The sequence below is a fragment of the Legionella steigerwaltii genome, assembly GCF_001468065.1.
GTDB lineage: Bacteria > Pseudomonadota > Gammaproteobacteria > Legionellales > Legionellaceae > Legionella > Legionella steigerwaltii.
Window position 1 is genome coordinate 1 of the sequence record NZ_LNYZ01000001.1, and the last position, 57,671, is coordinate 57,671.

Here is a 57,671-nt window from a genome sequence, read left to right on the forward strand (position 1 = left end):
TACTCATCTCAACAAATTGATTTAGTCAAAAGCGCGTAGAATATCACATAAAATCAATAACTTTTAGACGCCAGGGTAATAAGGCCTTTCCTTTTAGGACAGTCCCGTCTCTCTCTTCGACATTACCTAAGGCGGGAACATAACCATGGTAAAGCCCAATATCACCATTTTTAAATTTAAATATGACTGGAAAACATGAATTTAATGAATGTGTATATAAAATCCTATTATCGTTTGCTTTTAATATTTCTATGGATCCAACTTTTACAAGTATTCCATATTTTTGGGCTTCTGCATTCATCGCTAAGGCGGATGTATGATAAGTACCTGGTGATAATTCATGTGTCGTTTTGAATTGAGGTCTACCATCCGTTCCAAAGTTTAAAGATAAAGTAGGCATGTGATCCCCTTAAAGTGTGGTCCTAATCAACAGCCAAGAACTGCACGGCTTCTTGGTTCCTACCCCCCTATCTTTATGGGAGGCTTTATGATTTCGTTATCTTTAACCGAATTAATTGGTGGTATAAATATATTTACAATTCGATTAAATATTACCAATATAGTATTTTATTTATTCTTGCATTTAAATAGGTGAAATTCGCCTATTGACATCTATTCATGACTCTGAGAGTGGATTAATTGAGGGATGTTGATAAAAAGCTCAACAGGAGAGAATGTCTTGCGGACACTTTAATTTCATCAACTTTAGAAAAGGAAGAGTATTTGGTCATGATTTTATTTGGCAATTGTGGACAGAATTTAAGTTTGCTTAAATGTAGGATAATGGAAAATGTCATGAAACGTAGCTGCTTCATGACATAAGGTTTCGGTAGATATGTGATTGGTTAGCATTAAAGTGAACACCTTACTATAATAAGTATAGTTTTAAGGGTAGGGCTGGGTAGCTGGACGTTCCTACGCTGTAAAACGATATTTTAATTAATGCTGTTCAAAATAATCAGATGTTACGCCGTAAATAGAACAAGCCAGAAACTTATTCGATTTTTTTTCCCAGTCTGGTTTTTTAAGAACTTCCATTGCATTTTTATAACCTGTTTTCATGCGATAATTAACTGCTGAACGAACAAAATTATAATCTTTGAACGAATGAGAAAAAGGAGTGCCGCGATAAATGATATGCACCACGCTAAAACGTTTGCTATGTCCCAATTCAAGTATTTTTTGAACAGTAGGATCTTTTTTTGCTTCCGGGCTTAATTTTTCACCTAAAAACTGTATGGCTCCCTGCAAGTTTTGGCGACTGGTGTAAACATTCGTGAGCCGGCGTGAATGGCTAGCATAACGAATGTCCTTTTGCCGTTCATCAAGTTCCTCCATGGTTCGCGGTAATCGTCCTTGCAGACTGAAGCAATCCACGACAAAACATAAAGTATCTTGTTCAGGCAAGGCATCCAGCACGGTCACCAGTGGTGTATTGGCATAGATGCCACCATCCCAATAATAATCATCCCCAATTTTAATTGCCGGAAAGCCTGGAGGAAGCGCACCACTTGCCATAACATGCTCTGGTGTAATGGTCATTTTTTGATTATTAAAAAACTCCATTTCGCCAGATCCCAAATTGACCGCACCCAGGCATAGGGTGACTTTTTTATCATTGATACGATCAAAATCAATCAGATTTTCCAATGTCGTTTTGAGAGGCGAAGTATCATAATAACTAAGTTTATCAGGCGTATCATAAGTTATGGGAGTTGGTGGAAAAAGACGGGGTTTAAAAAAACTGTCCAGACCGTAAAGGACAGAATGCATAGCGCCCATTTGATTATGGAAATGATGTAAAAAATTTGAAACTTCGCTGTCAAAAAATGTATCGTTCCATATTTTGGGAACGATAGAATCCCAAAACGAGGTTAATTTTTCAATTTGCTTGTTTCTTGGGTTACCGGCAATAATCGCACAGTTAATGGATCCGATAGAGACTCCTGCTAAAAAATTGGGATTGTATCCTTTTTCATGAATTGCACGAAATGCTCCGACCTGGTAAGCACCCAATGCACCACCCCCCTGAAATACACATGCAATCCGATCGTAAGTTTGTTTGCCATTGGATGGACCTGCAGGTTTGTTGATGCGGCATAAAGGATTTTTGAAACTTGATGATGATTTGTTAATTTTCTTGCCCATTTTATGACTCCTTCAGTCCTTCTTGTAATTATAATCTATAGCAGAAGAATTTTTTGCAAGGAAAGCGAGTATGTGAAATCTTTAGCATTTAGCTGATTTGAGCTTAAATCCCATTTGTAAGCAAAGGGGCTCTTGCTAATTTACTGATATTGTCTAATCTTGGAAAATAAAAAAAATAATAACTGTTATAATGAATTGATCAAAGGAATGGCATGTTTACAAAAATTGAGGGAATCAAACAGAACGAAGAAACAATAACAAGAGCAATAAATGAATTAGATAAGGTAAGTTATGATACAGTGTCAAAATTTATACCTAAAAAACTCGCAGAGGGCTCATTAAAACTAGATCATAGTGTTTATAAACCTGCTGATTCAAATACTGTGATGCCACACGGTGTAGGTCGGTATCTTATTTATGATCATCCTGATAAATCAAATCCTTTTTCAATATGGGTATTTGCATTTGCACCAAGACAAAAAACAACAATTCATGATCACAAGTATAAGGGTACAGTTACTGTCCTGGAAGGACCAGTATCTGAGAAATACTATCAACCTACAGGTAAGCATACTGCTCGATTGGTAAATCGTATTGATCGTTACCGGTTCCACAGCAATCGTGATGATTTAAATGGAGTTTTTGTACATCAGCTCAAGCGAAGAAAAGCCTTAGGAGCAGGAGTTAGTGTGACTTTGCATATATACAATATGGAAGCCTATTTGGTAAATTTTGAAGGTGAAAAAACGGATCGAAGAAATTTAAATATCATCTATTCCAAGGATAAAACGATAGATAAGGAGAATATCCCACCTTATTCAGATGCTTATCCCGAGCGAACTTTTGGTAAGTAGCCATTTTGCGATGGGAAAACCAACTTAATCTTTAATATCTAGAACCTTGCTAATGACAATAATGATAATTGCTTATTTGATGTCCGGTATTTTAGCCGGTGTGTTAGCAACCATGTTTGGTTTCGGCGGTGGTTTTGTTGTTGTTCCATTATTATTTTGGTTACTTCCGCTCCATGGTGTTTCTAAAGAATATGCGATGCATAGCGCTGTTGGAACATCTGTATGGCAATAAATTAGAAGTTTTGCACGATTCTGTTCGCATTGAAATCAGTTAACTCTGGAGCAATTATCAATTATATTCTCAGGTCTTGGCTCAACCTACGTCTGATGAGGCAAGTTAGTAGTTTAATGAATAATCGTGTGAATTTTTTGTTGCTTCATTTCAACGCTAAAACAACATTCTTTAATAATTTGCACTGTTTCTTCGATGTCATCTGTTATATGAATCATTTTCAAATCATCGCGAGAAAGCAAATTATTTTTTAAGGGAAAATTAATTAACCAATCCAACAAGGGTGTCCAAAATTCTTTGCCTAGCAAAATAATTGGTAATTGTTTCGGTAGTTCGTTCTTGTTTATTCTGTATAGTTCAACTTGTTTGTGTCTTAGCATAGTAATGACTTCAAAAAGCTCGTCGAGTGTACCGAAACTACCAGGAAAAAAAATAAATCCAGAGGAAAAATTCAGTAAAAGAATTTTGCGAACTAGATAATAATCCACATTTATAGTATCGGCTAAAAAAGGATTATTAGGTACGTTGAATGCTCCCACAGCAATGCCAAAAGATCGCTTCTCTGCACTGTTTGCTTCTGATGCGCCTTGATTCGCAGCTTCCATAATTCCAGTTCCAGCTCCGGTTATAATTGATATTTTTTGCTCAACCAATTTTCTCGCGAGTAATCGCGCATTTTGAACATAGCTTTCTTCTTGTTTTGCCTTAGATGACCCTAATATTGCAACAATAGGGGCTGGCATTTTTCCAATTTTATGGGAAGCTTTGATATTTTGATAAAATATTCGAAACATTCTACCTAAAAGTCTACACGTGCCACCTAAGCCGATCATAAATACATCCTCCTTTCATATTTATCGATACTTCCTTGCCTATGTATTAGTGGTTCCAAAGCTATTTTGAGTCGAATCAGTTTCTTTTTTTTCGGTTTTTATTCTTTTAACTCAAGCACTGCAATACCATACATCACTACTTGTTGTAGCAATTAATGGGAACGAGTTAATCTTTAATATTAATTCTTCCTTATTTACAGAATGATTATTAGGTTTCTCAATTTTAATACGCATAGTTAAACCAAAAACAACTCATATTTGTATACATATTATACCGAACTTCATCTGACTTCTTTTAAAAACTCACTCAAACTTTTTTTATGCTCTTTTTCAAGTAAAATTTTAAGCGTTTCATCTGAGTCATAACTTGGAGCGAAATTCTTGCCATATAGATTACGTAATGTTTTGATTTTTGTATCATTACGCTTTTTTCGGATTGTTCCGCCTTTATCTCGGCTTCGATTATCTAATCCTTTATCCATGATTTGTGTCCACGTTGCTGAATTAAAATAAAATTTGCTCTTTATATTATAGCACCTTGAATAGTAATTGATTAAATAATAACCAATTTTTGCTCTTGGCAGAGGAACTATTAATAATTAATTTGACTGAAACATAAATATCCAGCTGTTATCATCAATAACAGCCCCATGATGAAATTAAACAGTCGTAGACGAAGGCGATCATTTAATAAATACGATACTTTATCACCCAAAATTGCCCAAATACCCAGCGACATATAACATACGATAAAATAAATAAGGGTAAACTTTAAAAACGGATCATAGCTGTTTGCAGTGGAGAAAATTGAGGCACCAGATACGCAAGCAACCCATGCTTTAGGATTAATCCATTGCAGCAAAAAACCTTCGTAAAATTTAGGGTTATCCTTTTTAGTTGCTTCCAACTCGGGTTTAGAAGCAGCTATTTTATATCCCATGTAAACAATATATGACGAACCCGCAAATGCCAAATAGGTTAGAAAAAATGGGTAAGCACTAATAAATTGTGACAATCCAAAACCAATAAATAGCAATAATAAGGTAAACCCTAGAGTCGCTCCTGATACATAAGGAATCGTTCTCTTTACTCCATAATTAATGCCAGAGGAAAGAATGATCATATTCACAGGTCCAGGCGTAATGGACATGACCAAAGAAAATGAAAACATGGCTAATAAAAGTGTCATCGCTATTCTCCCGCTGAGAAAAATTATCTTATGAACCTAAACTGTCAGTAAATTTTATTACCTGTTTAATAGATTACCATGCGCCTAATGGTTTGATTAGATGGTATAATTAGAATTAACTGTTCGATATGGTGAAATAATGATTGATGAATTACGCGCACTGGCAATCTTTGCAAAAGTGGTAGAGGCCGGTTCATTTCGTTCCGCAGCAAATGCGCTTAAACTTTCACCCTCGGTTGTTAGCCACCATGTTGCACAGCTGGAAGAGCGATTGGGAGCCGCTTTACTGTATCGTTCTACGAGACGGCTTTCACTTACTTATGAAGGTGAAAAATTATTTACATGCGCGAAAGCCATGTTATTGGCAGCTGAACAGGGGCTGAATAGCATTGCCTATTACGCTACTGAGCCAAGTGGCAAATTAAATTTGACCCTCCCAGCAATGCTCACAAAAAGTCCGCTTGTTGATGATATTGCTGCATTTGCCAAGGCTTTTCCAAAAGTAGTGCTTTCAATAAGTTTTAGCGACATACAACAGGATTTAATTCGAGAAGGCATCGATCTGGCGATTAGAATTGGTAGCTTGAAAGACAGTGGCTTAAAATCCAAAAGGCTCTTTACGATGAAGCGTAAAATTGTCGTTGCTCCCGCTTTAATGAACAATTATAAGCCTCCAGGACATCCTAAGGATTTACTCACATGGGACTGGATTGGGCTCAAAATGCGTCCGAATACCAAAACGCTAATTAATCAAAAAGGCAAAACGTATTTCATCGATTTTGAGCCAAGAATCATCGTCGATAGCATGGATGCTGTTTGCCAATTCGCAATTGATGGATTAGGACTAGCAACTCCCCCTGCGTTTCTTGTGGCAGAAGATATCCAGCAGGGATATCTTGTTGAACTTTTACCTGAATGGCAGGCTGAACCTCTTCCTATCTATGCTGTATGGCCACCTAATGCTTCTAAAGAATCGCTCACGTATCGATTAATAACATTCCTAGAGATGAGAAAAAAAGCGTACTTTATGTGATAATTATCCCTTATTTTCGACCATTTCTCGTAAAAAAATCGTAAAAATCTACAACAAGTCCATAGATAAATTAAGTTCCTGGATATAATTTGTTCTATTATTTATAAGATTGATTTGGAATTCATCATGGCAAAAGATAACCAGGAGCCCATCTCCGAACTAACTGGCGGACCAAAAACTTCCTCAACCGGATTAGCGTTACAACAACTCATTAAAGAAGCAGAAAAAAAGGAGGCTGCTGCCGAATCAGCAAAAGTACGCTGTCGGATTTGTTTTAAAGAAACCGCTCCAACTCCCCGTTGTTTTGGACATGGAGGCGGTGGTGGAGGTGGCGGTGGCGGAGGTGGTTCTGATAACACATCAGAAGAACAAGCCAGCCATGAGGATGATAAATTTCTGAGCAAAGAACACCACTTAGTTGATGACCCTGAAGAATTACTGGGAGAGTTCAGTTCAATGGAAGATGGTGACGAATCACAGTCAGATGAAGAACGTTTTGATCCGGATGTAATTGCTGAGTTAGTCGCGCAAGGGAAATTGGTTATTAATAATGACCGTAAAGAGATGACTCTGACTATTGAATTGAAGTGCGATCCGGATTCCTTATCTGATGAAGAAAGAGAAGAGTTAAAAAAATTCATGAAGGCTATCCTAAAAGAATTCAATGCGCTTAAAGAAAAGCATCCTTTATCCGATGAATGCCTCAAGATGGTTGAAGATGAAAAAGGAAATATCGTTTCACTTCGCATTAACTTGCCCACATTAAAACTATATGATGAATTTATCCAGAGGTTAGCGAATAATTTAGTGCCCACACCACGTCCGAGGTTACAAACCAAGGATGAGAACAGCGAAACCAAAAGTTTGGCTCCAACCCCTTTGTCAATGGAACCTAAACCGACTAGTAAACAGCTTGAAGAAGATGAGGCGAATCAAAGCGAAGATATATCTACGAAGACTGAAACTGAAGAAGCACAAAAGCGCTTTAATCCTTTTTCACTCGATCTGAACCCATGGCAAAAGTAGATGTGAGTAACCAATATACTCTTCATTCGTACTCATTAAAAATTCTCGTTTAACAATCGTAGGTAGGGCTTTGGCCCGACCTACGGCTACTTTAAGGAAATGAAAGGGAATTCGTAGTCTGGGTGAAGGCGCAAGCCGTAACCCAGGGGCAAGAAGCTCATTGATGGCTAGAAACCCGGGTTCCGCTTCGCTGCACCCAGACTACAAAAAGCTTAAGGTAGTGCCATTAGGCCAACGTATGTTGTTTAAAGAAAAGGGTTAAAACTTTCATTACCTGTTTGAACATGCTGTAGGCTGGAAGGATCTGTTTTCCCCGAAACAACTTGCTGCTCGAAAAACCCACTTTTTCTTCGTTCTTTTATTGAGGTTAACGTTAAGCTCTCGTGCTTTTTTTGCTCCAGTACATGATGAACAACCTGTTCGAGGCGTGAAACCATTTTATGAATATCAGAAAATTGAGTATATCCATAATGTCCCGTAACGCGAATATTGTTAGGAGGGCGAACGTCGATTTCAAACGCTCCTAATTCGCTTGATTTTTTTAACAAAGCTTCTATTTGTTTCACATCAGTATCACTAATATCCTTAACACGAAAAACCAACATGGCTCCACGTTTTTTGGGATCATCAGGAGTAATCCATTCTATTTTATCACCTAAATGCTGTTGGATTAGTGCATGCATATAACGAGTAAGACATTCTGATTTGGCATTTAATTTATCCCAACCGATCTGACTCATTGTTTTGATATAGGTTTTTGCTGGTGTTAGGGCAATAGGGGAGGGATTACTGCATCGGAAAGCCCATGCTCCTTTGTGCATCATAATCTTCGAATCATAACCATCAATTACGTCAAAGACCTTATCGGAAGCAGCTGCTTTCCATCCTTGAATTGGTGGATATTTTTCTAAGTCGGTATTCTTGTTCACATAAATACCAAAGCCACTGCCTGCAGAACCACAAATGTGTTTATAACCACAACCCACAGCGTAGGTGACAGGTAATTCGCGTAGATTTAAAGTTCGGTTTCCTACCGTATGTGCTAAATCCAAGCCAACAATAATATGATGTTGGTCTATCGTCTCCTTTAATTCCGTTAAGATACGTGTGATATCAAGGCGTTGTCCCGTACTAAAAACGATGTCAGATAAGTGCAGGATTTGCATTTGTACTGCATGTTTTTTGACAAAATCAATAATAGCCTCTTCGCTATAGAGTCCTTTTTCATCAGGCAGAATTTTTAGGGTAAGGGATGAGGGATTGGGGGCAGGTTTAGAATCACTGAAAACGCCAAAACCCCTGGCTGTTTGTACTCCTCTTTTTAAGACGGACTCAATGACCGCTTGGTCGGAAAAAAATTCCTTTCCCAAATGGCAAAAACCAGTTTTTCCTGATTGCCAATCCACTAATGTTGGTCGGTAAAAAGTATCCACCAATCGACCCAGATTAGAAGACAAACCTTCTTGGGTATAGAGAAATTCACAAGGTTCAGAAAAGCCTAACATAGTCTGCATGGCTTTAATTGCTTCTTCCTCAATATCACAATCAAACCAATTACCGCCTTGTTCTTGAGTTCCGGGAAAATGCCCTTCATGTAACTGGGTTGCCTGTAACTCATTAATTCGCTCTATTTCTTTCACAGCGGGTTTGAACACAGGCCCTAAGGAATGACCTGCAAAAGGGGTCAAACCTTTAAATTCAAATAATTCATGCAAATTTTTTAAAGGATCAATAGAATCAAGATAAGTAGCATATTCTAGGGAAAAAGAATCGGATTTTCCTGAAATTAAGCGGATAAATTCGTCCGGATTAGATACCATAGCCTCAATCAGTTCTTTCATAATTCCCTCTAAAATCAATGTGATTAGGCAGCTATATTAAGCTTTTCTTTGATATGATTCTATGGTTTGTGCCAAAACCTTATCCGACAATTATTTTTTGAGCTCAAATGTTGTGAGTCGGGTATCACCTGTTGATAGTTTTATCTCAACTTTATAGATACCTGATGGCCAGTTGCCATTTGCATAATTAAACTTAAACGCTTTAGCAATATTGCCACCTTTGGTAGCAACATTTTTGGCATGTTCGCTAATATTTTTTGATGGATTTATTATGAACGCCTGTACCTCAAGTCCCGCTATTGCATGAGCAATCTGTACTGTAACATATATTGATTGAGTTGGTGGGAAAGTCACTTTACCTTGTGTCACGTAGCCGTCACTATTCCCTACATCACTAATCAAGATACCCGCGATATGAGGAGAAATCTTAGGTTGGGTAACCGCCGGACTTCCCTGAGCTGCAGCCTGATTCATTGTCAACAGGAGTACTATAGATAACAACATGATTACAAAAGCATTTACCGCAATTTTTATGGATTTCGCGCTATAGAATCCTGTTATTTCATTCTGAATTGAGTGTTTCATTATGACTCTTCCCTTAGTAGTACTTTAAATTAGCATAGTCCGCATTTGCTGATATATCCAATAGTGTGTCTTTTCATGGATAAGTACTCTTCGTACTTGCAATCCAATGTGTGTCAATAAAGGTTGGGGGATACTTCGGCACTGCTATGACTCACCGCCCCAAGAGTATTTTTTTAAATCAACACGGCCATTTGTAATGACAATATCTTCTTTTTCTAACAGTTCTTTCTGCAGTAAATAGTGGGGGCTTCCGGCAGGAAAAGAAAGTTCTCCTCCGGATTTTAGCACGCGTTGCCAGGGAAGATCATGACTTCTGGTACAGGAATGAAGAAGCCATCCAACACCGCGTGCTCCGTGTGGGTGACCTGCTAATCTGGCAATATCCCCGTAGGTTACAACCTTACCTCGAGGTATTGATTTAATTAACTTAAGCACTTCTTTTGAAAACTCGGTTTGTAGGTTCATTCGGTAAATGTCGATTCGTCGATTTTCCGTTAAATGGCATCATTTCCTTGATTATAGAATTAATGAATAAGTGCTTCAAATGAGAAGAGAAAAAAATGGGGAATATTAAGATGACTCGTATTTATTCGCGATCGCAGGCGGGCCCGTAGGCGTTCACGTGAATGAGCGCGCTAGCGCAAGCAACTAATTTAAATTTAAAATCAACGAATTTTTCTTAACTTAATGGCGGTGTAATTTTATGCAAAACTCCCGAACATTTATCTTAATTCATGGTGCTTGGCATGCCTCTTGGTGCTGGAAACGTATTGCAAAAGAGCTTCTCTTGGAAGGACATAAAGTTTTTACGCCTGATTTACCGGGGCATGGCAGCCTAAAAAATCAAATAAGCAGTTCGATAGGTCTTGCGGATTATGTGCATAGTATTGTTCAATTAATTCAACATCAGCAAGAAGAGGTTATACTTGTTGGCCATAGTATGGCAGGTCTAATTATTTCAGAGGTTGCCGAAGTTGTTCCTGATGCCATTCGCGAACTCATTTTTGTCGCGGGTTATGTTCCACAAGACCAGAAATCCTTGTTTTCATTAGCACAAGAATCTGAATCACATAACCTTACACCTTTTTTAATCATCGATGAAACATTACAAGAAATTCGCCTTCAGTTTTCGCCGGCTTTAGTCAATGTGTTTTTTAACCGCTGTAGTAAAGCGGATGTTGAGAAAGCGATACCTAAATTACAAGCTCAACCTTTACGCCCATTTACTGAAGCAGTTCATATTGGCAAACAATTTGCTCGTATTGCTAAACGCTCTTTGGTTTGCCAATATGATCAAGCGCTACTCCTAAGTGATCAGTTACGTATGAGTAGAGAAGTTACCGATAATATTATATATTTAGACGCTGACCATGCCGCCTATTATTCGGGTGGGAAGCAAATTGTAGATGAATTATTAAAATAAGAGAATTGTATTTATGCAGGAAAAAATTTTAAAAGACCATAATGTTGCTACGACTTCCTTATTAGCGAATTATTGGAAATATCAGGCTAAATCTAAAGAAAATTGGCCAACATTAACACAAAAACAAGGTGAAAGAGACAAAGATTTATTTAAAGATCCTCTGATGCAGAATTTTGTTAATGAACAAGTTAAAGAAGAAGCAGAACAAAGGCTCGATAAAAAAATGTGGTTGCCGTTAGCTACCAGGACACGTTTTTTTAGACGAACTGTAGCAGATGCTGTGAAAAATAAAGAAGTAAAACAGGTCATCATTTTAGGTAGCGGTTTTGACACCTTACCCGCACGAAAAATGAAATATACTCAGCAATTTGGTGTACGCTTTTTTGAAATTGACCAGCCGCAAATTTTAAAATGTAAAGAGCAGATTTATGCTGAGCAGTATGTTAACAAAAATGCTACTTATATTGGTCTGGATTATGTTAAAGGTGATTTAATTGCAGAGTTAACCAAAAATGATGTCGATTTCACGAAACCCACTTTAATTTTATGGGAAGGAAATACATTCTATCTCGAAAAAGAAGAGGTCATCAGAATTTTACGTGATTTATCCAGTAAGTTTAGCCACTTAGTGATTACCTTCGATTATATGCATGCCCTCATGCAAACAGGGAAAGAGCAACTGGACTCATCTGCCAAAGAAAAAAGTATAGAAAAAACTTTAGATGAGTTTGCCAGTAAAAAATCACCTTTCAAAACATTTTTTGAGCCAAGCGAAATTGTATCTCTATGTAAAGAGCTTGGAATTCAATGCGTTGATCATAAAACAGCAGCAGAGTTAGCTAAAGAATATAAAGTGGATCAAGAGCCATATTATACGGCTGAAACTTATTCTATGGTAACGTTTGAGCACAAGTAAACACTATTCCTGGCTGCATCTACACATCGCTGAAAACTCAGTCCCGCTCTGCTCTCCTACGTCTCGCGGCTTGTCCGCGGTACGTGGAGGTTTAGGGGCGTGTCAAAACCAATACAGACTTGTGACTAAGAGTCAATTGCTTGCAACTCGGATCAGATGATTAAACTGGTCAAGTTCAAGTTAAGTATTAGAAGAAGGTGGTAGCTTAGGTAGCTCATCAACGGGCGCTTCCTTATCAGGGGAGCCTGCTGGCGGTGCTTTATTAAAAAAACTATTAGCAGCTTGAGACTTAGAGTGGCGTTCTACTCTTGGTTCCGGAGATGGAGTGTTAGCACCTGCTCCGTTTATAGGAGAATCAGAGAAACTACGTGCGTCAGGTTCCGGGGAGCGTGGGCGGATTGTTACTTTAGATTTTGGCGCGCTTAAACGCAATCCTACATGCAAAGTATCCTGGATGGTATGTAACTCTTCGACCAATTTTTTTTCACGGCGCAGTGCGCTAAAGTCTTCTACCCATCTTGATATTTGTCCTCTCATTGCAATATTACTCGTTTTTATTCCTTTTAGCTCATGAATAAGTTTACCAAGCTCATCATATGTTATCGATTCAGGATGATTTCTTAGCTTCTTAAGAAGGCTACGGCTTTTAAAATCTTTGACCTTTGGGAGATCCTCATTTTGTGCATTAAATTCGATTAATATCCAAGTAGCTGCTTGTTTACAACTTTCTATATGTGCTGATATAGATGCTTGTGCGCATTGACACGTAATATAATGTTCCGCCTGTTCTTTAAGCTCATCGACTTTTACTGCATCGACCTCGGGTTTGGTTGATTCAAGTAGTTTAATTAACTCATCCAAGGTCGCCTTTAGCCTTTTACTGTCTGCTTTTGAATCTTTAATATTGGGATCGGTGAGGCATTTTAAAATAAAATGATCCTCGGTCATTAATTTGGCTAAAAGATGCTTAAGAGAAGGTCTTTGTTTAATTAATTCCATAAAATGAGGATCGCGATTAAAGACACATAAAGGGGTAACAAGAGGTTCTCCATTATTCTCAGGATGCGTTGCAAAGAACGCATTAATTTCCATAAGTCTTGTTAATACACAAAGAATTTCTTTATCTTCTTTAAATACTGGAATGGACGATTGATGTCCAGCTTGATGTGCTGTCTCTTCCATTAGGGTTGTGATTATCGCGTAGGAACGCAGCATATCTTCTATAGTACCTTTTCGGTTTTTTGCAATACCTCCAACAGTATCACCATGTTTCACCTTCTTTTTAAAACCATAGATTTCTTCACTTCCTTTGATCCCGCTAATGTGGGTAACCAAGAATTGACGCAATTTTTTGCCGCCTTTATGCATTGCTTGATCAAATTGTCTTTTCCCAGTCACAACCGTGGGTTCAAGCAACATTAATAATTTAGGCTCATGGTGTAATACATGTGGGAAATGCTTGATTTGTCCCTTTCTTATCATAGAATCATACCCATCATACTGGACTACGTTAGCTGCAGGATGATAACCATTCCTTAGAGCGGAGGGTTTGCGATATTCTCGACTAAGAACGGAGCATATAAAATGTATTTGAAAATATTCATGAATAGGTCGTAATATTTTATCATATCGTTTTTGATAATCAGGTCCTTCTTCCAATCCTACGATTTCAATAATTTTTCTGATTGATTGCGATAATTGAGCGTATTCAGATTGAGCAGCTTGTTCCCTCGCTTGCAAAGTTTTTAACTGCATTTTACTTCGAACTTCGATTACCATGGAATCTAAGTTATTGGGATTCATGCTTAATAATGTAGCTTGATTCACTTCATCCAGTTCTCTTTTCCATTCTGCGGGTGGCAATGTGATCGTTTCAACGTTCCCTATCGCTTTATCTATGGCTCCGCAGGATCTATTTTTTAAAACCGATAAATACTCTGTCATATGTTGTTGGAATTTTGAGCTAATGCGGCTACTCGTACTCTGGACTACTTTATTCATGTGGATCAACATCTCGTCAGTAATGGTGTCAAGTGTTTCTTGAGCTAATTCTTTAGCCAATTCTCTCCGTATTTCATTTAGCGCAATTTCTCCAGCCGCACCGGTTAGCACGTCAACGCTTTCGGGATGCATATTTCGTAAAACTTGCGAAATAACATCGCCAACAGCGCCCACTCCAACAACACCTAGAGCGACTTTGAATAAGGCGGTAACTAATTCTGTTCTCGCTTCTTTAGTTTTGCTGTCTTTTTCAAATTCTTCGTTGATTGTGTTTACCGTATTAGCCAAAGAATGTTGAATTGAGTCCAATACACATGTTATATGAACTAGAGATCTCGATAATTTAGATGCTGTAGCTGGCTGACCAGCGCTCACTTCTGCATCTTTTTTAATATTTCTTTCTTCCTCCATTCGAGTTATTTCGGTTAATAAATAATTTTTATATTTATTTAACATGTCGATTTGAACATTCAAAAACTCTCTTGCAGCGATTTCTTTTTGATCAACTCCGTCTTTGATTTGTGGATCCGCTGCAAGTACTTTTAAGTATTCTTCTAATTGGCCAATATTACGAAACTGACCATCTTCTACGCCAAATAGTCTGCCCATTTGTTTGTAATTTTTAATACCAAATTCTGAAATATTTTTGCGTAAATCGTCTACTTTGCTTAAATTGGATGGGATGATTTCTCGGTGTTCAGCAGCCATAAAACCCTACCTTCAGCCACCTAATATGGAAGTAGCTTTAAGTGTTGATGATCAAATTATAGACAAATAATAACATTTTAGATTGATTGGATGCAAAACATGTCTAAATGAGTTAAATTTGTTCTTTTGTGAGAGGGTAGGTAGTCTGTCCCGCCCTGTTCTTCGTTATGATCGGTAACTTATCGAAATGCTAATTGCTTTTTTTCTTCATCTCAAAGACAATTCCCCCCTTAAATTTTCATATCAAACACAGGAGTGCATTGTGGGTAAAGAAGCAATTCTTAAACAGTTACAAGAAATTCAGGAGTTAAAGAATAAAGTAGCTAAAAGAGTATGGTCTAAAGCTCTTCTTATTAGAGAAATTGATGAAGATAAATTTGATAAAAAGGGGGATGCGCTGACTGAGCGTGTCATTAAAGAACGTATAAAATTTTTGGCGGAGCGGATTATTAAAGCGTATCCCGATGCCGATCCGGTCCTCATTAGCCTAATGGATGGTGCACTTCCTTTTGCGAGCCTCTTGCAAAATGCCTTAAACGAGCGTGGTTATAAATATTCATATACAACCATGCAAGCAAGTAGTTATGAACATAAAATGACTTCTGGAGAATTGAAAATCGGCTCTATGCCAAAGATTCCATTGGGTGGAAGAACTGTCTTCGTACTGGATGATGTATGTGACACTGGAAAGACTTATTTAAAAATTCGAGATCTCCTGGAAAGCCTTGGTGCCAAAAAAGTTTCTTTAATTGTTCTTGTTGATAAAGTACAGAAAAGAATTAATGGCTACATGCCTGAATATGTTGGATTTGAGGTGCCTGCTTATGCATTTATTGTGGGCATGGGCTTGGATTATTACGGTGAACTACGCAATGAACCTGAAATTCGTGGGGTAGATCTGTCTTCTTTACCTACTCCAGAAGAACAGGAGTTATTGGACTCAGAAGCTTCTCTTAATGAAGAACTGATTAAACTAATTGCCCTGGAGAAAACTACCAAGCCGGGCAGCAGTATGATGACCGTGTTTGGCGGCAGCGCTGATAAATTAAGAAAATCGGCACTCGATATTGCACCAGAACATCTTCCCACTGATTCAACCCAAGCACACCAAAATATGACCTCTCAGTTCTACTAAAATCTTGCAAGGCTTACAGAAGGTTGGGTCATTTTGATCCAACCTACTTGATTGCTGCAACTCATATTTGAACCCACACAATTATTAAGTAATAAGACTTTATTGAGATTATAAGACTTTTGATTGCATATGCGTCATAGTGTTCTATATTTAAATTAATTGATTTGTTTTTGCGGGGTTTTTATGTCACAGATTAAAATTGATGGTTACAATTTTGCAGCACCTGGTGATACCAAAAAACGACAAGGCCCTATCGGTCTTGCAAAAATCCAAGGAGCATGGGGCAAGCCCCCCCAGATGCAACTCCAAACACGTCAAGAGGATCATGTCTCTGGGGAGAAGATGCCTGGATTTAATCTCTTATCTGATCAAGAACAAGAGTTTGCGTTAAAAGAAACGACAAGGATCATGCAAGAAAAGTATGGAGACAAACAAGAAGTTGGTTCAACCTTAACCTCACTGGTTGCATGGAAGGATCCGAAGACAAATAAATTGCATGGAGTAACCAGTAATGTTGGCGATAGTCTTACGTTTTTTGTCATTATTGGTGCTGATGGGAAGGTACGTTTTGAAAAGCAGCTCAATACTTTACATGAAAATAAGGATAGATCAAAAATAAAAATAGGGGTTAGCCGTTCCATAGGAGACAAAGAGCAGGAAATAAATGGCCTAAAGCATGATCCTGATATCACACGTGAAGCAATTCCGTTACAAGAAGGTGACAGGGTGTTTGCAATTGCAGCATCTGATGGGATTTCCACAGAGAATAAATTTTTTAATACACCAGAGTTAACATCGACCGATATTGCGCAGACTTTAAGCGAATTTGTCGCAAAAAATCCTAGTTGTGGTCCAGATGATATTGCTGAAGCTTTAATATCCAAAGCCTATGCAGGAGGGAAAGGGTCTGTGGATAATATTGGTTTGGTTGTAGCGGAAGTTGGTGAAGAGCCTATTTCTCTCGTGGCTGCTGATGGACATGGCGGAGAAACTGAGCTTGGGGAAAAAGGGGAAGATGTTTCCAAGGCAATTGCAGAAAATTTTCATTCCCAATTAAAAACTCAAATGAAATTAGTTAAGCCACAAGCTTATGTTGATGCCTTAAGAGAGGGAAACTACCAAGTGGCAGCAAATTTAGGACGGTTATTATTTGATAGGTATGTACCATTAAATGATGGAAATACCTTAGAAGCTGACGATGTCACTCCTTTAATGGCCAGTTTACTTGCAGAAACGGACATTACTATTGATGACATGGTAAGGATTCAGCATGGAGCCTCATTTTTTAGTTCTGATGCAGAGGCGGAGGCGCGGTATTATATGACTCAAATGGGGGCTGGTGCCATAACGCTATTCAGCAATGAATTAAAGGTGCAAAAGGAAAATAAAGACAAATCACCACAGGCTATTCGCCAAATGATAAGGGATGAAATTAATAAAGCAACTGCAGGACCATATAAGGAAAAAAATGCAGCTCAGGAAGTAAAAGTAATGATAACTAATGTAGAAAAAAGTCAAGAAATTGAGGATTGGGCTCAAGAACGAATGACTCCCCAGCGAGTATTTGCTTATGCTGTTGGTCATTTAATAAAAGATAATGTTAAACAAATACGTGCAGCGGGAAATTTACTTAATAGTTACCTCAACAATATAATTGATAATATAAACCGTGCTGAACCAGAATTAAATAAGGATGCAGAGAGATTACAAACGGAGATGGATGAGATAAAAGAAAAGTTGCAAATGCTGGGTAAAAAAAGAGGCGAGCTTCCTCAAGAAGATTTTTTGGCTCAGAAAGGTAAATTAGACGAGGCATTTAAATTAAAGAGAGATAGCAGACTAGTGATACTAAGCTCAATAAGTGAAGCCAACAGCCGTAAGAGAATGATAGAAGATGAGCTTTTGCTTTTGTGTACTAAACCAGAAAAATTTAAAGATAAGCGTGTTCTGGAGGAACACATTCGGGGATTTTTAGAAGAAATGATGAAAGGAACTTCAACAAATGAACTTTTAACAAGTTTACCTGTTGAAGCTCCTTTACAAAATGTATATCAACAAATCGAATCTTATCTAGACATTTTAAATAATAATCCCGTTGCAGAACCTGATAAAAATCCAAAATTATTAATAGCCTATAATGCTCGTAAAGAAGCTGCAGAAAATATACGTTTAATTATTAAAACTTCTGGTTCAAGGTCACCTCAAGAAACGTTAGAGCGTTTAGAAAAAAATGTTAAAGTAATTGAAAATAATCGTCCTGGTATAGTAGAGTTGGGTCCTGTTGATTGGTTGAAAGCTAAGGTTAAAGAATTCCGCGCATGGATAAATCAAACCATTGACCCTTTAAAGTCAGCTAAAACTGAGGTAAAAGAATTAAGAAAAAATAGTGGTTTTTTCGAAACTGCTAAAAAAGAATTTGAGGAAATTAGGAAAGAACATGAGGCTAAACCAGAAGAGGGTAGGAAATCTACATTAAGCTGATATCTTTAAAAGCAATTAGTATCGTAGCCCGGATTATGCTAAGCTAATCCGGGCTACATTTCCGGTTCTGTTATGCTTATTCCACCAAATAATTAGTCTAGGCATTGTTTGTTAGCAAAACTCTCTGCTTCAGATCGGCTTTTATTCATGCCGCCACTTGAGTAAGCAAATGTATAATTATCGATATAACATTGCAGTGAATTTTTTGCGTAGAATTTTGACGCTTCATAATCACTAATCTTGGTAGCTGTTTTCTTCGCCTCAGATTTGGTTTTATTCATACCATCGCTTGCATAGGCAAATTTATAGGATGGTTTAAATATTTTAAAATAAGCTGCGGGACAAGATTGAGCTGTTACTTGGGTTGCAAATTGTTCTGCTTCAGAGGCTGAATCATTTAAACCATCAACACTGTAAGACCATTTATACGCTTCTTTAAAGACCTCAGTTTTATTTCCACAGGTCACATCATTGGGCAAACTGATAACTGCTTCAATTTGATTGGATAACTCTTCAGTCATTTTTCGTTGTTCAGTGCTCAACGAATACTCAATATAATAAACTTTTTCCGCTAAGCGATATAATTTTTCATATAAGCTGTCATTGCTTGTTGATGCCATGGCTGTCATGGATAATGAACACAGTATTAGAGATACTGATTTGTTGATAATTTTCATTGTTTTGTCCCTGTTTAATCTAAAGTAAGACAGCATTCTAATACATGCGTCAATTTAAGCATACAATATAAAAACTCAATTACTGTTCAGAGGAGCTCAGCCCTAAATTTTTTAGGATAATCCTGCCTGAGTCGATGTAGTCAACATACCCAATATTGGTTTTAATGCGAGCGGTATACCAGCCCAGGCAACGCTTATTACGCATGGACAAACTGATACATGTCCTGTGAGTGCTGCATAGAACTAAGAAAAAGAACAATGAGCTCATTGTTCTATTGATAAGATAAGAGCGCTTGTTCTGAAGTGGATTCTATGGGCCATTTGCAGCAAGAGGAAATACTTCATTATCTGCATCTGCTTTCATTTTTTGTAATTCTTCTTTCAGACTTGTTTGCTGCTCGAATCGGTGTAGTTCTTTGAGCTCATCGTCATTATACATACGAAATCCAATAAAGGGTGCGCGCAGCAGTCGTAGTACCACGTTCATAATATGCTGAGGAGGGCTCACTTTTAATACATTTTTATTCACTTTCTCTACAAAATAAGCCACTGCTAACTGATATGCAGCAAGTAAGGTGTTTTTTTTAGTCGTTTCAGAAACCTGACCCCAATTCTTTGGAATGTCTTTTGCTTTTTGTAATTGATCTACTAATTCTTTTACCGCATCAAATGGTTCTTGTAGTTTTGGGGGAAGCTTGGCTAGAGGTTTGTGCTTTTTAAGATATTCATTATTTTGCTGTATTAATTCGATTAAACCCGTTTGAGCCAGTTGGTAAAAATCCTCTATTTTCGATAGCGCATCACTTAAAGTGAGCGTTGTTTCAAGTTCTGCTTTTTCGCCACTAATCTTTTTCTTTAGATTGCGAGCGATGGCACGCAATTCTTTAATACCCTCTTCGCCTTGGGCTGCGCTCGTACCAATGGTGTCGTCAGTAATTCCATAATAACTCTTAAGCCACTGAATTTCTTCATCCGACACCTTCCATGGTAATTCTTTATCCAATTGAGTCAAGGCAATAATAATAGGAGCTTTGATATCCACTTTGCGGATCTCCCGAGCGTAGTACCAAGCCTCTTTAAATGAATCCCTCTCTGATGGATCAATACATATGATGTTGACGTCTGAATTTTTTACCGTATTTGGTATAACACCTTGTAAAAACCCATTAAATATATATCTTCGATTGCCAGGAAGAGTAAGTACTTCAAAGTCAAATTCAGACTTAAATCTTGAAATCTCCATGCCCATCGACGGGGAAGAATGGGGATTATATTTCTTACCTTCTAATACGCTACGGAGTTGCGTCTTACCAGAACCAGAGCTTCCCAAAAGGGAAACTTTAATAGGTCGAGAATTATTTTTCTTAAAATTTTGTAGGGTCATTAGTAAGTAAATTGCTCATTTATGATTTATTATTAGTATAATAATTTGATCAAAAAGAAATCACAATGATTTTTATATGGCAATTAACGCGTACTTGATTATTATATTATTTTTTGAAGAAAATATTATTTAAATGGATTAAAAAAATACAATTAAGCTGAATAATGAGAATTAATTCATGATTCAAGGAGGACATGATGCCAACATTTATTGTCAAGTTAATAGGCCGCAAAGAAGTCGCCGAAAATACAATGGCATTTACATTTGAGAAGCCAGAAGGTTTTACCTTTAAGGCAGGGCAATGCGGTGACTTTACATTAAATAATCCTAAGGAAACTGACGCAGAAGGGAATACACGGGCATTTTCACTAACCAGTCCGCCTTATGAAAAAGAATTAACTATAACCACACGGGTGCGTGATACGGCGTTTAAACGTGTTCTAAAAGCGCTTCCTATAGGCTCTACCCTGCAACTGGTTGGACCTAGCGGTTCTTTTACCTTACATAATAATAAGTCTATCCCTGCGGTGTATGTTACAGGAGGAATAGGGATTACTCCGGTTAGAAGTATTGTGATGCAGGCAACGCAAGATCAATTGCCCCATCAAATTTTCTTGTTTTATTCCAATCATAAACCCGAAGATGCGGCTTTTCTTGACGAATTAAAATCCTTGGAAAGCAAAAATTCCAACTACCACTTTATTCCTACCATGACAAGAATGGCTGAATCAAGTAAAGAATGGACTGGTGAAAGAGGATATATCGATAAAAAGATGCTTCAAAAATACATCAATGATTTGTCTAAGCCTATTTATTACATATCAGGTCCAGAAGCGATGGTTACTGCAATGCACAGTATGCTCAATGATGCGGGTGTTGATGATGACAATATTCGTTCAGAAGAGTTTCCTGGTTACTAAAATCGATGAATGCATTCCTTTTTGTCCGGGGAATCCAAACATGCTGGATATTTCATCCAGTGGAGCGAAGTTAAGTGATTAATAAACTATCTTTCGTCTTATCTTATGATATGATTGCCAATTTTTGCAGCGAGAGAAAATCATGCCTTCGAGTCAATTGTCTACATTATGTGATCTGATTGAAAAGCAAAATACCGATCATTTCGCAAAATTTTATATGTATGTCAGTTTGTTAAATACCCTTACCACAAAAAATAAAACCTTTGCTGGTGGGCTACCCAAATATGCTGGATCTTTTAGCAATAAGGATTTGAATCTTGGAGGGGATTTACCCATTCAATTTACTGAGCAGTTATCCTTTTATGCCCGAACATTCCCTAATACACAACCTCATTGGTTGAAGACTCTGCAAGAAATTGTTATGACCTATATTCGTAGAGGGAAAGTCTCCGATCTCGCCCATATTATTGATCAGATGTTATTCCATCTTGCTGCGATACATGGTAAACAAAGCCATAATAATGATATTTATAAGGGCATTGATTTTGATAATAAAAAGGAAAGTTTAACTCAATTTATTGATCAGATTTCAGCGTTTAATCACCAATTATTAGCTACAGCTGATAGTGGTTGTAATGCCACATTATCCGCATTAGCGGCTGTTACGGGATTCGTGCTGATTTTAGCTTCGATTACTTCTATTGCACCTCTTATTATCGGTTTACCACTCGTACTTGGCGGAGCGTATGCTACTTATCATTATGTAACTAAAGCTAAGGAACAAGCAGAAGATTTGATAAAGAAATTCGATGCTATAGGAGAAAAAGCGGGAGAAATAGCAAAAAGTGAGAGGTCTTTAAGTAAGAATGCCAATCATTATGCATTTTTTACTGCAACATTCAAAACCTTGCCTTATGCAGCAGTTACAGTAGGTGAGCAATTAATGTTTGATGAGTCTACACAGCAGCTATGTTCAGGGTTTCGCAGTAATTTGGATAGGATGCCTTGATTTTTAACATGAGCGGCTCCACACTCAATTCGAGCACGTGATTTTAAATGAAATTTCGCGTGCTCGAAGACCTTAGTTAACTATTGAAAATTCGGTTCGCAACTCATTTTCTTGAGCATGTTCAACTTTCTTACTGCCGAAAAAAGTATTGCGTACGAAATGATAGCCTGACTTAGTCATTTTGCTTCCTAAAAAACTGGCGCATACTGAAGTACCAATAGCCAGGGAAGTCTCTATTAAACTCATAGGATTAGTTACCAAATTAATGCCTAATGCAACTCCTGTAGTGATGTAATTTGAATTTTCTTTGCTGTAGCCCCAATATGAATGGAGCGCATACCCCGCTAAAGCTGTTCCTATCGCTGTAGTGGCAGAAGAGCCCATGGCGATCAACAGAAGGGTGCGAATCCCCTGATTAATCCAATAAATCTTATCTGGGTGATAATGCAAATGTTTTAAATAGTCTGTTGCTCCTTCATTAGCTAAAGTGATTAACATGGAGAGCAAAAGACCTTGTTGCGCTGCATCATAAATTAATTGTCTTAACTCGGGAGGAAATAGTTCTGATAAATTAATGGATTCAGCTAAGTGACTCATTTGATCTGGATTATTCAATTCAAGAGGATGAGAATTAACAGGTGGTATTAAATTGGTGGAAGAAAATGCTTGCTGATTATTTATGAAGCATTGATCTGGAGTACAGTAAGACCCTGAATTCGTCTGACCATTAAAAATACTATAAAACCATCCACCAGATGAATTTTTTTCTTTTTTATGCTTTTCATTGGCTCCCATTATTGTTCCTTAAAGTCGTAGTGTAAAGAAGTGAGTCATTTTTAATTGATGCAAAACTATAATGGGTAAATTCATAATTGCCAAATTTTATCAAAACAAAAAGGTCATTTTGTTAATCTGTTTTTTTGACACATAAAAGAAGGAAATACGAATTCAATTATGTAATTTTACATTGCTCTGTTTGCCTATATTTTGTTATATGAATTAGGTATGATTACTTTGCAATAAAAATAAATACATGGGGCAATGATGAAAAAATTAGTTCTTATTATGGCATTATTTTCAGTAAACGCGTTTGCTGCTGAAGTCAATCCAAATTCTTCTTTAAACAATAATTGTGAAAGCTTAAAAGATCCTGCAGAGAAAAAGGATTGTTTTAATATTGCAAAGAAAAATGAAGCAGAAGAGAATTTTAGAAATTTCGAAGAAAACAGTCCCGCTGCTTATGAAGAAAATTTTTAAGCAGCTAGGTTGGGTCATTTTGACCCAATCAACTCGGCTATAAACATTCGTGAGCAGCACTCTCCCGCGAAGCACATCATTAAAATTGTTCAAATTCCTCGCGCAGGAGAGGATAAAACTTTAGTAAATTTGCCTGTTTTTAATGGATTTTGGTCCTGACATATCATATACATACATTTAAAAACTCAAATTTCCAATTTTTCCTCACTCAAGCCAAAAAGAAACTTTTTATTTAATCGCTCTAACAAATGTCCTATTTATGAACTATATATACATATAGTGATCATTTATTGGTCTGTTTCAAGGAGTGAATTATGAAACGAATAATAACATCTTCAACTTTGCTCATGTCTTTAAGCTTGGTTGGTTGTAATACAATGAATAATGTAAGCCAATACAGCAATTCAACCGTAGGAGCCGGTGTAAATTATGGTGCTCACGTTGTAGGTACTGGGGTAGGTTATATAGCTGATACAGGTGCATTCATAGGTAATGGAGTTGGTAGGGTAGTTGATACAGGAGTTGGGGTTGTAACCGGCCATCCCGCTACTTACCACCATGCAGGCTATCCTAATAAACATGTTGTTTATCATAATGGCCATCGCTATGTACTCGAAAACGGTCACTATGTTCTTGTACGTTAACCCTAAATGGCTCTTCCTTAATTGATTTAAGGAGGACCACCATAAAATTTTGTAGTTTCTTTGGCTTAGAAATCTAATTTTAGTTTCGATTATAAAATAGTACTATGCTCTTAGAGCGGGTCTCTTTTCTTTAAGAGACAAATCAGAACCTTTTCTATTATAAAGATTGGAAGAGCATATGTCCGAGTTGACTAAGCTTTCAGTTAAAACATTAGCACAATTAATTCGCTGCCGTGAGTTGACGGTTTCTGAGCTACTTGATTTTTTTATTCGCGAAATCGAAAGAGTAAATCCTAAAATAAATGCGCTAGTACAAACTAACTTCACAGCTGCACGTCAAGCTGCTATCGAAGCGGATCAAAAACTCAAAGACTCTCACTTCATACCGGGTGAATTATTTGGTATCCCTTTTACAGCGAAAGATTTATATGCTGTTCCAAATCATGTTGTTACTTTTGGGACTAAGGGATTAATTAATACTTTATGCCGTCAGGAAGCAACAGTTATTAGTCGTTTAATTCAACAGGGAAGTATTTTTTTAGGTTTAACGAATACTCCAGAATTAGGACTTTCATTAGAAACTGATAATTTGGTTTACGGACGTACGAATCATCCCATGAACTCTAATTATTCAAGTGGTGGTAGTAGTGGTGGCGAAGCTGCATTAATCGCGAGCCATGCGTCACCAATGGGATTAGCCGGAGATCATGGAGGTGGAGCCAGATATCCGGCTCATTGTTGTGGCGTATTCACATTACGGCCTTCATTGGGACGTCTGCCGCAAACAGGGTGTGTGGTGCCAAAACGAGGTTGGGTGGCTTTAACCAGTCGGATTGCTCCCATGACTCGTTGTATTGACGATTTAGAAATTTTATTCCATACAATTCAAGGTGGAGATGGTCTTGATCCATACGCCGAGCGACCTAAACCATCTAAAAAAATTAACTTTGAGAAAAATGTACGTATCGCTTATTTAGTCGATCAAAATTATTCTGATCTGGATCCGGCGATACCTGTTGCGATCGAAGAAACATGCAAACAACTTGCTCAAGATGGAATGCAGATTGAAACGATAGAAACAACGCTTTTTGAGGAAGGAATTAGTATTGCAGCACAATTGTTCCAAGCAGATGCTGGAGAAGGTTTAAATAATCTTCTTCATGCACTGGGAACGAAAGAAGTCTCTTCTCAAGTACAATCATGGTTGGCTCAGCTGCCGGAAAGTCCAATGAATCTAAATCAATATTTAAAGCTTTGGGCAAAGTGGGATGAATATAAGAGCAAGTTTTTACGCTTGTTTCAAACTTATGATGTATTATTGTGTCCTGTTTCACCCAAATGTGCGTTACCTCATGGGGAAACGCTTAGGCCCAATGCAATTTGGCCGCTTATTCGTTATACAGCCAGCATTACTTTAACTGAGTGTCCAGTAGTTGTTGTGCCTTGTGGCACGAATCAGCAACAGCTTCCTATTGGCATGCAAATTATAGCCAAGCCATGGAACGATGAATTGGCCTTGACGGTGGCTAAAAAATTGTATGTTTCAATGGGGGAGGGGTGAATTACCCCTTATTCGACCTATCGGGAACCTTCTCCCCCTTTTTGGGGAGAAGGGAGTTTTCTTATAAATGAATCATATAGTGTGCGAGCTGTCTGTTCTCGGCAGTTCTTCTAATTTTTGTGTGCTCTTAATTTCTTCGATTATACACTGAGTAAGATTTTTTTTATCCCCTATAGGGATATCTTTATGGACTTTTGTTACTCGATGAGTTTTGGTTGTGCTGTAGTTCGCATTTAATTCCTCTAACTCCTCAGAATCTACTACACTGCACCCATCTAAAAAAGTGAAGAGGCGTTCATCTTTTCCGATTGAACCAAAATCTCGAGCTCTTGCATTCATTCCATCATAGTCTTTCAGAGTATCCCCCACTGAGAAGAATACTTCTAGAGACCATACTCTTTTTCTAAATCCAGGATTAGTCCAGTCTTGGACATGCAAAATCTCATCTGAGGGCATAAATCTCCCCAATATTTTACCGGGTCCTCTTACTTGTACCAATTTCATTACATCTTCTGAAACTTTGAGTGCCCATTTGCCATCTCCCCCACGACCAACGATAATGGTTATTTCATTATTGTTCGCTACTGTATTTGTTATAGATCTATATCCTTCTTCTTGAGGCGAACCTTGGGGTTCATTTTTTCGTAGTGCATAAATATCAAACATTTCTGGATTTAAAAATGCATGCTTATGTGGAACTGTATACATTTTAGATAATCCCATTACCCAAATGAACCCTCGTGTGGGAATGAGTGATATGCCTGCAGCATAGGGTTTTACCGTTTGTTTGCAAGGAGATGTAGATAAAAAACAGCTACTTTCATTCTTCTCGGTGTACTCCACAATGTCTGTGCTTGCTGTTTTTTTTCTTTGTGCTGAAGACCAACCTAGACAATCTGTAGTCATCGCCTCCATGACTTCTTTAGTTCCTTCGGTTCCTCTAAAACTTAAATCCTCATCTGATGGAAGACTGTTTTGTAATTGAACAATTCCTTCATCTATCTCTTCTGGCGTTAAAGTGGGATAGGCCATATCCAGTTTGTCAGGAACAAATAATGAACTACGTACACTTATTGAAGATATAACGCTTCGATTAAAAGTCAATAGTCTTGCCCCTTGTACTAGCTTTGACTTCATTTTGGATACTCCTATGCTATTTCTGATCTAATTAGTTTCTATAAAGCTAATTAATAATCTTATTGATATAAAAAAAGCATAGTAGAAAATTTGCTTTATGTGTAAAAATAAATCATTTGATGTTTGTTTTTAAAGAATTATGAAATGAGAGAGATTTTCTAGAATCAGTTTTTGGGGGAATCAGATTAATACAATCATTTTAAGCGACTCATGCTGTAATGTAGCAAGTGAAATAGCCTGGTATGACTCAAAGGCTACATTTTTATAGATGAGGGTGAAGTTAATGTTTTCCTTGAATCTTCCTTTGTCTCAAGAAAGTCTTTGGATTCTAAAGCGTCGAGTTGTTTTTTTAAGCTAGGAGTTAAATTATCTTCGCTAATAATGGCAGGTAATTTTATTTGAGATTCGCTTTCGGGTTTATCTTTAGATAATGCATTATACAACTCTTGTGCTTCTTGAAATGATAAAACGTACGGTTTTTGTGAGCCATCTTTTTTTTGAACAATAATTAAATATTCAGTGTCCCAGTCTTGTTCATTAAAAGCACTTTCACATAACTCACGCACCATAGAGCCTTTGACGCCTATACCTAAATATTGAATCAATTTGCGTTCTTTCTCATATTTGGAGTCTTGCGTTATTTTGTCGAACAGGGTCTGGAATTCTTTAAATAACTGCTCCGGAACTTGGTTTAGTTTACTCAGGTGTTTGCTCGCTTTATACGCTTCAATTTCTTTATATTTTTGCATTAACTCTTTGGGAATATCCCCATTAAACAGGGTATCAATAATCGCAACTTTCAATGAAAAACCAATGAATTGATTGCAAGATACGCCTTTACTTTTACTCAAAGGAACATTTTCCTGATTGCGCATGAAGGAACGGAATGCACGATAGAGCTCATGTTGCTCTGATAGTTTTTCTACTGCTTCCAATTCATCATCATCCAATAAGTGTTGTTTGTCAGTCTCTTCTTCCATGATAAACATCATTGCAGAGGTACTGTCAGTTTTTATCGGAGGTTCTTTAGCCTTTGCTGATTCTTCTTTTGCCACTTCTTTTTGCTTTTTAATACGTTCATAATCTGTTTGACGTCGATCATCAGATAGAGTGGCGTAAGGTGTTGGTAGTTTGACCTTATGTATTTCAAGCTGATCTAAGAATGGTGGCAATTCGATTTTAGGCAATTCGGCTTTGCCTTGGTTCACAGCATCCAGTAACAGCATTATTTGTTTTTCTTGGTTAAGTAATGCGCGTATAGAATTATTAATTGGGTCGAATGCTTTTTTGTCTAAATTGGCTCTTTTCAGAATGTCTTCATATTGTTCTTTTATCCTTTTGATATTTCCGGATATTGCATGAATAGCGAATTGTTTATCCTCAGTAGTATTGATATCCATTAAAAAATCGCGAGTATTATTAAACAGGGCAATCAAGTCATTTAACTCCATTTGAGCCCGATATTCTGCTGTTTTTTGTTTTAATTGAGCATATACGGTCGGATCTGCGGTTGGATCCCATCGTTGCAGCGCTTTTGCTAAGTTAATTGAAACTTTGGGATGAGAACAATGAAATACTGCAGTTGTACCTAAAACACCTCGAGTACTCATATCCTTAATTAATTCGTGACTCCTCACTCCCTCTTGATTTTGTCCGGAACTTGAATGATAAATTCTACGGTTATTGTAGGCCATTACATGCGAGCCACTATCATCTATGTGCTGCATGACAATCGCTCTTTGGTCAGAGCTAGTAATTTCAGATGGATTTTTATTTTTCTTTAGGCTTCCTTTGCCAAGTTCTACTAAGATATCACCATTGGATAAGGGCCGCATCATGAAATCCTGATGAAAAATGCTTTTAATAATTATAGCATTCACATGGAAATTTTGGGTTTGCGGCCACTTATTTCATTGAACTAATTTTATTTATAAAGTATATGAGTGGTCACAGCGCACAAGTTCTTCTAATTTTGTAGAACCCTGAATTTCAGCGACCATGTACTCAATTAGAGATTCTTTGTGTCCTAAAGGAATGCCTTTATGAACTTTTAATACTCGATGAGTTTCGGTTGTAGTGTAATGTGTATTTAATTCCTCTAACTCTTTAGAATCGACCACACTACTTGCATCATCAAGTGTAAGCAAACGTTCATCACTCCCTATTAATCCTAATTCTCGAGCTCTGGCATTCATTTTATCATAGTGCTCTGCCTTAATTCCTTCCGAGAATACTATTTCAAGAGACCATACTCTTTTTTTGAATCCAGGATTAGTCCAGTCTTGCACATGAACAATTTCATCTGAGGACATAAATTTACCCAGTAAACGGCCTGGTCCTCTTACTTGAATTATTTTCGCTACATCTTCAGAAACTTTGAGTGCCCAATTATCCTCTTTTCTAGCACCAACGATAACCGTTACTTCGTTATTATCCGCCGTTGTTCTCTTAATCGGATGATATTTTTCTCCTTCTTCTAACTGTTGGATCTGTCTTCTTGAATAACTATCAAACATTTCCTCATTTAAGAATAAATGCTTTTGCGGGATTGTATACACTTTAGGTAATCCTATTACCCAAATGTAACCTTTACATGGGACAATCGATATTCCTGCGGCATAAGGTCTTACTGTATATTTACAGGGGGAAGCAGAAAAAAAATACCTACTGTTATTGCTCACGAGGTAATCTACAAGATCATGGCTGGGTGCTTTTCTTCTTTGTACTGAAGACCAACCCAGATAATCAGTAGTCATCGCCTCATGGACTTCTTTAGTTCCTTCTGTTCCTCTAAAAAGAAAGTTCTTGCCTGATGGAAGACTGTCATGTAATTGAGAAATACCTTCATTTATTTCTATTGATGATAATCTAGGATAGCTTATATCCAACTTATCAGGGAAAAAAAGTGAACCATGTGTCTTGCGTAGAGAGGATAATACACTTTTATTAAAAGCGAATTTTAGCGGGTTTAGCGCTAATTGTGTTAATCGTGATTGCATAGTAGAAAATACCCCGATGTCTTTCTAGGCTAGTTAATTTAAAAAAGATCCATTGATGGTCTTAGTGCTTTAAAAAGAATCATACCAAATAAATTTTGTTTTGTTGAATGAAAAATCGGTTTTTATGCATGCATTATGATTATTTTATGTTGCGGGTGATTATTTTATTTTATTAAGTGGTTGATGAATAACCATCTTGCTCCAATAAAATATAATTTTTATGTATGCATATCGGAGGTGTGTTTTTAAAAAATTAACGATTTTTTAATGGGCATATCGTTCGTATATAGTATCATTCCCGTCTACGCAGGAATGATAAGAATTTAGAGCAAATGTATAATTATTCCTAAGCATGTCCCATGAGTGCATCCCTTAATTAAAGGGTGTTGCAGCTAGGGTGAAGGAGTCTCAGAGGGTTCTTCCGTTGTAGTCGTCTTTTTGTCTCTTAAAGCATACAGACCATAGGGGTTAGGTAATATGGGTGTTGTTCCTTTAACCTTTAATTGACGTGCTAAATTTCCAAGCTTTAAACCATCTAAATGTTTTTTAAATATTTGGAAGTTTGCTGCATGTTCTGTGTCGATTATAGGGAATACAATGTGTTGAAAATGTTCGGCTCTTTTTTCAATTTCTTCACGGTATGTTTGAGCAACAATCTCAGGATTATTTTTAAAGCTCCCACATCCCCATGCACCTAAAATGGCGTCAGTTTTTCCTTTAAGTATCAATGTATCCAATTGAGCACCGATTCGACGGCTCAAATCTTGGGTATATTCACTTAAAGCATTCTTATCACTCAAGTCAACTCGTTTACCTATGAGTTCAGGAGCAGCTGATCTAATTTCATAAAAAGGAAATATTTTTTCTTTTGGAAGGAATAAATAGCTTAATTTAGAGTCGGCAGTAAATGTTGTTTTTGAGGTGAATTCTTCTTCAAGTTCTATTGGGACTAAAAATTCTGATCCCCGAAAAAAAACCTGGGGTTGATCATCCATAAAGACTTTATAAGCTGCAGGAGTTCTTACACCTCCTCGTCTTATACTCAAAGATTCCAGCTCTTCAGGACTCATTTGCTTTTGTCCACTTAAGAGTTTTCTGTGATTCTCATCATAAAGAAAGCATTTTTGTACTTCATCGTAATAAATTCCTTTAGACAGTAATGAACGGGCGCAAGTTGAACGGTGCCACATATTTTCTTCCTGAGCATTTCCGCCTTCTAGAACAGATCCACCAGGGAATAAAGAATTGGCCATGTTGAGTACAGGATATATTCTTCCATGCTTTTTAGTAAACTCTAGGGCCGCATCTCCATAGTCTTGATGCACTACCTCAACTTTTTGGGGAGCGTCTATTTTATCTTTTTCCCATAATTTCAAATTATCCGATGCTTGAGATTGCAGTTCGGCAAGCTTCTCATGATCGGTAATATGGTCTAATGTTAAGCCCATACTTTGATGACGCCAACGATTGCCAGAAAGTAGACCCGTTATAAAGCCTGGTTTGTTGTAGAGATGTGCGTCTCTTATGTGCGCGAATTGGATGGGGGTGCTTCTTTGCTGAAGTTCTCGTACTGCTCTCATAAATTGCTTCCTTAGTATTTTATCTCATCTTATTATGGGGATGACATACAATCCTGTAATGTATTGACGTAAATTCATTAATATTGGTCAAATATTTTACATTATTGTTCTTTTTATGTCATCTATTTTATTTATATTTGTTTTGTTGATCAAATGCTTTTAGAAATGGGAAAGCAGGAAATGAGTATGAATGAACAACATTTTTGAATTTTTTTATATTCAAAAATGTTGTATGTATTTTATTATTTGTTCAATAAGGATCTAGACTCCATGTTTACTATCGATGATATCTGTAGTGATGGTTATAATGATATTTTGCGCGATAGTGTTTATGATAATGTCCATAATGATGCCCATAATAGTGTCCATAATGGTGCCCGTAATGATGTCCGTAATGATATCCAGCTAAGGCAATTGTACTGACACTCATTAATAATATGCCTAAGAGGGCAGTTAGTATCTTTGTCATGAAAAACTCCTTTTTTATGATCCACGTGTTTATTTTAGCTTAATTTGAATTAATTGGATAAAAATTGATCTTTATGGTTTTATGTTTGGCGAAAACAGTGTTCGTGAATTAAAAAATAAATTGAATGAAACAGGCGCATATCATCGAATTAAACAGTCTATTTGAAGACTTAAAAATCACTTATGAAAAGAAAAGCCGAACTAATTTATAAAACAACAATTGTATGATACTTTGGAGCATCTCCAATTTTTGTTGAGATTTAATTAAAAGCACTCAGTTTAAAGGGGAACAATGATTTTGAAAAAAATTCTTAGCTGCCTCCAGCTTCTTCTATTGTTGTTACCCATCATGTTTTGTGAAAAAGGGTGGGCTGCTCAAAGATTGCCACTTTTGAGTGATTTTATGCAAATTAAAACGGTCAACGAGCCCGATTTATCGAAAGATGGAAAATGGGTAGCCTATACATTAGAAGAAAATGTTAGTAAAGCAGAGGCAGTACGAAATATCTGGTTGGTATCGTACGATGGGAGTGTTTCAAAACAACTCACAAGCAGTAAAAAAGAAAGCAATTATTTACCTAAATGGAGCCCAAATGGCCAATGGATTGCCTTTTTATCGGAGAGAGGTGATTCAAAAAATCTTAAATTATTCAATAGAAAAAGCGGACAAATTATCAAATTAACGAATAATCAGTATGATGTAAGCGATTTTTCCTGGTCTCCAGATTCGCAAAATATTGCGTTTATTGGGCATAAAGCAACAGGTGAAAAAGACTCTAAAAATAAACCTATAGTTATTACTCGATTTCTCTTCAAAAAGGATAGAGAAGGTTATCTTGGTGAAAAAAGAACGCATCTATATCGTATCGCGATCCAAAGTAAACACATTGAATTATTAACTCCAGGACCCTATGAAGAATGGGCCCCAGCTTGGTCTCCTGATGGGAATTACATTGCTTTTGCGTCGCAAAGAGGAGCAGAGCCAGATAAAAGCTTCAATTCGGATGTGTATGTAATCAAGAAATCCGGCGGTAAAGCCATTCAACTAACACAATCCCCTGGAGCAGAAATGGATCCGGAGTGGGAATCTGCTCCCTCATGGAGTCCTGATAGTGCTCAAATTGCTTATTTAAGTAATAGCGATCATTCACACATTTATGCCCCTACAGAATTAGCTGTTGTTGGGGTGGCTAATCATAAGGAGAAGATTATTGCTCCTGTAGATCGCTGGTTTACCAAGCCTAAATGGTCTGAAGATGGTAAAAAAATATATGCTTTAGTTGAAGAAAGTAAAAACATTCATCTAAGTGAAATCGATGTTCGTTCGGGCACTGTCAAAGCATTAACCCAGGGATCTCGTGTTGATAGTAATTTTTCAACAGTAGATCAACGCATCGTAGTGATCTCCTCGGGTGATCAATATCCGCCAGAACTCTTTGCAGTAGAAGGTACATTAAGGCCGCTAACTCATCATAATCAAAAACTTTTAGATCAAGTGAAATTTTTGCCGGTAGAAGACATTGAATTTAAAAGTTCTGATGGAACTGTGATTGATGGTTTGTTGCTAAAGCCAGCAAATTACAAATCGGGTAATCGATACCCAGCTATTTTAAATTTACACGGAGGGCCAGTTTATCAATTCAGCCATGAGTTTAATTTTGATTGGCAATGGCTTGCTGCTCAGGGATACGTAATTATAGCACCCAATCCGCGAGGAAGTTCTGGAAGAGGGTATGAGTTTTCAAGAGCGATTAATGCAGATTGGGGCAATTTAGATGTCAAAGATGTTTTAGCTGCTGTAGATTATGCAATTAACCAAGGTATTGTAGATCCCAATAAATTGGCTGTAGGTGGCTGGAGTTATGGTGGCATGCTTACTGATTATGTTATTGCCAGTACACAACGTTTTAAGGCAGCAATTAGCGGAGCAGGTACAGGTAATATTCTGGGAAATTATGGTGTGGATCAATATACATTAGAATATGAAGCCGAATTGGGGAAACCTTGGCAAAATGTTCAAACTTATTTGAAAGTGAGTTACCCATTAATGAAGGCTGATAAAATTAAAACACCTACTTTATTCATGTGCGCCAGTTTGGATTTTAATATGCCATGTATCGGTTCTGAACAATTATATCAAGCCTTAAGGTCGCAAAATATACCAACACAATTAATCATTTATCCAGAGCAATATCACACACTTGATAGACCGGATTTTCAAATGGATCGTTTAAAACGATTTAAAGATTGGATCGATTTATATCTGTAAGGTACAAATAAATTTATGATGCACTCTTATCCTTTACTGCATTCGTGGTCTGTATGACTCTTCCTCTTGAAGCTGCTCTAATACTTGTTCTGCCTGTTCTTCACTGATGAGTCCTTTTTTTTGTATTTGCTTAATAAATTCCATAGCTTGTTCAGTAGTCTCAAATACTAAAACGATTACATCTTTTCCTTCATATTGTTTTAGACGTTCTTTTTCTTCTTCAGGCAAGTCACGATAATATTGACTATTTTTAAACTCATCTAACGAATCAAAGGATTGAGGCTGGGCGTTTTGTTGGTTCATAAATTGATTATAGAACTCGGCGATCTTCTTCCTTTTTTCATCATCTTCAACGCTAAGAAACACAGATTTAGTCATAATAAAAACCTTTCATGTTTAAAGTTCTAATAGGTTAACCTTATTATGTATTAATAATGCGCATAAAGTGTCGAGTTTACTTGTTTTTTACAAAAATAATTCAGAGTAAAAATATTTAAGACTTCTTCATATCAGAAGCAAAACTAGCCAAAGTGATTCCCTATGGACTATAAATATCTATAGAGTTAGCAATTTTACTTCTAAAGAGTTCTTATGGATAAAGAAAAAAGCAATATCCTTTATGTTGATGATGAAGCGAATAATCTTACTGCTTTTGTCGCTACATTTCGTCGCCATTTCAACGTATATACTGCTACCTCAGGACGCGAGGGAATGGACGTTATGCGTCATAATAACATCCAAATTGTGATTACTGACCAAAGAATGCCCGAAATGACGGGAGTGCAATTTTTAGAGTCGATTATTCCTGAATACCCCAACACGATTCGGATGATTTTAACCGGTTTTACTGATATTGAAGCAATTATCAAGGCCATTAATACAGGGCGGGTATTTCGTTATATTACTAAACCATGGGATCCGGTTGAGTTAAAAATTAATATTGATACGGGTTTGAAAATGTTGAGCCTTGAGAAAGAGAGGCTGGATTTGATTGAAAAACTGAATCATGAAGTGTTATATCAAAAACGGATTATGGAATTGTTTCAAAAATATGTACCTAAAAATATAGTCGATGAAATTTTAAATGATCAGGGAGAAGACTCCCCTATTCGTGGTGAATACCGCATTGTTTCAGTCATGTTTGCTGACATACGCCAATTTACCTCATTATCAGATAAATTGGGTTCTGTTAAAACCGTAGTGCTTCTTAATGCTTATTTTGAATTAATGACTCAAAGAATACGAGAGTACCATGGTTGCGTGAATAAATTAATTGGCGATGGAATCTTGGCTTTATTCGGTGCACCTGTTTCACATATCGATAATCAGTTAAACGCTGTATTTGCAGGGTTAGCGATGATTGATGCCTTAAAAGAGTTCAACGATACCTATCGTAATGAAATAGGTCATGAACTTGCTATTGGCATTGGTATCAACACGGGAGAGGTAATTACTGGAAATGTAGGGACTAGTGAACATATGGAGTATACCGCCATTGGCGACACCGTGAATATCGCCTCACGAATAGAAGAGCTTACTAAAGATAAACCCAATACATTATTGATTAGTGAAACGACTTATAAACCAATTTCCAACGAGATTCTAGTTGAAGAGTTAGAGCCACAAGTGATTCGAGGCAAGGATGAAAAAATCAAACTGTATAGAGTACTTGGAAAGAAAACATGAGTCTCAATACAATAAAAACTTGGAGATTTTGGTTCCAGAATATAATCACCGCCTTTCTTTATACCTTAGGTGGCCTTGCAAGTAATATTTGGACAGCTCCAAACACCTTAGTGACTCCACTGTGGCTCCCGTCAGGTATCGCTTTAGCCATGGTGCTTTGGTATGGGAATTATGTTTTTCTTGGAATTGTGATCTCGGAAACCATTGTGACAGCCGTGTTAGGCGATTTATTGTCCTGGCAAAACTGGGCAGCATCCACGATCATCGGACTTGGTGCAGGACTGCAGGCAATTTGGGCTAGCATGTACATTCAATATTATACTCATACCAAAACTCCGTTCTATACGGTTCACGATATTCTGTTGTTTATTTTTGGCGGTGACTTTCTTCTGTCTCTTACGAGCTGTACTTTGGGAATATTAGCACTCCTGGTGTTTGGACTTATTACCCCAGGGATAGTTTTAAACGACTGGTTTGTTTGGTGGATAGGTGATGTAGTAGGTATTATTGTGATAACGCCGCTTATCATGACCTGGTACCAAAAAAAACTCACGTTTAATTTAAAGCGTTGTCTTGAGTTTATTGCTTTGCTTCTTTTATTAGGCTGTACGATCAGCTTGATTTATATGTTGCACTATCCCTTAGCATATCTCTTGCTTCCTTTTGGGGTGTGGGCTGCTGTACGTTTCAGCACTCGATTTGCAACAATCGTGGCTTTTTTAATATCAATTTCTGTCATTTGGCTTGAAATAGAGGGTTATAAGGAGTTTTATACGGCTAATCTTTCAACCAGCTTATTATTTTTGCAAGCGTTTGTGGCCGCGATATTTTTTACTACGTTAATTTTGTCTGCTGTGATTACGGAACGTAGAAAAGCACAAAACGATCTACAGCGCGCGAATGTTGAGCTGGAGTCTCGGGTGGAACAACGTACGCAAGATCTTAATGAAAAAAATATTCAGCTAAATCACGCGTTAGACACCTTAAAACAGGCGGAGACTCAATTAATTCAAGCAGAAAAAATGTCTTCCTTGGGGGTATTAACTGCAGGAATCGCGCATGAAATTAACAACCCTGTAAATTTTGTTTCTGCTAATATCGGTCCCTTAAAAAATGATATTGAAGAAATTATGCAACTGCTAAATAAGTATGCAGAAATCACTCCTGACACATCAATAAAAGAGAAATTACTGGAGATTTCAAAATATAAAGAGGAAATCGATCTGCCTTTCACCTTGCAAGAGACTCATAATTTACTTAATGGTATTGAAGAGGGCGCAAGACGTACAGCAAATATTGTAAAAGATCTGCGTACTTTTTCTCGGCTTGATGAAGGTACGTTGAAACGGATTAATATTCACGAAAGTATCGATTCCACTTTAACCTTGTTGAACAACCAATTTCGAGATCGAATTACCATCAAGAAAAATTATGGTGATCTTCCTGAAATAGAATGTTTTTCTGGAAAAATTAATCAAGTATTTATGAATATTCTTATCAATGCAGCACATGCAATTCCTGAGCAGGGTGAAATTACGATTACTACAAGCAAGGAAAATGACCAGATTTTGATTCGTATTCGTGACACAGGTATTGGAATGAGTAAAGAAACAATTACTAAGATTTTTGAACCTTTTTTTACTACCAAGCCTGTTGGAAAAGGTACAGGTTTAGGTCTATCTATTTCATATAGCATTGTCCAAGAGCATCATGGGACTATTTCAATTAAGAGTGCTCCAGGAAAGGGAAGTGAATTTATTATCACTTTGCCAATAAAGCAAGCTCCTTAATTTTTACTCTTTCATTTGTCTTATTGGTTTACGAAATTATTCTCACTGAGGAGTTAGTCGGGCAATTTTTCCTGAATACTGCTCCCAAAATATTTTTGATAAAGAGTTAAATAAGTTCCATCATTTTGAATTTGCAATAGGGCATGATTAATTTTATCAATTATTGCTGCATTTTTCTTAAGTGCAATGATCCCATATCCGTTTCCCAACGTGATGGGCTTTCCTACCAATTGAAAACCTTTTAGGGCGTTGTTGAGTAGATATTTGGCCACATTTTCATTCATCAAGGCTACATCAATATTATGATTATTTAGTTCAGAGATTAATGTCGTAATTTTGGGGTACACTTTAATATTTTCTTGGGAAGTGTATTGAGGTAGAACACTATATTGAAGCAAGGTTGATTGCAGTACGCCAATTTTTTTATTTTTAATATCATCTACTGAATCGATTTTTGAGCCTTTTAGTGACACAAATTGTCCATTACTTGTTATATAAGGCATACTGAATTGATAATTTTCTAACTCTGTAGAAGGTATTGGACTTGATAAAAAAGTAACGTCAATAACACCTGTCTGCAAATCATTTAATTGAGTTTCAAAATCGGTTGCTTTGTAGATACATGATTCATCCATGCGTTTGCAGATCTCACTCATAAGGTCAACAGCAAAACCAAAATAATGATTATGAGTATCGACTGATGAAAAAGGTGGTGCAAATTTTAAAATGCCTATAGTGAGTGAATTACCATAAACAAAGAGACTGCTTACTAACAGAGTGATAAAAACAAGATACTTAATCAGCTTCATGCTGTATCCTCGTCCCTTTATTTATATAAACTCTAGATGGTTAGAAACGGGTTGTCAATCAAGTAGTTAATGTACGCTCATTCACTTATATCATAATTTAATGATCAATAATTGTACTATGATTCATTTAGAATAATCGTTCGCAACCCCGTCATCCTGAGGAGTTTACGGCGAAGGATCTCTGATTTGAGCATCCTAGTTTTATTACATATCACATCAGGTTGAACGCTCAATGGTGTCAACTTAAGAAATCGTCGCCCTGTAGCCTGGGTGCAGCGAAGCGGAACCCGGGGTTTGTTGGTGCAGGCTTCCCCAGGTTCCGGCTTCGCCTGCACCCAGGCTACAAGAGCTTAGAATGCTTAAAGCTGATACGATTGACTATTCTAATGGAACGAAAAATCCCTCAGAGTGTATAATACTTTAGCTAATACTGTGCCTGTTAACATTGTTTTTTTGTATTCATATAAGCAAAAAACTTAATCAAATCATCCAGATCATTATCAGATAAAAATTGTTTGTCTGAGCCGCTCATTCGTGCTTGTGGAAAAGAACGGACTGATTTGGGATCACGTATAAATTGTTTCAATTGAACGATATTGGGATAATAATCCAACGGATTTTTAGGGCAATTTAAATCAGGTCCGATATCGCTTTTTCCAATACGATTCATCATATGACAGCCCTCACAATGACTAATGTAGATTTTATAGCCATTGATAATCGAAGGGCTTGTTGTTTTTGGAGGAGCAAGAACATGTTGATAATCAAGGGTTGGACTAATTTTTATTGCAATAACACTCCATGCCCAATATTCATTTGATATATAAGATCGTTCAGGATGAAGCCAAATGACCTCATAAGGTCCAGCAGTATGCCCAGTGTGATTATCAATTATTGGCCATTTAGATTTGGGTTCTATAGCCAACATGGCAATGGAAGCATTTTTACCGCAATTCATCACTTTAATCGAAGGGACATAAACATGAAAATTATCTTTGGCTATAAATTCGATGATGTCTTGTTGTTTGATATGAAAAGGAGCAAGTAACTTACACAAGGGAATAACTTTATGGTGCATTATTTTGTTAGGGTAAGCCCGATCATTGTTTATCGTTACTTGAGTCAAAAAAGGATGAGAGAGCAATTCAGATCGAGTCAGAGTGAATGTTTGATTTGGGGTAATAATACGAAGTGCAGTATCTGATGATTCATTGGTTGCAAAAGCAGTTCCCAATGTGAGCCAAATACCAATCAATAAAACGTACTTCAATCGGATCACTTTTTAACTCCTGATCTGGCGTCATAGTTGTTTTTATTTAACTTATTCAATTACTTTTACACAGCAATAGAAATTTTTCTAGAACAATTGAATGTTCAGAAAAATCTTGATTTTTGTCCTCACACTCATCATAGTGCAAAAGATAAAAAATAGGGGTCTAGTGACAAAATTAGTCTATGCAGCCACATAATAGTGGTTTTGTTGGGCCAAGGTTCAACCTACATTTGTCAACAGACTCTAATCTCTCCAATTGACAGAATATACAACGACATCTCTTAATAATTAATACAAGGAGTACGATAAATGGGCTACAAATTACGTCTAAGCTGCATCTTGTTATTCAGTGTGCCGTCACTCTTATTTGCAGAGGATACACTTGTTTTTGCTGTGGATATCATTCGGCATGGTGATAGAACACCGATTGTTCCGCTTCCGGCTGTAAATTATCAATGGCGAGAAGGCCCAGGTCAGTTAACAGCCGAAGGGATGCAGCAAGAATATAAAATGGGGATGGAGTTTCGTAAAAAATACGTAGAACAAGCTCATTTGTTACCTGAGCACTATGAACAAGGAACCATGTATGTTCGTTCCACTGATTATGAACGCACACTGATGAGTGCCGAGTCTTTATTAATGGGATTATACCCACCAGGAACAGGACCAAATACTACAGGGTCTACTTTCCCTGCTTTGCCTTATGCTTTTCAACCGATCCCTATTTTTAGTGCACCAGCTAAATATGATGAGGTGATTATCCAGCAAGTAAGCCCTGCTGAACGTGCCAAACTGATGGAACAGTATGTGTACTCAACGAAAGAATGGCAGCAAAAAAATGATGAGCTCAAAGATAAATATCCACTTTGGAGTGCTCTTATTGGTGCACAAATTAGGAGCTTGACTGATCTTGAAATACTAGGTGATGCCTTATACATTCATCAAATACATAATGCACCAATGCCCGTTGGATTGAGCACCCAAGACATTGAAACAATTATCAATGCCAGTAATTGGGCTTTTATGGCGCAAGAAAAACCACAACAAGTAGCAACAGCCTATAGCACCAAACTCATGACAAACATTGCTAATTATCTCAATAGTGGCAGTCAGAAAAGAACCAAGCTTAAATATGTTTTATTATCTGCTCATGATACGACCATTGCCAGTGCATTGAGCTTTTTGGGTGCTCCTTTAGAGAACGCGCCACCATATGCTTCGAATCTTAATTTCTCGCTTTATGAACGTGATGCAAATTATTACCTTGTTAAAGTCACTTATAATGGCCATTCTGTTTCCATTCCAGCATGCGGTGGAACTATATGTGAGTTACAGCAATTTATTCAGCTGGTAAATCGCTCTAAGATTCATGAACCACTTTAATCTTATTTATTAAAAAAAATGTTAATTAGTGGCGATAAAATAGGTATTGGTTTAAGAGCCCCCATTATCATCAAGTTCTGCAGGAAAAGTCTAAAATTGATTGGCTTGAACTGCATACAGAAAATTTTATGATCAATGGGGCCGCTCTTAGATATTTTATCCTCTATATGCGAGATTTATCCTATAAGTGTTCATGGCATTGGATTATCTTTAGGATCGGCTCAAGGTTTATGCAAAAACCATTTAAAACGAATTAAAACACTTGTTCAGCGTTTTGAGCCGGCTCTAATTTCAGATCATTTGTCCTGGAGTAATTCGCTAGATTGACCAAGATAGTAGAATTGTTTCATTATAAATATCGTTCTTTAATGTGGGCAAAATAATAATCAGGATTTAATCCCTCACCTGTTGCCTGACGTAATAGTTCTTGATAAGGCAATAATTTCCCTTTTTGATGAACATTTTCCCTTAGCCAATGCACCAACGATTTGAAATTGCCTTGCTTTAACTGCTCTTTAATATCAGGAATTGATTTTTTTACTGCAGAGAATAATTGAGCCGCAATTATTGCCCCGAACGTATAGGCAGGAAAATATCCAAAAATTCCTGAAGGCCAATGAACATCTTGCATTACCCCATTTTTATCATTACCTTTTGTGGATAAACCTAAATATTTTTGCATGTATGAATCCCAAACTTCTGGCAAGTCCGCAACAGTAATCTCTGAAGCAAACAGTTGTTGTTCTATTTCATAGCGAAGTATCACATGTAAAGGATAAGTGACCTCATCTGCATCAACACGAATTAAACCAGGTTGTACTTTTGTAGAATGATAAAAAATATTTTCTTCAGTTATATTCTCTACGTCCTTAAAATATTTTTGTGCCATAGGCACCAAGAAATGGAGATATTCCAAACTCCTGCAAATTTGCATTTCAATAAATAAGGATTGACTCTCATGAACAGCCATTCCTAAGGAGTGGCCAACAGGTTGTATATTCCATTCTTTAGGTAAGCCTTGTTCATAGAGGGCATGACCAGTTTCATGGGTAATTGCCATTAATGATGATAAAAATTCATGTTCCTTATAGCGCGTTGTAATACGAACATCACTAGAAATACCACCACAAAACGGATGATGACTCACATCCAGTCGGCCATGATGAAAATCAAAACCCAGACGACTCATTATTTCCATTCCAAGCTGTTTTTGCTTTTCTATTGGAAAATCCCCGGTGATCGTTTTTATCTGCCGAGTTTTTTGTTTTTCAATAATATTGGGAATCAGTTTCGGCAGTTCATGCTTTAATGAATTAAAAATAGGAGTAATTGTTTTACAGTCTAAGTCTGGAGAATATTCATCAATCAAAACATCCAGAGTCGATTTATTAAACGTTTGTGATTTGATTTCTGCAATTGTTTTTACTTTTTGAAATAACTTTTCCAGGTACGGTTTAAATGATTTCCAATCATTACTCGCCCGTAACTCTCGCCAGGCTTGACCACAAGTTAAAGATTCATTCGTAAATTCTTCGACTAAATTTACGGGGATACAGGTTGCCTGTCGATATTCTTTTTCGATCCAATAAAGGTTCTTTTGCTGCCAGGATGATAAATTTTCGATATCTTTTGCCTGTTTGATTAAGTCGCCCACTTTTTTATGGGTTAGCCAATCATGTTGGACTGCACTTAATGTGGCTAAAGCTTCTGCTCGTGCTTTGCCGCCACCCGCAGGCATCATCGAGGCCTCATCCCAGGAGACAATGGCTGCTAGATTTTCAAAGTCATAATATTTTTTAAAATGCTGTTCTAATTGTTGGTATGCGTTCATGAATGGGGTTCTCATTATTCTTTGTGACATGACATTTTTAACTATATATCCATAATCAAATGATTCAAATAAAATTTATGATCTATTTTAGGGGGCGTTAATAATTTTGTGTCAGAGTGCCAGGTGTCATGCTGGGCTAAAATAACAATGGTCATTTTTAGATCAATTTTTGTTTTGAAATCAATAACATCCATTAAAATTAATTATTCAAAAAATAAATAAATTTGTATATTTGCACTACCAAAATTTGTAAATTAACTGTAAACTTGCTCCGAGAAAAGACATAGTCGTAACAAAACGAACTTCTTTTCAGAGGTACTTTTATCGGAATTTTAATTATTTTAATTATTTTAATTTTTAAGGAGCAATGATATGCCTCATACACCACCTGGCTCACCTAAAGTTGAAAAAAAAGCTGACGAAGAAAAAAGTTTGCATAGCTCACAGGAAAGTTCAGAACAAGAAGAAAGCTTAGAAGAAGAGCAAGGAAGCTTAGAGCAAGAAGAAAGCTTAGAAGAAGGGCAAGAAAGCTTAGAGCAAGAAGAGCAGAAAGAGCAAGAAAGCGTAGAAGAAAACAAAGCAGAAACGCAACAAGAAGCTCCTCAACAAAATGAACAACCAAGAAATATTAATACTTTATTTGGCTTTGCTCCTAGAGTCCAACGGTTACCTGCTATTCTTTGTCCAGCTGGCCATCTTCATGTTCTTACTCCAGAAGGTCATATGCATACGATACCAGTGCCAGAAGAGTTGAGGCTTATGCTTTCATTGGCATCTATGTTAAATGCTATAGAAGCTATGAATTTAGGTGAGGAAGAAGAGCTGGAAGAAAATGTTAATCCAGAGTCTCCAGAACAAAAACAAGAAGTAGACCCAGCAGAACAACAAGAAGTTAATGAGGACAAGGAAGAAGAGGAAGAAGAAGATCGTAACGAACGAGTCAGTTGCTTTACTATGTAATCTTGGGTTCCGCAGCTTCGAGCTGCGGATTCAGGCACATAGGCAGTGCGCCCTTTTTTTTAAATTCATTATTTTAGTAAGCTATATTTCTCTTAATGAATCAAGATTGATAACTCACATCAACATCTTATATCATCGACTAAACGTCTCTAAAATTGAAATCAAACTGAGTGTAAATGATATTTCTAATAAAGTTGATTAAAAAATTTTTTCTTTTTTTTCTTCTGCTGGTCATAGTTTTTTTCTTCAAAGCCATCGCGGTTAATGGAGCCCCTGAGTCGAAAAAAGTTCAGTCAGAGATTAGTAAACTGGCTGAAATAAATAAAATAGGTACAAAAGTAAGTCCTGCTCAATTGCCCAACCCTTACAATGAGTTAATAACTCAGCCTTTAATGACACAAAGTATTGAGAAATATTATGGGCGTCGTGCCATTATAAAAACAATTTTTGCAAAGCAGGATCCAGAGGACAATACTTATCATCGCTCAATTATCATGCTTATTGATAGCGATAAAGAAAGAAATGAGCCAAATTTTGCACAAAGCAAAAAAGAAGCAATAGTCGTTGAACTCGCTTTTATTACGATGAACTTTAACGAATTGCCCAAGGACTTGAAAGAAGAGGTGCTTCATACAAATATTCCTTTTGGCAAATTGTTGACCAAATATCATATCCAAACACTAAGCCAGAATCGAAACTACTATAAAATCCGATGTAACAGTACATTGGTATCGTTAATTCATTGTCATTTAAATGCTTTCATCTATGGACGTACAAACATCCTTATTCGAGCAGATAATAAAAAATGGCTGGCCCATGTTGTAGAGATTTTACCTAATCCTACTGAAACCATTTCCACAAACAATAAGGCTAATTAGGCTTAATATCACGTGTTTTAGTGTGTATTAAATGTTTATTGTGATATTATTCGGCCCAATACAAATGGGTCTGTTTACAGATCTTAGGGCAAAAGGAACTTGATTATGTGGAATGAAAAAGCAACAAAACCTTTACTGATTATTTATATTGGATTCTTGTTCGTAGCAACTTTTTTCATAGTTCCTACCATTACTAGCTTTTATTATTACGCTTGGGGGAAACATCTGGCTTGGTCCTATTTTGATGGGCCGCCTATGATTGCCTATTTTTTTCACATTTCTCAAGCAATTTTTGGGAATACATTCTTTTCTATAAATATTGTCGGCTTTTTATGTCTGATTGTGGGCGCCTATTATATATACAAGACAGGTTGCCTTTTGCAGGATCAGCAAACAGGATTAATTAGTGCATTGATATGGGTCGCTTTGCCTACGACCACGGAAAGCATTTTTGTTCGTGTTTTATATGATGCCCCATTGAATTTATTTACTATTCTGTCTTTCTATTATTTCGCTCGCTATATTTCATACAAACGTATTCTCGATCTTTATCTATGCGCTTTATTTATTGGCGCCATGATTTTATCTAAATATACTGCTGTTGTTAGTGTGCTAGGACTATTGCTGTATGTTGTTTTTTCAAAACAGAGACAACTTTTTAAAAGTGTGCATTTTTACCTGGCGAGTTTAATCATTATTTTAATGGTTTCTCCAGTTATCTATTGGAATATCAATCACAATTGGATATCAATTACTTATTTATTAAATTTTCACAGCCAAACTCAAAGTAATACATCGATCACTCACTGTCTCTTTGAATTGATAGGGGCATTGATAATTAATTATTCTGTTTTTCTGTTATTAGCTGCATTTGGATGGTTTAAGTATCAACAGACTAAAAATGCATCCAATAATTTAGTTTTGGAGTTGACTTATGCAGTATTGCTTATAGGTCTTGTATTTTGGATTACAGCGACTTTATTAGGGGGGGATGCTCGGGTGGTGTACTTGACTCCGCTGGGGATGAATCTCGCTTTGATCACTGGATATCTCATTACACAATATCATTATCATCGGTTTTTCAAGATTATTTATCCAATTTTTTTGTCCTTTAGTATCATTATGATTGTTATTAATTCATGGCCCATAGCAAACTATTTGAAAAAAGGTAGAGCCTATACGGTATTAAACAAAGCGATTCACTCATCTGAAATTATAAAAAAGGGACAGCCTTTGGTTACTGGTTATTACACCAACTCCGCGGCATTGAATTTCTTTATGCCCAATGAGCCTGTGTACGCAATTCCTTGTGGTGATATTAATCAATACCAATATTGGGGTGAGGCTTTTTTAAATTCATTATCCAAAGGAACAATTGATAAAATAACTTACATTGATTTCAGAGATACAAAACAATGCGCAGAGCGATTTTTTAACCAGTGTCACTCATTGGCTACATTATCTCATCAGAAAATAATACCGGTCATTCACAAACGAACCAAACCCATACATTTGTTTGTATACGAATGTTCGTCACCACGCACGCAAATTTCTAAAGTCTAGTGAGGAAATTGCCTCTAGAGCATCTTAAGATGACTTGGGATTTATTTTCTCATTCGGCTTTTTTTCGATTGCACTTGTAATTCTATAACGTAATAATAAGTTCCGAATTTAACCAGTCGCAAACATGTTGTGTTTGTATTAGGCTATTCTTTAAGGAAAAAAAATGAAACAAAAATTACTCATTGGATTTACAGCTGCAGTACTGTCTTTTGCACACATGGCACATGCAGACTTTACTTTCTATTCTGGTACAAATACTTGTGACGAGATTCCTGGAAATTGGTCAGGTTCAGGTAAGGCTAATAATTGGTTAATCGGGGAATGTGTTTATGATGGATCAGGAACAATCGGTGCTTTAGATAAGGATGGTAGGTTTAATATAGCAGTCGAATCAGACAAACGCTCAGGAAGTATGGTGTGTCCTGACCATAATAGCACAAAACTAAAGGGGACTTGTGTTAATGGGACGGTGACTATCAATACGGAATACGGCAACTTGAATGGTATTTTTTCAAAAACTTCAGGTAGCGCTAAAGGAAAGTTATCCGTTTCACCGGGTATGGATGTCGACGTATCCATTCAATTTAAACGTGTCGGATAAAAATAATTTGTAGTCCGGGTGTTTGGTAGCCTGGGTGCAGCGCAGCGGAACCCGGGATCGGTGCTATTGCAATTCCCGGGTTCCGCTGCGCTGCACCCAGGCTACCAAATATCCGGACATCATCAATAATCTATCAGTTTAATGATTTTTTTAAAGCCACTATATGTTGATAGGCTTCATTTATTCGTTCTTGACTGATTTCGCCTGATTGAACTTTAGCTTCAATGATGTCAATGATTTGTGCTGGATTTTGCTCCGGAACAGATAAATTGTTTCCAAACATCAGCATATCCGCGCCAGCATTGATGGCAAGTACTAACGCCTGTTCAAGCCCATAATTGTCACTAATGGCTTTCATTTGCATATCATCAGTAATAATGACGCCTTGAAAATGGAGTTGTTTGCGTAGAAGTTCAGTTAAAATTTTGTGTGATAAAGTTGCTGGTAATCCAGAGGGGTCGAGTTGACGATTCACAATATGTGCTGTCATGACTACACCACACGCATCATGGGAATTTAACAGGTGCGTAAAGGGCTCTAACTCATATGAATGCCAAGTATCCGTAACATCTACAAAACCTAAGTGTGAGTCCTTAGTGGAACTGCCATGACCTGGAAAGTGTTTATAAGCACATTGAATTTTTTGATTTAGAAAATGATGTGTGTAAATACGCGCATAGCGTATGACTTGTTTTGGATTACTGGAGAAACTTCGATCTTTTTTTCCAATAACCGGGTTGTCTGGATTAACGTTGACATCCAGTTCTGGAGCAAAATCTAAATTAAACTCCGCTCTCTTTAACGTTTGAGTCATAGACTCCGCGGTGGATTCAGCCTCCTTAAAGCCTCTTTTGCCAACTTCTGAAGCAGATAAGGTTGGCGGAAATCCATATTGTTCACCTAAACGATTGACCTGCCCCCCTTCATAATCTACAGAAATTAATAGAGGTAATTGCATTCGATGATGCTGCAAATTACCTTGTTCCGCAAAGGATTGCAGATCATGATTCAATTTTTTTACTTGTTCCGGACTTTCAATATTTTTATCAAACGTTTTTGTATGATAGTTATAGTCGAATAAGATGACTCCTCCAATATTATTTTCTTTAATAGTTTTTACTATTGAAGAGTTGGCATTAATTTTTTTCCCGTCAAAACCAACAAGAAGCATTTGACCAATTTTATCGCGCAAACTCACTTCAGATGTCGTCCCTGCAAGGCAACTGGTGGAAAAAAATAAAGTGAAAAGCAGTGAAAAAAAATAGTTCATAAGTGGCCTATGTATTTACCAAATGGAACAAATTTTATCATTCAGTACTATTTTGTGCAATCTGTATCTTGTTATATCTATAATATCTTAAATTATACCTGAATGATGAGAGTTGTTATTATTTCTTTATTAAAAGGTTAGGGCGTTCTTTGCGGATGTGGGTTGTGGGGTAGTATTAAGTTGTTACGACCGCATTAGTACCCCCTTAATGGCATGAGCATATTGTAGCCTGGGTGCAGCGCAGCGGAACCCGGGATTTCTGAGCTGAAATGAGCCACATGATCCCGGGTTCCGCTGCGCAGCACCCAGGCTACAAAAACTAATCCGAACTACGCAAACAGTTGTGCCTTTGTTGCATTAGTGTAGATTTTATCGATTATCCCAATAATCAATGATCCCGGGCCGGAAGTACTAGATGAAATTGGGCCAACGCATTCGGCATAAAAATGTACAGCATTTCGAGCAGCCAAAAATTGATCTGGGACAACTGTATGAAAAACACTAATAATTGCTGAAAGTAAATTACCTATCCCTGCTACTTTTTGCACCATAGCGGAATCAAAATTAAATTGATCCATGTGAGCTGAGTTAACAACTACGTGTCTTTTCCCACTTACAACTACAGCAAGCTTATGTTTTTTTGATAAGGACCTCGCATTCTCAATTATTATTTTGTCCTCAAACAGATGATTATTATCTTGAATGATGAGTTCCCCTGTCAGCAAACTTGCAATTTCATTAGGGTAGCCACGGATAATGGAAATTTGATGCTTTTTTATCAAGTTTATCGCAATATCGGTTCGATATCGGCTTGCTCCTGCTCCCACCGGATCTAAAATGATGGGAATGTTCATCTGGTTTGCTATGTCACAGATGTGGTTACTTAGCTTAACAAAAGTATTATCTAGTTTGCCTAGATTGATGACGACTGCTTTAGAGATTTTCAGTAATTCCTCAGCTTCTTCTTCTGCGCTGCACATTATTGGGAAGCCACCAACACTGCGTATTCCGCTGGCTACATAACCCATAGGAAAATAATTGGTAATAGTTAATATAAAAGGTTTTTGTTGTCTTATTTTCCTTAAAATTTCATTTATTTCTGGTGCCATGAAAGTCCGTTTTAAAATAATTTTCAATTGAAATTACTTTAGCTTACTTTTTAAATTACAACCACTGAATTTATGAATAACGCAAGGGTGATATTAATTAGGATAATGATTTGCTTTTTCAGGCAAGGCGAACTAAGTTTAAATTCTATGGATGAAATTTTAAACTCAAGGAGAAAGTAAAATGTCAAAGCATAATAAATATAAAAATGAGTCACAAGATGCACGTCGTCACGATCAACAACATTCCTCTCATCCTGATAAAATGAAACATGCTCAGGAGAAATCTGACTCTAAATTTGAACATCATTCTAATAAAAAGAAATAAATATTAATTCATTAGCCTGAAATAAGCCTTACCTTTGGGAAAAGGTAAGGCCTGTTTTAACGATTATCTATAGCAACGTAATTGACCCCAAGCATTTCGCCAGCAACCTGGATGATATGGGGCTGGTCTAGAATATGGACCAGGGGCATTTAATACGCATGCGCCATACATATTCCTATGATATCCATGGCCGCAACCTTGAGCTGCACTGGCGATGGACGTATAGCCTACTGCGAAGAATAAAGAACCTAATATAATACCTGTACGTAACACTTTTGAAATGCATGAACTTGTATTCATTACATCCTCCTTCGGTTTACTTTTTTTTTTACTCAGCTTAAGTATAGAATTGATTCTTTAATTTGCACAAATAATATTCAAAAAAAATTATTTTAAACTTAAGTGATTGTAAAATATTCAAAAATATTTTTTTAAATAAGAGGGTATTTTTATGCAGAGCAGTTCATTTTAATAGCATGCCTCTCTCCTTTACCAAGCCTCTTCCCATAAGCTAAGTTGTTTGAAGGATAAATTTTCTTTTTTATAAAACTTGTCTATTTCCAAAGAAGGACTGGGTTCAATATTTAACTGAAATCGTTTACAAGCAAGCTGAAATCGAGCTTTTAAGAGATTGGCATATTCTCCTTCACCACGCATACGGGTGCCGAACCGTGCATCATATTCTTTGCCTCCACGCATTTGACGAATAAGGCTCATCACATGTTCGGCTCTTTCAGGAAAATGTTGCGCAAGCCACTCTTTAAATAATTCTTTTACTTCGTGAGGCAGCCGGATTAACACATAATTTGCATGCCTGGCTCCAGCATGTGCAGCAGCTTGCATGATTTTTTCCATCTCAAGGTCATTGATCATCGGAATAATAGGGGCAACCAAAACACGAGTAGGTATTCCGTTTTCAGTTAAGCGTTTTATTATTCTTAATCGTCCTGAGGGGGCTGTAGTTCTTGGTTCCATAATTCGTTTGAGATCGGTTGAAAGCGAAGTAATACTTACTGCAACTTTGGCCAGATTCAGTTTGGCCATATCGGACAAGATATCTAAATCGCGTTCAATAAGCGCATTTTTAGTAATTATGATTACGGGGTGATTATGATTCGCTAATACTTTTAAAAGATCGCGAGTAATTTCCAGTTTTGCCTCTACTGGTTGATAGGGATCTGTGTTTGCACCTAAGACAATTGGCTTGCACGTATAACTTGATCGATTAATTTCTTTTTCTAAAAGCCTTGCAGCATCTACTTTATAGAAGATTTTAGTTTCAAAATCGATTCCTGGAGACAAATTAACATAAGAATGGCTTGGTCTTGCATAACAATAAATACAACCATGTTCACACCCTCGATAGGGATTAATTGACTGTTCAAAGCCTAGATCAGGAGAATCATTACGACTGATTACTGATTTGGAATGCTCAGGAAATAAAAAGGTTTCTAGATGGGGAAGAATATCTTCTTCCATATCCCAGCCATCGGCAAAATACTCACGAGTTTGTGGTTCGAATCGGCCATCTGGATTGCTAAGAGCACCACGATTTTTAAGTGTCTGATTAGGTTTCATAACAACTGAGAGTAAATCAAAAAAACGGATTATTTTATCACAATCCTAATCCTCTAAGAAACACAGGAATATCCACAACTGGCTATACTTTGGGGTGATTGATTACTGAAGCAGTCATTCTCGAAATGCAGGTTAGTTTTTGTTCTTCATTAAAAATCTTAACTTCCCAAACATGAGTAGAGCGTCCTATATGGATAGGAGAAGTGATGGCAGTTACAATGCCTTGTTTAACGGAATGAATATGATTGGCATTAATTTCTAAACCGACACAAAAAAATTGGCTTGTATCAATTACTGCGTTTGCTGCAGTGCTCGCTACTGTTTCCGATAAGGCGACATTCGCACCACCATGAAGAATGCCTATAGGTTGTTTGGTGCGTTCATCTACTGGCATGGTTGCTCTTAAAAAATTATCACCTATTTCAATGAACTTAATACCAAGAAATTCGGACATGGTATTTTTCCCAAATTGATTTAACGCTTCGAGAGAAATATTTTGAAACCATATAGCCATTTTTATCTCCTTTTTTTAAAATAAGATAAACTTTATTTATCCAAAAACCAATAAGAAATTTTTATGTCAAATCAAGCATGTATGAGATGTTATATCTCAGGAAAAGTTCAAGGTGTATGGTATCGCGCCTCAGCACAAAGAGAAGCGATAAAATTAGGCATTACAGGCTGGGCACGAAATCTGGATGATGGGCGTGTGGAGGTTTTTGCTTGTGGGACGGTTGAAAATCTGGAACTGTTTTATGAATGGTTAAAAGAAGGGCCGCAGCTTGCTGTTGTAGAAGAATGTACTTATGAAAAGCAAGTTTGGGAAGAGTATGAGGGGTTTGATACTTTGTAAGATAAACCTACATGTAGCCTGGGTGCAGCGCAGCGGAACCCGGGAATTAAGAGGTCCACTCATACTCCAAAACCCGGGTTCCGCTGCGCTGCCCCCAGGCTACATGTTACTACTCAACAGAATGAGACTTGATAAAATGCCCTACGGATGCTATCAATCGAAAAACCTGATCGGGTACAAATAGTTCAAGTTGTGCAAAAACATGGATCATTCCCTTAAATTCTTCTAATGTTACGGAAACGCCCAAATTTTTTATTTTTTTTGCAAAAGCATGCGCTTCGTCGAATAAAGGGTCGTATTCAGCTGCTGCGATATAGCACGGTGGCAATAATTCTAAGTGTTTGAAATAAATGGGTGACGCTTGAATGCGATCGCCACCATTTCGAAAATAATTGTCAAAATACCATTTAATTTTTTCTCGTGTGAGTAAAAAACCTTCGCCATTACGCTGATAAGAATCATAGTTCATAGAGAAATCAACAGAAGGGTAGATTAGCACCAATCCTTTAATCGTATTATCACCACGTTCTTTCATTTGATGGCAAACAGAAAGTGCTAAATTTCCCCCGGCACTATCACCGGCTAAAAAGACATGGTCAGTATTGACTTGAAATTCTTTAAGTAACTCAGCCTTTTGTGCAAAAACCGCAATACAATCCTGTAATCCAGCTGGATATGGAAACTCTGGAGCCAAACGATAACCCACAGAAAGAACGATACATTGACTGCTCACTGCAATTCGCCTACAAAGAGCATCATGAGTTTCTATACTTCCTGATAGATGTCCACCTCCATGAAAATAAATGATTAAAGGTGCTTTTTTTTGTGGGGCTGGATGATAAATTCGTGTTGCTATCTCACGATCAGCCAGTTGTAGTTTTAGGTTACTTATCAGAGGAACAAATAATTTAGGCAAGGCAAAAGCCTCGGCTGTTTTTTCCGCCAGATCACGAACCTCTTCGGGTATATAGACGGGTGGTTTTGTATTGATCAAATCCAAAAAATTTTGTAGTGATTGGGGTATATGGCTATGGCTACGTGACATGGGTCCCTCCTTTTCCTCGCAAGAAAGCGTGAATAGTTACTCTGAATCTCCAGATAACAGCAATGTATTCTTTACTTTGACAACCTGTATCATTAGTAACGCAACAACAAGCAACCAAACAGCACTTAAAATAATAATGAAACTTAATAAAGGATTAACCATTAAATAGCCCATCAATATGACACTGAGTGTTGCAAAACACATGTTAACAAAACTCATCATGGCAGCAGCACTGGCTTTGTCCTTAAGTGCGTTAGAGGCAACAAATGAGCCGCCTGAAAATAGAAACCCGCTAAATAAATATAAGTCGGATGTAGTTAAGAAAAACCATAACGAAGATTGACTCTCAAAATGCCACATCATCAATAAATTAAGTATTCCTAGGGCAACACCAAAAAAACCAATCGAAATGAGCTGATTTGCTGAGAAACGAGTCAGTAACTGCTTGGCAAATAATCCACCCAAGAGCATGCCAACAATGTTGAGTATATTCCAGTAGCCATATTCTGCTGCTGTCAGTTTCAATAGTTCTTCTGCGATTTGAGGTCCCGCAGCAGAAAAGCAATAAGCTATTGCAGAGCAACATCCCACAACTAATGAAAAAATCACCAGTTTTGCAGACGCAAGTGCGGCATAATAATCACGTATAATCGTTAAGACATGGATTGATTTAGGGCGAACTAATGTTTCGCGAAACACACGAGTACCGAAGAGCATGATGAAACCATGCACAAGTAAAATCCAAAAGCATCCTTGCCAGTGAAAATATTCAGTAATTAATCCACCAATGACTACAGCGATCCCAATTCCAAGTGCAAAGGATAATACGGAATAGGCCATGGCCGTTTTGCGTTGTGATTCGGGTAGCCATTCATTAATTAGCATGAATGTACAGGCAAGTCCGCTGGCAGCACCTAAAGCAGTAATTAACCGTCCGCTTATAAGCAACCAGTAGTTTCCTTGCACCAAGGCAATCAAACAAATTGCAATCCCAAACAGATTGATTACTAGCCCAGTGCGGAGCGCTTTTAAACGACCAAATCGGTTTGCAAGCGGCCCATAAATCAATTGGCCAACTACATAACCAATCAAAAATGCGGAGACAATCCATTCAATGGTTCCCGGGCCTAAAGCATATTCAGTTTGGATTTTTGGCAAAGAAGGAGTGATAATTGCTGCCGAAACCGATGCAATGGAAATATAACTGAGCAACCAAAACAAGTTAAATGAGGAAGTTTTTCCGCTAATGCTCATGACTATCCTTAACGTAAAAGGATTCATTGTAAGTGCTTCCTTGTCTTAGTCAACAACTCTTTTTTACAGGTGAACGTGATGCTTATGATGAAGTAATTGTTAAATCAAAGTAGATATAGGTTGGCATTATTCTATAGGAGCTTTGCAAAATGTCCTGACGGTTTTATTGATTTTATTATCAATAATTTCACCACGAATCTCACCAAAGTAACCATTGACTTGAATTAACATCCAGGCGTAAAGCTTATCAATATCATCTCCAGTTTGGGTCGCGATTTTTTCTTCTTTACAGTAAACATTTGCGGTAAATTGCTTGTTCATTTTAAGAACCCTTTGATCCAAACTTATATATATAAGTTTAGCTTTTTTTCCTTAATTCACCACGTTATCGAGGGGTATATTGAACTATAATTTATATAGAGGGATTCTTTTCAGGAGATTGTTATGAATACCAATTTTTTAGCTGCAGTACTGGGTTGGTATTTGGTAATTGTGAGTCTGCTTTTACTAGTAAGACGTGAAATTGTAGTCACCGCAATGAAAGAATTAATGGGGCAACGCGCTGTAATGTTAGTTGTTGGCATAATAACATTAATTATTGGTTTATTAATGGTTATTAGTCATAACGTATGGGTAATGGGTTGGCCTGTCATTGTTACTATTATTGCCTGGTTAATACTAATTGGCGGCTTATTTAGGCTCTATTGTCCAGATACCGTGTATAAAATTTGGGGTAAAGTAATCAAGAAATCGGAACTATTTATCACTACAGGGGTAATTACTTTAATTATTGGCCTCTTTTTGTTGTATAAGGTCTATTTTCATTGATGGCTTGTACCGTGTGAGTAGGGCGGTAAACTCACTCAACGCATGTAGCATGTAGCCTGTGTGTAGCGAAGCGAAACCCGGGTTACGGTCTTTAGACCTTCACCCAGGCTACATTTTTCAAATAATTCCTAATCCGATACCGATTCTTTGAACGTTACCAATAGATTGGTATAAAAAATTGTAGTCGTACTTTCAAATCCAGAGTCAGTACCAAGGACTAGCCATGCTTCACCTTTATGGTTGGTCATAACGGTATAATTAGCGAGTTTGGCTTGCATTTCTTCATCGGGTAAATAAGGCAAGGTTTTTAGTCGGTAAGTGGGGTTTTGAGTGTCTACGCCAACAGTACCAATCGTGATCATATCTTTTCCATCAAGTGCCTGATTTCCTTTATCTAAATCAATTCTGTAATAGTCAGAACTGTCTAAACGTCGTTGGGGTTCATCAGTTACAGCACCAATTTTCACGTAGACTGAGTCACCAGCTGATCCTCCTGTACCTAGAGAACCTTCAGCGGCATTAGAAGCAAATTCCAAAGTAAAACTCACATGATAGGTTGTATTAGGCTTTAACCCTTTTACCTTTTTATAAGCATACATGAATAAGTCATCACTATGATTGTTGCCTGATATTTTTAATCCATGCAAGGGAGTATTAATTTCGTGAGGGAGTGTAACGCCATTTTTAAATCCAAGCTCAAAGAATTTTTCTTGGCCTTTAGGATAATCAGCAAAGGAAACCTGAAAATTTTCTTTTTTGGAAAATGTATACTTATACGATTTAAGATCAGGATTATTTAAGGCAAATGCTGAAACAGTAACTATATTGCATATTAAAAAAAGGCAGAACAAAGCGGTGCGTTTCAAGATGTTATCCAATTGAATCGAAATGGCGCATTTTAAAATTAAACCGCCAATAGAGCAATAGAACACTGATAAAAGCAGCTAATGACATGCCCCACCAAAGACCAACACCTCCCCATTGGAGTGGAATTGCAAATAAGTAACCTACAGGTAAAGCGATCCCCCAAAAACTGATTATGGAGATGACTAAGGTATAGCGTGTATCTTTTAGAGCACGTAAAGCGCCAAATAATGAAATACGGGCTGATTCGAATATTTGAAAAATTGCGCTAACAGCCAGAAGCTGAATGGCAAAATGCACAACGTCCTGATTGTCGGATTCATGTATATCAAAATCAATACCAATAAGTAGCTCAGGGAAAAACCAATAGAAAAGTGCTGCAACAAACATAAAAATAACTGAAGCAAAAGTGCCGATATATCCTGCATGTTTTGCAGTGACTATATCGCCTTCTCCCAATAAATGGCCTATGCGTACTGTGATTGCTTGGGCTATGGAAAAAATGATGGATATCAAAATGCATAAATATTGTAATGTGATTTGATTGGCGGCCAACAATTGATTTCCAAGCGAGCCCATAATTAAAATCAATACGAAAAAAAAGCCAATTTCAATGCAATACATAATCCCTAAAGGAGCACCAATTTTAAGTAGTTCAATTAAGTAAAATGGTTTGATGTGAGCAAAGAGAAGACGCGTATAGGGTTTATAGTTTTTATTTGTAAAAATATACCCAGTGAAAAATAATGCAGTTATCCAAAAACCTATAGTTGTACCCCAACCCGCACCAGCAACGCCTAAAGCAGGGAAGCCAAATTTTCCAAAAATCAATACGAAACTAAATAGGATATTCAAAGAAACATTCAGGGCACTAAAGAGTAATGCAAGTCGTGTCTTGCCAAGTCCGATAACAAACTCCAACAGTACCACAGTAATAAAATTAGCGAATAATCCCCAGGTAAGCGCGTGTAAATAAGATTCTGTCAGCTTAACTAAAGCTTGGTTTTGTCCGAGATATAAGAGCAGCGGCGCAATATGCCAAAAGAAATAACACGCGGGAATGGTCAAAATACAGGCCAGCCAAAACCCATCTCGAAAAACCAAAGAGATTCCGTGCTCATCTTGAGCTCCATATCGATGAGCGATTAAGACGTTAATTGAATTTAAAATACCAATAATAATGACGTTAAATGTGCCAAATAGCCAAGCAACCAGTGAACCTGCTGCTAATGCGTCTTGGCTTACATGAGCTAAAAATAAAGTTACAAAAAAGTAAACCGAAGATTGCAATAATCCAGTGAATATTAGTGGAACAGCTAAGCTTAGTAAGGATTGAAAATTACTTTTAAATGTTTTCACAAAAAATCTCTACAGATGCATTTTTATCCTTCTCTTTTGAAAAGGGACTCTAGGGCAAATTAAAATTAAAGGTTAAATATCTTTATTATAGTGTCTAGTGAA

The 57,671-nt window shown here is 37.1% G+C and carries 57 protein-coding genes; 25 read left to right on the forward strand and 32 right to left on the reverse strand.

The genetic code is table 11. The features are described from left to right. Nucleotides 1–43: 43 nt before the first annotated feature. Complete coding sequence (locus Lstg_RS00005; protein ID WP_058475615.1) at nucleotides 44–400, reverse strand: hypothetical protein; 357 nt, start codon at nucleotides 398–400, stop codon at nucleotides 44–46. A 539-nt stretch (nucleotides 401–939) separates the two neighbouring features. Beyond that, nucleotides 940–2,148, reverse strand: coding sequence for a patatin-like phospholipase family protein (locus Lstg_RS00010; protein WP_058475616.1), 1,209 nt, complete (start codon nucleotides 2,146–2,148; stop codon nucleotides 940–942). Between the two features lie 212 nt (nucleotides 2,149–2,360). Between Lstg_RS00010 and Lstg_RS00015 the strand changes: the two genes are divergently transcribed. Continuing rightward, nucleotides 2,361–3,002, forward strand: a complete 642-nt coding sequence (locus tag Lstg_RS00015) for a cupin domain-containing protein (protein ID WP_058475617.1) — start codon at nucleotides 2,361–2,363, stop codon at nucleotides 3,000–3,002. Between the two features lie 52 nt (nucleotides 3,003–3,054). After that, a complete protein-coding gene (locus tag Lstg_RS17420; RefSeq protein ID WP_238585332.1) occupies nucleotides 3,055–3,234 on the forward strand; it encodes a TSUP family transporter in 180 nt (59 codons plus the stop codon). A 113-nt stretch (nucleotides 3,235–3,347) separates the two neighbouring features. Here Lstg_RS17420 and Lstg_RS00020 read toward each other — a convergent pair whose 3' ends face one another. The 4 genes from Lstg_RS00020 to Lstg_RS00030 all read right to left on the reverse strand — a co-directional run bounded on the left by Lstg_RS00020 (nucleotide 3,348) and on the right by Lstg_RS00030 (nucleotide 5,256). After that, entirely contained in the window at nucleotides 3,348–4,067 is a 720-nt protein-coding gene (locus Lstg_RS00020; protein ID WP_058475618.1) for an LOG family protein, read from the reverse strand. A 111-nt stretch (nucleotides 4,068–4,178) separates the two neighbouring features. Further along, nucleotides 4,179–4,301: a hypothetical protein gene (locus Lstg_RS18080; RefSeq protein WP_274519310.1), complete on the reverse strand. Its 123-nt coding sequence runs from the start codon at nucleotides 4,299–4,301 to the stop codon at nucleotides 4,179–4,181. A gap of 47 nt (nucleotides 4,302–4,348) precedes the next feature. Continuing rightward, the gene (locus tag Lstg_RS00025) at nucleotides 4,349–4,549 is read right to left on the reverse strand and encodes a hypothetical protein (RefSeq protein WP_058475619.1); all 201 of its coding nucleotides are present in this window, start codon (nucleotides 4,547–4,549) and stop codon (nucleotides 4,349–4,351) included. 110 nt (nucleotides 4,550–4,659) lie between these two features. After that, nucleotides 4,660–5,256, reverse strand: a complete 597-nt coding sequence (locus Lstg_RS00030) for a LysE family translocator (RefSeq protein ID WP_058475620.1) — start codon at nucleotides 5,254–5,256, stop codon at nucleotides 4,660–4,662. Nucleotides 5,257–5,395: 139 nt separating this feature from the next. Here Lstg_RS00030 and Lstg_RS00035 point away from each other — a divergent pair, with 139 nt between their 5' ends. Together Lstg_RS00035 and Lstg_RS00040 are read left to right on the forward strand one after the other, a co-directional pair. Continuing rightward, entirely contained in the window at nucleotides 5,396–6,289 is an 894-nt protein-coding gene (locus Lstg_RS00035; protein ID WP_058475621.1) for a LysR family transcriptional regulator, read from the forward strand. Between the two features lie 126 nt (nucleotides 6,290–6,415). Continuing rightward, nucleotides 6,416–7,315 carry a hypothetical protein gene (locus Lstg_RS00040; RefSeq protein WP_058475622.1) on the forward strand — a complete coding sequence of 300 codons (900 nt, stop codon included), beginning with the start codon at nucleotides 6,416–6,418 and terminating at the stop codon, nucleotides 7,313–7,315. 245 nt (nucleotides 7,316–7,560) lie between these two features. Here Lstg_RS00040 and Lstg_RS00045 read toward each other — a convergent pair whose 3' ends face one another. The 3 genes from Lstg_RS00045 to Lstg_RS00055 form a co-directional block, all read right to left on the reverse strand. Next, nucleotides 7,561–9,156, reverse strand: coding sequence for an aminotransferase class V-fold PLP-dependent enzyme (locus Lstg_RS00045; RefSeq protein ID WP_058475623.1), 1,596 nt, complete (start codon nucleotides 9,154–9,156; stop codon nucleotides 7,561–7,563). Between the two features lie 90 nt (nucleotides 9,157–9,246). After that, entirely contained in the window at nucleotides 9,247–9,741 is a 495-nt protein-coding gene (locus Lstg_RS00050; RefSeq protein WP_058475624.1) for a hypothetical protein, read from the reverse strand. A gap of 144 nt (nucleotides 9,742–9,885) precedes the next feature. Further along, on the reverse strand, nucleotides 9,886–10,206 hold the full coding sequence (locus Lstg_RS00055) for an MGMT family protein (protein WP_058475625.1): 321 nt from the start codon (nucleotides 10,204–10,206) through the stop codon (nucleotides 9,886–9,888). A 238-nt stretch (nucleotides 10,207–10,444) separates the two neighbouring features. Here Lstg_RS00055 and Lstg_RS00060 point away from each other — a divergent pair, with 238 nt between their 5' ends. Further along, entirely contained in the window at nucleotides 10,445–11,164 is a 720-nt protein-coding gene (locus tag Lstg_RS00060; RefSeq protein WP_058475626.1) for an alpha/beta hydrolase, read from the forward strand. Between the two features lie 13 nt (nucleotides 11,165–11,177). Continuing rightward, nucleotides 11,178–12,080: a class I SAM-dependent methyltransferase gene (locus Lstg_RS00065; protein WP_058475627.1), complete on the forward strand. Its 903-nt coding sequence runs from the start codon at nucleotides 11,178–11,180 to the stop codon at nucleotides 12,078–12,080. A 180-nt stretch (nucleotides 12,081–12,260) separates the two neighbouring features. Here Lstg_RS00065 and Lstg_RS00070 read toward each other — a convergent pair whose 3' ends face one another. Then, entirely contained in the window at nucleotides 12,261–14,789 is a 2,529-nt protein-coding gene (locus Lstg_RS00070; RefSeq protein ID WP_058475628.1) for a hypothetical protein, read from the reverse strand. A gap of 262 nt (nucleotides 14,790–15,051) precedes the next feature. On the opposite strand from Lstg_RS00070, the gene Lstg_RS00075 reads away from it, so the two are divergent. Further along, on the forward strand, nucleotides 15,052–15,924 hold the full coding sequence (locus Lstg_RS00075) for a phosphoribosyltransferase (RefSeq protein ID WP_058475629.1): 873 nt from the start codon (nucleotides 15,052–15,054) through the stop codon (nucleotides 15,922–15,924). Nucleotides 15,925–16,266: 342 nt separating this feature from the next. Continuing rightward, the gene (locus Lstg_RS00080) at nucleotides 16,267–18,405 is read left to right on the forward strand and encodes a PP2C family serine/threonine-protein phosphatase (protein ID WP_133129174.1); all 2,139 of its coding nucleotides are present in this window, start codon (nucleotides 16,267–16,269) and stop codon (nucleotides 18,403–18,405) included. A 92-nt stretch (nucleotides 18,406–18,497) separates the two neighbouring features. Here Lstg_RS00080 and Lstg_RS00085 read toward each other — a convergent pair whose 3' ends face one another. Both Lstg_RS00085 and Lstg_RS00090 read right to left on the reverse strand, forming a co-directional pair. Next, nucleotides 18,498–19,082 (reverse strand): hypothetical protein, encoded by a 585-nt coding sequence (locus Lstg_RS00085; RefSeq protein ID WP_058475631.1) that lies wholly within the window; start codon nucleotides 19,080–19,082, stop codon nucleotides 18,498–18,500. 310 nt (nucleotides 19,083–19,392) lie between these two features. After that, on the reverse strand, nucleotides 19,393–20,466 hold the full coding sequence (locus tag Lstg_RS00090) for a P-loop NTPase family protein (RefSeq protein ID WP_058475632.1): 1,074 nt from the start codon (nucleotides 20,464–20,466) through the stop codon (nucleotides 19,393–19,395). A gap of 194 nt (nucleotides 20,467–20,660) precedes the next feature. On the opposite strand from Lstg_RS00090, the gene Lstg_RS00095 reads away from it, so the two are divergent. Continuing rightward, nucleotides 20,661–21,386: an FAD-dependent oxidoreductase gene (locus tag Lstg_RS00095; RefSeq protein WP_238585333.1), complete on the forward strand. Its 726-nt coding sequence runs from the start codon at nucleotides 20,661–20,663 to the stop codon at nucleotides 21,384–21,386. A gap of 142 nt (nucleotides 21,387–21,528) precedes the next feature. Then, nucleotides 21,529–22,395: a hypothetical protein gene (locus tag Lstg_RS00100; RefSeq protein WP_058475634.1), complete on the forward strand. Its 867-nt coding sequence runs from the start codon at nucleotides 21,529–21,531 to the stop codon at nucleotides 22,393–22,395. Between the two features lie 72 nt (nucleotides 22,396–22,467). Here the strand turns inward: Lstg_RS00100 and Lstg_RS00105 are convergent, their stop codons facing one another. Then, the gene (locus tag Lstg_RS00105; RefSeq protein ID WP_058475635.1) at nucleotides 22,468–23,190 is read right to left on the reverse strand and encodes a hypothetical protein; all 723 of its coding nucleotides are present in this window, start codon (nucleotides 23,188–23,190) and stop codon (nucleotides 22,468–22,470) included. A 246-nt stretch (nucleotides 23,191–23,436) separates the two neighbouring features. On the opposite strand from Lstg_RS00105, the gene Lstg_RS00110 reads away from it, so the two are divergent. The 3 genes from Lstg_RS00110 (at nucleotide 23,437) to Lstg_RS00120 (ending at nucleotide 25,857) form a co-directional block, all read left to right on the forward strand. After that, nucleotides 23,437–23,652: a hypothetical protein gene (locus tag Lstg_RS00110; protein WP_238585334.1), complete on the forward strand. Its 216-nt coding sequence runs from the start codon at nucleotides 23,437–23,439 to the stop codon at nucleotides 23,650–23,652. A 314-nt stretch (nucleotides 23,653–23,966) separates the two neighbouring features. Next, nucleotides 23,967–24,296, forward strand: a complete 330-nt coding sequence (locus Lstg_RS00115) for a hypothetical protein (protein ID WP_058475637.1) — start codon at nucleotides 23,967–23,969, stop codon at nucleotides 24,294–24,296. A gap of 178 nt (nucleotides 24,297–24,474) precedes the next feature. Continuing rightward, a complete protein-coding gene (locus tag Lstg_RS00120) occupies nucleotides 24,475–25,857 on the forward strand; it encodes an amidase (RefSeq protein ID WP_058475638.1) in 1,383 nt (460 codons plus the stop codon). A gap of 72 nt (nucleotides 25,858–25,929) precedes the next feature. Here the strand turns inward: Lstg_RS00120 and Lstg_RS00125 are convergent, their stop codons facing one another. The 5 genes from Lstg_RS00125 to Lstg_RS17625 form a co-directional block, all read right to left on the reverse strand. After that, nucleotides 25,930–26,994 carry a hypothetical protein gene (locus Lstg_RS00125; protein ID WP_238585335.1) on the reverse strand — a complete coding sequence of 355 codons (1,065 nt, stop codon included), beginning with the start codon at nucleotides 26,992–26,994 and terminating at the stop codon, nucleotides 25,930–25,932. A 254-nt stretch (nucleotides 26,995–27,248) separates the two neighbouring features. Continuing rightward, entirely contained in the window at nucleotides 27,249–28,832 is a 1,584-nt protein-coding gene (locus Lstg_RS00130) for a hypothetical protein (RefSeq protein WP_133129175.1), read from the reverse strand. Between the two features lie 90 nt (nucleotides 28,833–28,922). Continuing rightward, on the reverse strand, nucleotides 28,923–29,993 hold the full coding sequence (locus tag Lstg_RS00135; RefSeq protein ID WP_238585336.1) for a hypothetical protein: 1,071 nt from the start codon (nucleotides 29,991–29,993) through the stop codon (nucleotides 28,923–28,925). Nucleotides 29,994–30,385: 392 nt separating this feature from the next. Further along, on the reverse strand, nucleotides 30,386–31,573 hold the full coding sequence (locus Lstg_RS00140) for a TIGR02452 family protein (protein WP_058475640.1): 1,188 nt from the start codon (nucleotides 31,571–31,573) through the stop codon (nucleotides 30,386–30,388). 277 nt (nucleotides 31,574–31,850) lie between these two features. Then, nucleotides 31,851–32,042 carry a hypothetical protein gene (locus Lstg_RS17625; RefSeq protein ID WP_133129176.1) on the reverse strand — a complete coding sequence of 64 codons (192 nt, stop codon included), beginning with the start codon at nucleotides 32,040–32,042 and terminating at the stop codon, nucleotides 31,851–31,853. A 291-nt stretch (nucleotides 32,043–32,333) separates the two neighbouring features. Between Lstg_RS17625 and Lstg_RS00145 the strand changes: the two genes are divergently transcribed. Beyond that, on the forward strand, nucleotides 32,334–34,310 hold the full coding sequence (locus Lstg_RS00145) for a S9 family peptidase (protein ID WP_058475641.1): 1,977 nt from the start codon (nucleotides 32,334–32,336) through the stop codon (nucleotides 34,308–34,310). 33 nt (nucleotides 34,311–34,343) lie between these two features. On the opposite strand, the gene Lstg_RS00150 is transcribed toward Lstg_RS00145, so the two are convergent. Then, nucleotides 34,344–34,688 (reverse strand): hypothetical protein, encoded by a 345-nt coding sequence (locus Lstg_RS00150; protein ID WP_058475642.1) that lies wholly within the window; start codon nucleotides 34,686–34,688, stop codon nucleotides 34,344–34,346. A 213-nt stretch (nucleotides 34,689–34,901) separates the two neighbouring features. Here Lstg_RS00150 and Lstg_RS00155 point away from each other — a divergent pair, with 213 nt between their 5' ends. Further along, nucleotides 34,902–35,996, forward strand: coding sequence for an adenylate/guanylate cyclase domain-containing protein (locus Lstg_RS00155; RefSeq protein WP_058475643.1), 1,095 nt, complete (start codon nucleotides 34,902–34,904; stop codon nucleotides 35,994–35,996). Continuing rightward, complete coding sequence (locus tag Lstg_RS00160; RefSeq protein WP_058475644.1) at nucleotides 35,993–37,786, forward strand: MASE1 domain-containing protein; 1,794 nt, start codon at nucleotides 35,993–35,995, stop codon at nucleotides 37,784–37,786. Before Lstg_RS00155 ends, Lstg_RS00160 begins: the two co-directional genes overlap by 4 nt. 53 nt (nucleotides 37,787–37,839) lie before the next feature. Here the strand turns inward: Lstg_RS00160 and Lstg_RS00165 are convergent, their stop codons facing one another. After that, nucleotides 37,840–38,595: a transporter substrate-binding domain-containing protein gene (locus Lstg_RS00165; RefSeq protein WP_058475645.1), complete on the reverse strand. Its 756-nt coding sequence runs from the start codon at nucleotides 38,593–38,595 to the stop codon at nucleotides 37,840–37,842. A gap of 439 nt (nucleotides 38,596–39,034) precedes the next feature. Continuing rightward, nucleotides 39,035–39,874: a c-type cytochrome gene (locus tag Lstg_RS00170; RefSeq protein WP_058475646.1), complete on the reverse strand. Its 840-nt coding sequence runs from the start codon at nucleotides 39,872–39,874 to the stop codon at nucleotides 39,035–39,037. 303 nt (nucleotides 39,875–40,177) lie between these two features. Here Lstg_RS00170 and Lstg_RS00175 point away from each other — a divergent pair, with 303 nt between their 5' ends. After that, nucleotides 40,178–41,251 (forward strand): histidine phosphatase family protein, encoded by a 1,074-nt coding sequence (locus Lstg_RS00175; RefSeq protein ID WP_058475647.1) that lies wholly within the window; start codon nucleotides 40,178–40,180, stop codon nucleotides 41,249–41,251. A gap of 135 nt (nucleotides 41,252–41,386) precedes the next feature. Then, the gene (locus Lstg_RS00180; RefSeq protein ID WP_244918262.1) at nucleotides 41,387–41,578 is read left to right on the forward strand and encodes a multinuclear nonheme iron-dependent oxidase; all 192 of its coding nucleotides are present in this window, start codon (nucleotides 41,387–41,389) and stop codon (nucleotides 41,576–41,578) included. A 22-nt stretch (nucleotides 41,579–41,600) separates the two neighbouring features. Here Lstg_RS00180 and Lstg_RS00185 read toward each other — a convergent pair whose 3' ends face one another. Then, entirely contained in the window at nucleotides 41,601–43,082 is a 1,482-nt protein-coding gene (locus tag Lstg_RS00185) for a carboxypeptidase M32 (RefSeq protein ID WP_058475648.1), read from the reverse strand. A 372-nt stretch (nucleotides 43,083–43,454) separates the two neighbouring features. Between Lstg_RS00185 and Lstg_RS00190 the strand changes: the two genes are divergently transcribed. The 4 genes from Lstg_RS00190 to Lstg_RS00205 all read left to right on the forward strand — a co-directional run bounded on the left by Lstg_RS00190 (nucleotide 43,455) and on the right by Lstg_RS00205 (nucleotide 47,084). Then, nucleotides 43,455–44,042: a hypothetical protein gene (locus Lstg_RS00190; RefSeq protein WP_058475649.1), complete on the forward strand. Its 588-nt coding sequence runs from the start codon at nucleotides 43,455–43,457 to the stop codon at nucleotides 44,040–44,042. 176 nt (nucleotides 44,043–44,218) lie between these two features. Beyond that, a complete protein-coding gene (locus Lstg_RS00195) occupies nucleotides 44,219–44,920 on the forward strand; it encodes a hypothetical protein (RefSeq protein WP_058475650.1) in 702 nt (233 codons plus the stop codon). Nucleotides 44,921–45,025: 105 nt separating this feature from the next. Beyond that, complete coding sequence (locus Lstg_RS00200) at nucleotides 45,026–46,483, forward strand: glycosyltransferase family 39 protein (protein ID WP_058475651.1); 1,458 nt, start codon at nucleotides 45,026–45,028, stop codon at nucleotides 46,481–46,483. Nucleotides 46,484–46,646: 163 nt separating this feature from the next. Further along, the gene (locus Lstg_RS00205; protein WP_058475652.1) at nucleotides 46,647–47,084 is read left to right on the forward strand and encodes a hypothetical protein; all 438 of its coding nucleotides are present in this window, start codon (nucleotides 46,647–46,649) and stop codon (nucleotides 47,082–47,084) included. A gap of 133 nt (nucleotides 47,085–47,217) precedes the next feature. Here the strand turns inward: Lstg_RS00205 and Lstg_RS00210 are convergent, their stop codons facing one another. Beyond that, nucleotides 47,218–48,354 carry a glycoside hydrolase family 3 protein gene (locus tag Lstg_RS00210; RefSeq protein ID WP_058475653.1) on the reverse strand — a complete coding sequence of 379 codons (1,137 nt, stop codon included), beginning with the start codon at nucleotides 48,352–48,354 and terminating at the stop codon, nucleotides 47,218–47,220. Nucleotides 48,355–48,683: 329 nt separating this feature from the next. Then, a complete protein-coding gene (gene thiM, locus Lstg_RS00215; RefSeq protein ID WP_058475654.1) occupies nucleotides 48,684–49,463 on the reverse strand; it encodes a hydroxyethylthiazole kinase in 780 nt (259 codons plus the stop codon). A 181-nt stretch (nucleotides 49,464–49,644) separates the two neighbouring features. Here thiM and Lstg_RS17835 point away from each other — a divergent pair, with 181 nt between their 5' ends. After that, the gene (locus Lstg_RS17835) at nucleotides 49,645–49,788 is read left to right on the forward strand and encodes a hypothetical protein (RefSeq protein ID WP_165481733.1); all 144 of its coding nucleotides are present in this window, start codon (nucleotides 49,645–49,647) and stop codon (nucleotides 49,786–49,788) included. 63 nt (nucleotides 49,789–49,851) lie between these two features. Here Lstg_RS17835 and Lstg_RS00220 read toward each other — a convergent pair whose 3' ends face one another. The 3 genes from Lstg_RS00220 to Lstg_RS00230 form a co-directional block, all read right to left on the reverse strand. After that, nucleotides 49,852–50,088 (reverse strand): GCG_CRPN prefix-to-repeats domain-containing protein, encoded by a 237-nt coding sequence (locus Lstg_RS00220; protein ID WP_058475655.1) that lies wholly within the window; start codon nucleotides 50,086–50,088, stop codon nucleotides 49,852–49,854. A gap of 189 nt (nucleotides 50,089–50,277) precedes the next feature. Beyond that, on the reverse strand, nucleotides 50,278–51,366 hold the full coding sequence (locus Lstg_RS00225; protein WP_058475656.1) for a PA0069 family radical SAM protein: 1,089 nt from the start codon (nucleotides 51,364–51,366) through the stop codon (nucleotides 50,278–50,280). A gap of 82 nt (nucleotides 51,367–51,448) precedes the next feature. Beyond that, nucleotides 51,449–51,880 (reverse strand): hotdog fold thioesterase, encoded by a 432-nt coding sequence (locus Lstg_RS00230; RefSeq protein ID WP_058475657.1) that lies wholly within the window; start codon nucleotides 51,878–51,880, stop codon nucleotides 51,449–51,451. 63 nt (nucleotides 51,881–51,943) lie between these two features. On the opposite strand from Lstg_RS00230, the gene Lstg_RS00235 reads away from it, so the two are divergent. After that, the gene (locus tag Lstg_RS00235) at nucleotides 51,944–52,219 is read left to right on the forward strand and encodes an acylphosphatase (RefSeq protein WP_058475658.1); all 276 of its coding nucleotides are present in this window, start codon (nucleotides 51,944–51,946) and stop codon (nucleotides 52,217–52,219) included. Nucleotides 52,220–52,328: 109 nt separating this feature from the next. Here Lstg_RS00235 and Lstg_RS00240 read toward each other — a convergent pair whose 3' ends face one another. From Lstg_RS00240 to Lstg_RS00250, 3 genes are all read right to left on the reverse strand, one after another. Beyond that, nucleotides 52,329–53,264: an alpha/beta hydrolase gene (locus tag Lstg_RS00240; RefSeq protein WP_058475659.1), complete on the reverse strand. Its 936-nt coding sequence runs from the start codon at nucleotides 53,262–53,264 to the stop codon at nucleotides 52,329–52,331. A gap of 36 nt (nucleotides 53,265–53,300) precedes the next feature. Next, nucleotides 53,301–54,518 (reverse strand): MFS transporter, encoded by a 1,218-nt coding sequence (locus Lstg_RS00245; protein ID WP_058475660.1) that lies wholly within the window; start codon nucleotides 54,516–54,518, stop codon nucleotides 53,301–53,303. 126 nt (nucleotides 54,519–54,644) lie between these two features. After that, entirely contained in the window at nucleotides 54,645–54,839 is a 195-nt protein-coding gene (locus Lstg_RS00250; protein WP_058475661.1) for a hypothetical protein, read from the reverse strand. A 123-nt stretch (nucleotides 54,840–54,962) separates the two neighbouring features. On the opposite strand from Lstg_RS00250, the gene Lstg_RS00255 reads away from it, so the two are divergent. Then, on the forward strand, nucleotides 54,963–55,346 hold the full coding sequence (locus Lstg_RS00255; protein WP_058475662.1) for a hypothetical protein: 384 nt from the start codon (nucleotides 54,963–54,965) through the stop codon (nucleotides 55,344–55,346). 128 nt (nucleotides 55,347–55,474) lie between these two features. Here the strand turns inward: Lstg_RS00255 and Lstg_RS00260 are convergent, their stop codons facing one another. Beyond that, on the reverse strand, nucleotides 55,475–56,212 hold the full coding sequence (locus Lstg_RS00260; RefSeq protein WP_238585337.1) for a hypothetical protein: 738 nt from the start codon (nucleotides 56,210–56,212) through the stop codon (nucleotides 55,475–55,477). 4 nt (nucleotides 56,213–56,216) lie between these two features. Next, a complete protein-coding gene (locus tag Lstg_RS00265; protein WP_058475663.1) occupies nucleotides 56,217–57,569 on the reverse strand; it encodes an MATE family efflux transporter in 1,353 nt (450 codons plus the stop codon). Nucleotides 57,570–57,671 lie beyond the last annotated feature (102 nt).

Bases quoted from the DNA above. Each gene is read 5' to 3' on its own strand.
- Lstg_RS00005 (WP_058475615.1), bottom strand. From the start codon at position 400: ATGCCTACTTTATCTTTAAACTTTGGAACGGATGGTAGACCTCAATTC.
- Lstg_RS00010 (WP_058475616.1), bottom strand. From the start codon at position 2,148: ATGGGCAAGAAAATTAACAAATCATCATCAAGTTTCAAAAATCCTTTA.
- Lstg_RS00015 (WP_058475617.1), top strand. From the start codon at position 2,361: ATGTTTACAAAAATTGAGGGAATCAAACAGAACGAAGAAACAATAACA.
- Lstg_RS17420 (WP_238585332.1), top strand. From the start codon at position 3,055: ATGACAATAATGATAATTGCTTATTTGATGTCCGGTATTTTAGCCGGT.
- Lstg_RS00020 (WP_058475618.1), bottom strand. From the start codon at position 4,067: ATGATCGGCTTAGGTGGCACGTGTAGACTTTTAGGTAGAATGTTTCGA.
- Lstg_RS18080 (WP_274519310.1), bottom strand. From the start codon at position 4,301: ATGCGTATTAAAATTGAGAAACCTAATAATCATTCTGTAAATAAGGAA.
- Lstg_RS00025 (WP_058475619.1), bottom strand. From the start codon at position 4,549: ATGGATAAAGGATTAGATAATCGAAGCCGAGATAAAGGCGGAACAATC.
- Lstg_RS00030 (WP_058475620.1), bottom strand. From the start codon at position 5,256: ATGACACTTTTATTAGCCATGTTTTCATTTTCTTTGGTCATGTCCATT.
- Lstg_RS00035 (WP_058475621.1), top strand. From the start codon at position 5,396: ATGATTGATGAATTACGCGCACTGGCAATCTTTGCAAAAGTGGTAGAG.
- Lstg_RS00040 (WP_058475622.1), top strand. From the start codon at position 6,416: ATGGCAAAAGATAACCAGGAGCCCATCTCCGAACTAACTGGCGGACCA.
- Lstg_RS00045 (WP_058475623.1), bottom strand. From the start codon at position 9,156: ATGAAAGAACTGATTGAGGCTATGGTATCTAATCCGGACGAATTTATC.
- Lstg_RS00050 (WP_058475624.1), bottom strand. From the start codon at position 9,741: ATGAAACACTCAATTCAGAATGAAATAACAGGATTCTATAGCGCGAAA.
- Lstg_RS00055 (WP_058475625.1), bottom strand. From the start codon at position 10,206: ATGAACCTACAAACCGAGTTTTCAAAAGAAGTGCTTAAGTTAATTAAA.
- Lstg_RS00060 (WP_058475626.1), top strand. From the start codon at position 10,445: ATGCAAAACTCCCGAACATTTATCTTAATTCATGGTGCTTGGCATGCC.
- Lstg_RS00065 (WP_058475627.1), top strand. From the start codon at position 11,178: ATGCAGGAAAAAATTTTAAAAGACCATAATGTTGCTACGACTTCCTTA.
- Lstg_RS00070 (WP_058475628.1), bottom strand. From the start codon at position 14,789: ATGGCTGCTGAACACCGAGAAATCATCCCATCCAATTTAAGCAAAGTA.
- Lstg_RS00080 (WP_133129174.1), top strand. From the start codon at position 16,267: ATGCCTGGATTTAATCTCTTATCTGATCAAGAACAAGAGTTTGCGTTA.
- Lstg_RS00085 (WP_058475631.1), bottom strand. From the start codon at position 19,082: ATGAAAATTATCAACAAATCAGTATCTCTAATACTGTGTTCATTATCC.
- Lstg_RS00090 (WP_058475632.1), bottom strand. From the start codon at position 20,466: ATGACCCTACAAAATTTTAAGAAAAATAATTCTCGACCTATTAAAGTT.
- Lstg_RS00095 (WP_238585333.1), top strand. From the start codon at position 20,661: ATGATGCCAACATTTATTGTCAAGTTAATAGGCCGCAAAGAAGTCGCC.
- Lstg_RS00100 (WP_058475634.1), top strand. From the start codon at position 21,529: ATGCCTTCGAGTCAATTGTCTACATTATGTGATCTGATTGAAAAGCAA.
- Lstg_RS00105 (WP_058475635.1), bottom strand. From the start codon at position 23,190: ATGGGAGCCAATGAAAAGCATAAAAAAGAAAAAAATTCATCTGGTGGA.
- Lstg_RS00110 (WP_238585334.1), top strand. From the start codon at position 23,437: ATGATGAAAAAATTAGTTCTTATTATGGCATTATTTTCAGTAAACGCG.
- Lstg_RS00115 (WP_058475637.1), top strand. From the start codon at position 23,967: ATGAAACGAATAATAACATCTTCAACTTTGCTCATGTCTTTAAGCTTG.
- Lstg_RS00120 (WP_058475638.1), top strand. From the start codon at position 24,475: ATGTCCGAGTTGACTAAGCTTTCAGTTAAAACATTAGCACAATTAATT.
- Lstg_RS00125 (WP_238585335.1), bottom strand. From the start codon at position 26,994: ATGAAGTCAAAGCTAGTACAAGGGGCAAGACTATTGACTTTTAATCGA.
- Lstg_RS00130 (WP_133129175.1), bottom strand. From the start codon at position 28,832: ATGATGCGGCCCTTATCCAATGGTGATATCTTAGTAGAACTTGGCAAA.
- Lstg_RS00135 (WP_238585336.1), bottom strand. From the start codon at position 29,993: ATGCAATCACGATTAACACAATTAGCGCTAAACCCGCTAAAATTCGCT.
- Lstg_RS00140 (WP_058475640.1), bottom strand. From the start codon at position 31,573: ATGAGAGCAGTACGAGAACTTCAGCAAAGAAGCACCCCCATCCAATTC.
- Lstg_RS17625 (WP_133129176.1), bottom strand. From the start codon at position 32,042: ATGACAAAGATACTAACTGCCCTCTTAGGCATATTATTAATGAGTGTC.
- Lstg_RS00145 (WP_058475641.1), top strand. From the start codon at position 32,334: ATGATTTTGAAAAAAATTCTTAGCTGCCTCCAGCTTCTTCTATTGTTG.
- Lstg_RS00150 (WP_058475642.1), bottom strand. From the start codon at position 34,688: ATGACTAAATCTGTGTTTCTTAGCGTTGAAGATGATGAAAAAAGGAAG.
- Lstg_RS00155 (WP_058475643.1), top strand. From the start codon at position 34,902: ATGGATAAAGAAAAAAGCAATATCCTTTATGTTGATGATGAAGCGAAT.
- Lstg_RS00160 (WP_058475644.1), top strand. From the start codon at position 35,993: ATGAGTCTCAATACAATAAAAACTTGGAGATTTTGGTTCCAGAATATA.
- Lstg_RS00165 (WP_058475645.1), bottom strand. From the start codon at position 38,595: ATGAAGCTGATTAAGTATCTTGTTTTTATCACTCTGTTAGTAAGCAGT.
- Lstg_RS00175 (WP_058475647.1), top strand. From the start codon at position 40,178: ATGGGCTACAAATTACGTCTAAGCTGCATCTTGTTATTCAGTGTGCCG.
- Lstg_RS00180 (WP_244918262.1), top strand. From the start codon at position 41,387: ATGGGGCCGCTCTTAGATATTTTATCCTCTATATGCGAGATTTATCCT.
- Lstg_RS00185 (WP_058475648.1), bottom strand. From the start codon at position 43,082: ATGAACGCATACCAACAATTAGAACAGCATTTTAAAAAATATTATGAC.
- Lstg_RS00190 (WP_058475649.1), top strand. From the start codon at position 43,455: ATGCCTCATACACCACCTGGCTCACCTAAAGTTGAAAAAAAAGCTGAC.
- Lstg_RS00195 (WP_058475650.1), top strand. From the start codon at position 44,219: ATGATATTTCTAATAAAGTTGATTAAAAAATTTTTTCTTTTTTTTCTT.
- Lstg_RS00200 (WP_058475651.1), top strand. From the start codon at position 45,026: ATGTGGAATGAAAAAGCAACAAAACCTTTACTGATTATTTATATTGGA.
- Lstg_RS00205 (WP_058475652.1), top strand. From the start codon at position 46,647: ATGAAACAAAAATTACTCATTGGATTTACAGCTGCAGTACTGTCTTTT.
- Lstg_RS00210 (WP_058475653.1), bottom strand. From the start codon at position 48,354: ATGAACTATTTTTTTTCACTGCTTTTCACTTTATTTTTTTCCACCAGT.
- thiM (WP_058475654.1), bottom strand. From the start codon at position 49,463: ATGGCACCAGAAATAAATGAAATTTTAAGGAAAATAAGACAACAAAAA.
- Lstg_RS17835 (WP_165481733.1), top strand. From the start codon at position 49,645: ATGTCAAAGCATAATAAATATAAAAATGAGTCACAAGATGCACGTCGT.
- Lstg_RS00220 (WP_058475655.1), bottom strand. From the start codon at position 50,088: ATGAATACAAGTTCATGCATTTCAAAAGTGTTACGTACAGGTATTATA.
- Lstg_RS00225 (WP_058475656.1), bottom strand. From the start codon at position 51,366: ATGAAACCTAATCAGACACTTAAAAATCGTGGTGCTCTTAGCAATCCA.
- Lstg_RS00230 (WP_058475657.1), bottom strand. From the start codon at position 51,880: ATGGCTATATGGTTTCAAAATATTTCTCTCGAAGCGTTAAATCAATTT.
- Lstg_RS00235 (WP_058475658.1), top strand. From the start codon at position 51,944: ATGTCAAATCAAGCATGTATGAGATGTTATATCTCAGGAAAAGTTCAA.
- Lstg_RS00240 (WP_058475659.1), bottom strand. From the start codon at position 53,264: ATGTCACGTAGCCATAGCCATATACCCCAATCACTACAAAATTTTTTG.
- Lstg_RS00245 (WP_058475660.1), bottom strand. From the start codon at position 54,518: ATGAGCATTAGCGGAAAAACTTCCTCATTTAACTTGTTTTGGTTGCTC.
- Lstg_RS00250 (WP_058475661.1), bottom strand. From the start codon at position 54,839: ATGAACAAGCAATTTACCGCAAATGTTTACTGTAAAGAAGAAAAAATC.
- Lstg_RS00255 (WP_058475662.1), top strand. From the start codon at position 54,963: ATGAATACCAATTTTTTAGCTGCAGTACTGGGTTGGTATTTGGTAATT.